Consider the following 57,671-nt stretch of genomic DNA (forward strand, 5'->3'; position numbering starts at 1 on the left):
AATTATCGGAGTAGTGATGGGAGTTATCTTTATTCGAAAATCAAGAGAAACTGTGTAATTAATTTTGTGTGTAAAAACTCCTGATTCTTTTCTAATAAATATTAATGCAGCGGACAGCCCTGAAAAACGGCTGTCCGGCTGTAAACAAAAACGTTCAAAGGCTTTTTCTCAGAGCCTTTGAACGTTTTTGTTTATAGAGCCAGTTGAGCGCTTATTTTTCAAAAATTGTATTGAACAACCAATGAAGGAAAATAATGCATGCAGCAAACTCTGCTTCCAACCTTTTTTATTGTCAAAAGAGATAGGCGGATATGTCTTTCAGCAATGTTCAACTCATTAAAGGCTTATTCTGGCTTTTTCCAATTATTTTTCCCAATTAAATCAGTATCCGCTGTCTCAAAGAATTTCGATTGGCGAAATAGAAAGATTTACATTTTTTATGAATGGGTTTAATATGAATGACTGCTATCCAGACTTCTTTGTCCAGAGCATCCCAGCCTCAAACACTTTCAAAAAGTTCTTCTTTGTTCCAAACATGTCTCGGAAGCTCCATTAAAAACAATAGGAGATGGAACTTCTTTCACCTCTCAACAGCACTTATGAGTATCTGTTTTATTCATGAATTTCCAATGGCAATCCGTCTGGATCAAAGAAAAAGGTCATTCTTTCACCGGTAAAATCATCTGTACGTATCGGTTCGCAGACGACTCCTTTTGATTCAAGATATGCGCAGACTTTCGGTACATCCACTACTTTGAAAGCCAGATGACGCAAGCCCAGTGCTTCTGGATAGGAGGGACGCTCAGGAAAGACATCGCTGACAAATACTTCAAGCTCCTGATTACCTAGTTGAAGATCCAGCTTAATATCATTTTTTTCCGGACGTTTGTTTTCCCGAATAATGGAAAAACCAAGTATATTTACATAAAATTGGACTGTTTTTTCATAATTGGATGCATTAACTGCAGTATGGTGAATGTGTTCAAAAAACATGGAATACCCTCCTGAAATCTAAAAGAATACTGTGATTATAACAAAAAGCGGCACAATTGATAAATTAATTTGACTGACTGGGAAAAAATAAGGGACTCTTTTTTTCTACTAATGGAAAATCATTGGTAGAATAAGAAATAAAGGTTACAAGGAGGAGCGCTTATATGGAAGTTCATGATCAGATTAATCACTTACTAAATTCAAGCACAGTTTTTTTGCTCGCTACACTTGATTATCGCGGATTTCCAACTGTGATTACAGTTTCTCGGCCATTATGGCGTATAGGATTATTAAAAATGTACTTTTATCTTAATGAGAACGGTGAGACAGTAAGGAATATTATGCGAGATGCCACAGGTTCAGTTTGCTGCTATGATGAATCAGATCATGAAAGTATTTCTTTAAAAGGGAAATTTTCTATAGAGCCTGTAGATTCCGAAAATGACCTGGACTCGAACCTTACAGCTTACCAGAAAGAACTGAATCATGAGTATCCGGTTATTGTTGTTTTTGAGACAGGGACAGCTAAAATTCATATGAATAAGCAAACACAGGATGTCATTGTATAAGCTGGGACCTGGAAAAAAACAGACTGAAAAATATTGTGAAAGCAATGTTTTTCAGTCTGTTTTGATCTGTAAATGGAGTGTAATTAAATATAAAGTTGAAAGACCGCGATTTCCGGTGGGACTCTGAAACGGGCAGAAATTAATGTAGTGCCCAGCCCGGTGTTTACATACAATGTGGTCTGTGCGTTAAGTGCGTAGAATCCTTTTGTATACTTTTCAGCAAGGACATTGGTGACTGGTATAAAAGGAATATTTACCTGTCCGCCATGGCTGTGACCGCTCAGTATCAAAGAAATGTCATAGTTTACAGCAGTGTCCACAACATCTGGTTCATGACTGAGAAGAATTGTATAATCAGCATTGCGGCGGTTTTGTATTGCTTCTTCAATTGAAGGCGTGCCGAACATAGCATCATCAATACCGGTCAGATAGATCATTTTGTTATCGGCTGTCTGTATAGTTGTTCCAGTATTTTTCAGCAGATGAAACCCGCTGCTGCTCCAAATATTCGGATAGACAGAATGGGCTCCCCCACCGTAATCATGATTTCCCCAAATTGCAAATTTCCCGAGAGGAGCCTTTAACTCATTCATCAGAGCAATGGTTTCGTTAATGGGTCCATATTTAGCGAAATTATCAAATAGATCACCAGTAAATACAATGATATCTGGTTCTTCGTTATTTGCAGCAGTCACGATTTTTTTCAATTGTTCGGTAGAATAATCTTTTTTCAAATGAATATCGGAGAGCTGCAGTACTTTTACCGGTGTCTGTCCGGTGTTGGTACCTAGGGAATGATGATTAATCGTAATTCTTTTGGGTTCTATAAAAAAGGCGTAGCCTGCCAGAGCGATGCCTAGAACGACAATACTAAGAAATGTCAGTAATAGTCTTTTCATCAATGGCTCTCCTTTCATTTTTTTGGTGATTAAAAATATATTCCCTGAAACCTTAAAATCCTTGATATGAAAGGATTTATACCCTGTTTTTGTCTCTCTTTGCAATAACATAATCATGTTATTTTTGGTGAGGAAGCGAACGCATTACAATGAGCAGCATTGAGCTGGAATAGTTGCTCTGATACGTTTCTTTGCTGTACTCTTTATCGCCAGAGCATTCAAAGCTGGCGGTTTTTTGTCAAAGCTCTCAGTTAATTAATCGGTCAGTTTTTGATAGATTCTTTTGAGTTGATCATTTTTATCCCTATCCAGTATATAAAAGAATTACAGGTACGTTCTATTTTACAGAAAATCTTTAGAGTAACTTAGTAAATCATACTAAAAAATAAAGAAGTGGAGAAGCATTTTTTTCAGATTTTTTTATTGTTAGTAAACTTCTGGTATTTTCAGATAAAGGAAATGTTTTTTTAGTCTTCTCTCTGCTGTCAAGCTGCTCAAAGTTGTTTCATATTTGATCTTTGATATAATAAATAGAAGCAACTATTACAGGAAAGAAGGAACAGGCTATGATTGCAAGAGTCAACAAGTTGAGACAGGAAATGAAGAAAAACAATATCGCTGCATTTCTGGTTACAAGTAAGTACAATTTACGTTATTTAACTAATTTTACAGGAACGACCGGACTTGCTGTTGTTACTTTAGACAAAGCATTTTTTATTACTGATTTTCGTTATACGGAACAGGCAGCAGAACAGGCGCAGGGGTTTGAAATCGTTAAAAATACCGGATCTATTTTCGATGAAGTAATGGAGCTGGCAGAAAAAGAAGAGCTTTCCAATCTGGCTTTTGAAGAGACCCATGTGAGCTTTGCTGAATATAGTGTGTTGGAGGAAATTTTATCCTGTGAGCTAATTCCAGTGGCAGGGATGATTGAGGCTCTGAGAGAAGTGAAAGATGAAGATGAAATCGCAATGATTCAACAGGCCTGCAACATAGCTGATTCTGCCTATGAACATATTCTGAAAGTGATTAAACCGGGAATGACCGAGATTGAAGTGGCGAATCAAATGGATTTTTATATGCGTTCTTTAGGAGCTTCCGGTGTTTCGTTTGATACGATTGTAGCCAGCGGTGTCCGTTCAGCTATGCCTCATGGTGTAGCCAGCGATAAGCTGATTGAAAAAGGAGATTTAATTACTCTTGATTTTGGCTGTTACTATCAAGGCTATGTATCTGATATGACACGAACCTTCGCTATTGGAGAGCCTGATCCGAAACTGAAAGAGATTTATGAAATTGTACTGGAAGCTCAGTTAAAAGTTTTGGAAGAAGCGAAGCCAGGCTTAACCGGTTTTCAGCTGGATGCAGTAGCACGTAATCACATTGCTTCCTATGGTTATGAAGAAGCCTTTGGACACAGCACCGGACACGGAATCGGACTGGAAATTCATGAAGGTCCAAATGTCTCATTTAAAGCAGATGTGCAGTTTACTGTAGGAAATGTGATAACTGATGAGCCTGGAATTTACATCCCGGGACTGGGCGGCGTTCGTATTGAGGATGACCTGTTGATTACTCCAGAAGGAAATCGTGTTCTGACTCATTCACCGAAAGAACTGATTATTTTATAGCAAATGCTGAATCCGACTGATTTAAGGAAGAAATGAATGGGCTGTTCTATAAAAAAATGTCTAGTGTCTTTTACATTCAGAGAAGGAGCTTCAGCGTTTTTTCTGGTGGCGTAGTCGCTTGTTTAATGTTAAACTAGGAACGAGTAAAAAGACAGATGTTTAGCTGTTCAGTCAGCAGTATTGACTGAGTAGATGAAGGAGGAACCAAATGATTTCTGTTAATGATTTCAAAACTGGGCTGACCATTGAAGTAGATGGAGCAATCTGGCGTGTAGTAGATTTTCAGCATGTGAAGCCTGGTAAAGGAGCTGCTTTTGTCCGTTCGAAGTTAAAAAATCTTCGTACAGGCGGCGTTCAGGAAAAAACGTTTCGTGCAGGCGAAAAAGTGGCAAAAGCTCAAATTGATAACCGTAAAATGCACTATTTGTATGAAAACGGCGAAAGCCATGTGTTTATGGATCTGGAAACGTATGAACAGATTGAAATTCCTGAAGAACAAATTCAGGATGAACTAAAATACATGCTGGAAAATATGGAATTGAGTATCATTATGTTTGGTTCTGAAATTCTTGGTGTTGATTTACCGAATACAGTGACATTGGAAGTAACATCTACTGACCCGAACATTAAAGGAGATACTTCTTCTGGAGGATCAAAACCTGCAACTATGGAAACGGGTGTTGTTGTGAATGTGCCGTTCTTTGTTAATCAGGGAGATCGGCTGATTGTTAATACAGCAGACGGAAGTTATGTGTCACGGGCATAAAGGACAGGAGGATTTATAATGGCAGAAGAAAGAAATCTTATTATTGATACAAAAGACGCTTTGGGCGAAATAGTTATTGCTCCGGAGGTCATTGAAGTAATTATTGGTATTGCCGCATCAAAAATTGATGGTGTCTATGGCATGCGAGGTACTTTTGCTAATAACGTAACAGAATTTCTGGGACGTGCAGCACATGGGAAAGGTGTCTATCTGAATCAGGAAGAAGATGGACTGAAAGTGGATATCTACTGTTACTTGGAATATGGTGTGTCTGTACCTAAAGCAGCGCTGGAAATGCAGGAGCGTGTAAAACAGCAGGTACTGTTTATGACAGATATTGATCTAATTGAAGTGAATATTCATGTTGTGGCGGTTATTCCGGAAAAGCTGCCTGAACCTGATTTTTCAGAACTTTTCCCGGAGGATGGGGAAGAGAATGAGTAAAGAAGCATTTACTCGACATGAGATTAGAGAAAAAGCCCTTCAGGCTCTTTTTCCTTTAGACTTTAACAGCGACCTGACAAAGCAGGATGCAATTACAAATGCTCTTGAACTGGATCATGGCGAAATGATCAGCGAAGATGGAGAAGAATTTGTCCCTGTCTATCTTGATGTACTGGTTGGCGGCGTCTGTGAAAAGAAAGAGGAGCTGGATCAGCTGATTCAAGGTCATTTAGGTAAAAACTGGACGATTCAGCGCATTGCAAAACTGGATCTGATTATCCTGCGAATTGCCATCTTTGAAATGAAGTACGCAGCAGACGTTCCGAATACTGTTGCGCTGAATGAAGCACTTGAGTTGGCTAAAAAATACAGTGATGACAGTTCAAGAAAATTTATTAACGGCGTGCTGTCTAATGTTATGAAGGGTCTGCAGGAATAACTTGATAAAAAAATGAATGACTTCCCTTATGCTCAGTCAGTACTTGGTTACGCTTGCTGCTATTGAGAGGGAAGTTTTTCAATTTCTTGAACCGATTCTGCTGAACATTAGTCATGTCTTTTTCTAACGAAAGACTGTTACTTATAGTGTCAAGCAACCTGAAATTATGCTAGAATAAAAGCATTGAAAAATTTGGGAAGAAAGTAGATCGTATCTTTTTTTAGAATAGCCGGCTGATGAAGGCAGAAAAACAGGTTGTTTAAGAATCGAAAAAATCAGATGACCGATCTTATTTCATTGTTTACTTATAGAAATAGGGGAAAAAGAACAATATATTATTCATTACCGGTACAGTCAAGTGCTGATCGGTTGTTAAAAAACAGGAGGAGTATGAACATGGGGCAATTAATCAACGGCCGGGAACTGGCAGATAAAATGCAGGAAGAAATGAAAAATGAAGTAAGTAAGCTGCAAGAAAGCGGGATTACTCCGGGTATTGTTGTTTTGCTGGTTGGCGAAAATCACGCCAGTCAGACTTATGTGAAAAACAAGGATCTGGCAGCAGCCCGTATCGGCATTCATTCAAAGGTGGAGCAATTGCCGGAGACGATCACAGAAGAGGAACTGCTTGGCAAAATTGAGCAATATAATCAGGATAAAAATTTTCACGGGATACTGGTTCAGCTGCCTCTCCCAAAGCATATTGATGAAGACAAAGTATTGCTGGCGATTGATCCGGCAAAGGATGTAGACGGTTTTCATCCGGTGAATCTTGGTCATCTGTTTATTGGAAAACCAACAATGATTCCTTGTACACCTTATGGCATTATGAAAATGTTTGAAGCCTATGATATTGATCTTGAAGGGAAACGAGCTGTGGTCATTGGTCGCAGTAATATTGTCGGTAAACCAATGGCACAGTTGCTGTTGATGAAAAGTGCTACTGTCACTATTGCACATTCCAAGACAAAAAATCTGGCGGAGCTTACCCGTGAAGCAGATATACTAGTAGTAGCCATTGGGAGAGGGCATTTTGTAACAAAAGAGTTCGTGAAGCCTGGTGCGGTGGTCATTGATGTTGGCATGAACAGAGATGAAAACGGCAAACTTATTGGCGATGTGAAATTTGATGAGGTTTCTGAAACAGCAGGCTTCATTACACCGGTACCTAAAGGAGTCGGACCAATGACCATTACCATGCTGATGTATCAGACCATCGAAGCAGCAAAGCGAATAAATTAAGTAAGAATATCTTTCTTAGTGTATGGAAATCCTTATATTCAAAGTAAAAATAATTTAACAGTCAATCATTCTATATAGAATAATAAAAACTGTATTGCTTCATTCGACAGAGGAACAGGATAATTGAATGACTGGCCTCGTATCAATCCAGTACCTGCTCATTTGGTTTGCAGATAGGGCAGACTGGTAAAATAATACAGGCAGTATCAAAAAAGAGAAGAGGAACGTAATGACGCAGCAATATTTAACAGTGACTGCATTAACTAAATATTTGAAGCGTAAATTTGATGCAGATCCTTATCTGGGGCGTGTCTATCTGACTGGAGAAATCTCCAATTTTCGATTGAGGGCAAACGCTCATCAGTATTTCAGCTTGAAAGATGACCGTGCTAAAATATCTGCAATTATGTTTAAATCTGCCTTTCAAAAATTGAAATTTCAGCCGAAGGAAGGTATGAAAGTGCTCGTTGTCGGCAGAATTTCATTATATGAAAATGGCGGGTCCTATCAAATTTATGTAGAACATATGGAACCTGACGGGGTTGGTGCGCTTTATCAGGCTTTGGCTGAACTAAAGGAAAAGCTATCAAAAGAGGGTCTGTTTGATGGCGTGAAAAAGCCGCTGCCCAAATATCCCAAACGGATTGCCATTATAACAAGTCCGAGCGGAGCTGTAATCAGAGATATTATTACCACGGTAAAAAGACGATATCCAATTGCTCAGCTGGTTCTGTTTCCCACCTTGGTTCAAGGGGATCAGGCAGCGGCTGATATTGTCAAGAATATTCATCGAGTGGAAGAAGAAGGTACCTTTGATACCATGATTATTGGTCGTGGAGGAGGTTCCATCGAGGATCTCTGGTCATTTAATGAAGAAGTGGTCGCTAGAGCAATTTTTGATACGGCGATTCCAGTTATTTCTTCTGTGGGTCACGAAACAGATGTTACCGTTGCTGATCTGGTTGCTGATGTGCGTGCGGCTACACCGACTGCGGCAGCGGAGCTTGCGGTTCCGGTACTTTCAGAGGAATTGATGCGTATTCGTGATAAGCAAAGCAGATTGGAGCAAAGCTTTCTCTATTTGCTGCAGCAAAAGAACGAGCGCTATACTCGTTTAAAAAATTCGTATGTTTTTCTTCAACCGGATCGTTTATATGAAGGTCAGGCCGTTAAACTGGATAAAATGATGCAGCGGCTGAATCAGGGGATGCAGGCCATTTATCATGAAAGATATCAGGTCTCACAGCAGATTATCAGTCGTCTGGTACAGCAAAATCCTACAGGAAGAATCAGGGAAGCGCGTCAGCAGGTAAATTTCATGAGTCAGCGTTTAACTGATCGTAAGGATAATTATATGAGCAATCAGCAAAAACGGCTGATTTCAGCTATTCAGCAGCTGGATTTGCTGAGTCCTTTAAAAATTATGGGGCGCGGCTACAGTTATACAACGAAGAATGAGATAGTTGTTAAATCAGCAGAAGAGCTCAGTGTGAACGATAAATTGACCATTCACTATGTTGATGGAGAAGTGACGGCTGTCATTGATTCGGTTGAGTTGAACAAAAAAGAGAAATAAATGAGTGACAGCATTCATGCAGGAGTCTGAAGAATCTGAAAAGTATCATCGTTGATGAAGAAGGAAAAGGAGCAGCAAGATGCCAAAAAAAACAGAGAAAACATTTGAAGAATCATTAAATGAACTGGAAGAAATTGTGCAGCGTCTGGAAAGAGGAGATGTTCCCTTGGAGGAAGCGTTGGATGCCTTTCAAAAAGGAGTGCTGCTAAGCAAACATTGTCAGGATACCTTGGAAAAAGCAGAAAAAACACTGACAAAAATGATGACTGACACAAATGAGGAAGTTGCCTTTGAAGAGAGTGAAGCAGAATGACAGAAGCCTTTCAGAAATTCCGAGCAGTCTATGTTCCGCTGGTCGAAAAAGAGATGATAGGCTTTTTGGAAAAGCACACTGCCAATGACTATTTAAAAGAGAGTATGTTGTATTCTATACAGGCTGGGGGGAAAAGGCTCCGTCCGCTTCTGGTAATCGCTGCGGTTCTTTCCTTTGGCAAAGAGCTTGAAAAAGAGGTCTGTCAGGTTGCTGCAGCTCTGGAAATGATCCATACGTATTCTTTGATTCATGATGATTTGCCGGCAATGGATGATGATGATCTTCGCAGAGGAAAACCGACCAATCATAAAGTTTATGGAGAAGCGCATGCGATTTTGGCAGGTGATGGTCTGCTGACAGCAGCTATTCAGCTGATTGCTGTCAGCCAGCTGGACATGTCGAAGAAAGTACTCTTAATTCAGCAACTGACAAGAGCGGCGGGAACACAGGGAATGGTTGCCGGACAAGCTGGCGACTTGCAGGGAGAAACACGTTCTCTGTCTTTGGAAGAACTGGTGGAAGTACATGAAGCTAAAACAGGTGCGCTCATTGAATTTGCTCTGATAGCAGGCGGAATTTTGGCAGATCAGACTGAGGTTATTATTGAACTTCTGAGCAGTTTTGCCCGCTATTTAGGACTGGCTTTTCAGATCAGAGATGATTTACTGGACGTAACAAGCTCGGAAGAAGAGCTTGGCAAGCAAGTGGGCAGAGATGAAACTTTAAATAAAAGTACGTATCCCGGATTGCTTGGAATAAAAGGAGCAGCAAAGGAATTTGAACAGCAGATGAAGCTTGCAAGCGAAAAATTAGCTGAAATTCAAGCCTGTAACAATGAATTTCAGCCGGTGCTTCTGGAAAATATACTGAAACAGCTGGCGCTTCAGTAAGGAGAAGAAGAGCATGAAGAAAGAACGAGTGGATGTCCTGGCATTTAATCAGGAATTATTTGAGACAAGAGAAAAAGCAAAACGCGGTGTTATGGCTGGACTGGTCTATAATGATAAAAATGAGCGATTGGATAAACCAGGAGAAAAAATTCCTGTAGACAGTATTTTGCAGGTGAAAGGTCAGACATTGCCTTACGTCTCTCGAGGCGGTTTGAAGCTGGAAAAAGCGTTGAAGGTATTTGACATAGCAGTTCAAGATAAAATTATGCTCGATATTGGCGCGTCAACCGGAGGCTTTACGGATGCGGCACTGCAGAATGGTGCGAAAATGAGTTATGCGCTGGATGTAGGGTACAATCAGCTTGCCTGGAAAATCAGACAGGATGAACGAGTTGTAGTTATGGAACGAACAAACTTCAGGTACAGCGAACCGGAAGACTTTTCAAAAGGACAGCCAGAGGTTGCCACGATTGATGTTTCATTCATTTCTTTGCGTCTTATTTTACCTCCGCTCCATAAAATATTAAAATCGGGCGGCGATGTTGTTGCACTTATAAAGCCTCAGTTTGAAGCTGGAAAAGAACAAGTTGGTAAAAAGGGAATTGTAAGAGATCCACATACACACACGGCTGTCTTAGAGGATATTCTTAGTTTTTCAGCAAGATCAGGCTACAAAGTTGCCGAACTGGATTATTCACCTATTACTGGAGGAGAAGGAAATATTGAATTTTTGGTTCATTTGATTTCAGTTGAAAATGAAGGAAGTATTGCACCTGAGGTTGATATTGAAGGCACTGTTCAGCAAGCTCATCAAAAATTAAAAAAGGCTTGATATAGAAAAATTGAGACGTTAATGCTCAGTTTTTTTATTTTAAACGGTTTTTGAAAGTGCTGTACACTATGATAAAATCGGCTTGTCAACTTGCATAAAATCAACAGTACTTTTTTAATTCTTTAAAAACAATGAAAAATGCGCTATGATAAAATGGAAATGAACCTGAAAAGGAGTAAAGTATTATGAGGAAGAAAGATCGTCATCGGTTAATCACTCGTCTGCTGACAGACAATAACATACAAAAACAGGAAGACTTTGTTTCCTTATTACAATCTGCAGGTGTGGAAGTGACGCAGGCAACTATTTCAAGAGATATTAAAGAAATGAAACTAATCAAAATACCATCAATAGAGGGCGGCTATCGGTACAGTATCCCTTTGGAGACGCAGGAAGACACAAAGAAAAAACTGGAAAAATTGATGAAAGAAGCATTTGTTTCTGTTGATCAAATGGAAAAATATGTGGTACTGCACACAATTCCGGGGAATGCCAAAGCATCGGCAGATTTGATTGAAAAGCAGTACAAAGAACAGCTGTTTGCAACGATCTGTGATGATGACAGCGTTCTGATGATCACACGGACAGAACAGGATGCTGGATTTTTAAGAGAAGAATTCTTCAATTATTTATAATGTAACGGGGTGAAAAATTATGCTGCAGGAGCTTTCAGTAAAAAACTTTGCAATTATCTCCTCACTGGAATTGGAATTTCGGAAGGGAATGACTGTTCTTACCGGAGAAACCGGGGCAGGGAAATCGATTATTATTGATGCAGTGGGCTTGTTAACTGGAGGAAGAGGCTCCAGTGATTTTATTCGTCAAGGTGCATCTAAATGTACGTTGGAGGGGTTGTTTACTCTGCCTGCTAATCCGGAGTTAATTGCATTACTGGATGAACAAGGGATTGAGCAGGAAGAAGAAATGCTGATTCTGCAAAGAGATATTTTTTCCTCAGGTAAAAATATTTGCCGTGTGAATGGACGAATTGTTACCATTGCCACGCTTAGAAGAGTTGGTGAATTTCTTGTTGATATCCATGGACAAAATGAGCATCAGGAATTAATGCACAACGAGAAGCATTTAGGTATGCTTGATGATTTTGGCGGCAGTGATCTTCGTGTGATTAAACAGGAGTATACTGAAGGCTATCAGGAATACTGTCAGCTGGAGCAAAAGGTTAGGAGTCTTCAAAAAAATGAAAAAGCATTCGCTCAGCGTTTGGACATGCTCCAGTTTCAACGTAATGAGATTGAAGAGGCTAAACTGACAGCTGGTGAAGAAGAACAGCTGACAGAAGAACGAAATAAACTGGCAAATTTTCAAAAAATTGTAGATGTACTGGCTGGCAGCTATGAGGCAATCAACGGGGAAGAAAACAGCAGTTTGGATAAAATAGCCTATGCGATGAATGAACTGACTACCATTGAAACGCTGGATACTGAATATCAGGCTATATCAGAAACGGTTCAAAATGGATACTATCAGCTTCAGGAAGCAAGTGCAGATTTGTCTCGTCATTTAGGTCAGCTTGAGCTTGATGAAGGTCGTCTGGATGAAGTTGAAAATCGGTTGGAATTGATCAGACAGTTGAAAAGAAAATATGGGGAATCCATCGCTTCCATATTAGATTATTATCAGGAAATCAGCGAAGAGCTGGCTGAAAATGGGCTGCTTGATGGAAAAGCAGATGAGTTGGAGCAGATACTTGCTGAGAAAAAAGAACAGGTGCTGAAGCTTGGACGCAAACTCAGTCAAATACGTAAGGAAGCAGCAGCTGGTCTGGAAAAAAGTATTTTAAAAGAGCTGAAAGAGCTCTATATGGAACGAACGGAATTTCAAGTGAATTTCCAGAACAACTCGGAAGAGGTGCTGACAGAAGATGGATTGGATCAAGTGGAATTTTACATCACCACGAATCCGGGAGAACCTTTAAAGCCGTTAGTAAAAGTAGCTTCAGGAGGAGAGCTTTCTCGGGTCATGCTGGCACTGAAAACTATTTTTTCAAAGACCCAGGGTATTACAAGTATTGTATTTGATGAGGTGGATACTGGAGTCAGCGGGCGAGTGGCTCAGGCAATTGCTGATAAAATCTACCAAATTTCCAAAAAATCTCAGGTTTTATGCATTACTCATCTGCCGCAGGTTGCAGCGATGGCTGATTATCAGTATTTTATTTCCAAAGAAATCAGTAATAATCGGACAGAAACGAAAGTTCGCAGACTTACCGGAGAGGAACGTACGTCAGAGGTTGCAAGAATGCTTTCTGGAAGCGAGATTACTCCGCTGACAATGGAGCATGCCAAAGAACTGCTTCAACTGGCTGATAAGGAGAAAGCAATCTAACTAAACAGCGTAATAAGTTTAATACTTGTCTTTAAAGACAGGCTCAGTCCTGATCTGAATAGTATGATATAAGAAGAAGCGCTTTTCAATAAAAAAAGGGACTACTTTTGTACAGTCCCTTTTATTGTACTCAAAAATCCCAATGAAATGAACCCTTTCCGGTTCTTTCATTGGGATTTTATTATGGACTAATGTCACAGTCCCTAAAGCCGAATAAACTGTGTTCCAGTCTTTGTATAATTCGAGCCTTCGTAAGAAGCTTTGTCACAACCTCTGCTTGTATGCCCGATTTATCTCAGATATAAAATCGCAGTGATGATAGTTGAACCTAAAATTGCAATCAACATCAGCCAAACAACGAATTTTGTAATTTTCGAAAAGGTACTGGTTTTCTTTTTATTCATCATTCTCACATCCTTTGCCTCTTACAGTTTACAACCTTTTATGAAAATCATCAACAGCAATTTACAGGAGATTTCTCTTTTTTAGGAATCGAATCACACCAATACATACTATGGAAGTAATGATAAAAATCCATAAAAAGGCGTCTTCTCTGCTTGCAAACGGCAGTTTAACATTCATTCCGTAAATCCCTCCGATAATTGTCGGAATGGTCAAAACAATCGTCAGAGAAGTTAGAATCTTCATAACTATATTTAGATTATTGGACACTATAGATGAGAATGTACTGCTGATCTGGTTTACCAGTTTTAATTGAATCTTGGTTGTCGTCAGAGCCTGCTTCATTTCTACAAGTATGTCGTGAAGATGAGGCAGATGATCAAATTTTTGTGCTTCTTTTCGAGTATCATAGAGTTGTCTGATCACACTGATATTCTCAGAAATAGCAGATTCAAAATAGACAAGGCTTTTCTGGATATCCATCATTTGGTAAAGCTGACTGTTTTCTGTTGCAATTTTCAATTCGCCCTCAAGATCACCAATCTCAGTAATAATCTTTGCAAGAAAGCTATTATAATGTTTGGAAATACGCCAGAGCAGCTGAAATAAAATGGCATTTTTTGTTGATAGTTGGGACTGAGAAAGATTTTCTGTCCGAACCTCATTGATAAAGTCAGTTGTTCTGTTGGTAACTGTGATAAGCTTTTCGTTTTTTGCCTGTATGACTGCGCAAGGAAAAGTATCCAACTGCATATATCCGCTTGGACTCAATGAGGCTATTGGATATTGAACCAATATTAATGCTGGGTGTTCACTGGCATTTTGCCAGTTTCCTTCAGAACGTGCCATTTCTCTTTCATCAAGGACACTGGTAATATAGTCTTTCGGTAGTTCGTAGGTTGAGATCAAATGATCTGCTTCTTCTTTGGTAGGAGCCTCCGCTATAATCCACTGAACTTCAGGGCTGTCTTGAGCTGTGCCGCTGAAACCGGCTGTGTCCTTTTTTAAATATGTAATCAATTCTGCCACCTCTTTCAAAAAAATCAATAGATAATTTCATTATAAGCGATTGAGCCCTTGAATAGTAACTGAATGACTTGTAAAATGGTATTATTTAGGCATCAACTTTTAAAGGAAATGAAACATGAGTGTAAAGTAAATGCAGTATAGTTAAACTAGGAGCTGTTTGAAAACTGTGGAGGAATTCGAATTTTTCAGGAATTTTAGTTGAGGTCTAAATTTACCAAACAAAAAAGCCGACTCATTTTAACGTGTTCATTTTTCTGTAAATAATGGTTGGAAAAATAGGATATATTCTCGTACGCATACCGTCCTACTAACTTGTAACAGGGGAAGCAGGATGGTATGTGTACGAGAATGAGATTGATTTTATGGTCATAAAATCAATTCATTAATACAGAGTAGTTGTCAATGCTTTTTCGAATAGACGTGTTTGTATTGAGAATCGAACAATATGAGACTCATGGATGCAAGTCTTTTCTTTGGTGCAGTTTAGTAGAATTGTCAGTCCCGCGTCTGTAGGAATATTTAGTGGTATAGTATGTGTCCGACAATAAAAAGAATGTTGCCACATTCTTTCTTTAAATGGAGTTAGCTCATATCTATTTCTTTGAAAATATTCGCTGCTAGAGTTTTCAAACAGGTCCTAAGTGTTATGAAAGGAATTGTTCTGGATGGTCTCTTTTTCAATTATTATGCTTCTTTGGTATGTTTTTCCGGTGGCAGCTTTATTCGCATCAAGTATTCTTATTACAAGGCTTTCTCTTGCAGAACGCTACAAGGTGAAAGCTCCTGATATTGCGACGCCGTTTCTGTTGATTGGAATGCATGTTTTATCAAAGGATACATATAATCAATCGATCATTCCCTATATGTTTATTTCTATTTTATTATTAGGGATATGTGTGGCTCTTTTTCAGGCATACTATTATGGAGAATTGATTTATGGACGCTATTTTAAGATGTTCTGGCGTCTTAATTTTTTATTGGTTCTAGTGGTATATGTTTTATTAGTGTTGTCCAACATTAGTCATTATTTGTTTTGAAAAGAAAAAATCGCCCGGAAATCGCGGAACAGAAGCGTTGATTCCGTTTTCTGCAAAATATGGTTAAATGATGAAATGTTACAAAGTCTTTAAATAACAGTGATTTGGTATAAGTTTTTTGGTTTTAAGTGGTAGAAAGTGGTGGAATATGGTAGACTGTTTCTATCAAGTGGAAAAGCGGGGAATCCGACTATGTTGATGGGCGAATTTCAACATAATATTGATGCCAAGGGCAGATTAATTGTGCCAGCCAAACTTCGTGATGAACTTGGAGACAAATTCATTGTTACTCGAGGAATGGACGGCTGCTTATTTGGTTATCCATTATCGGAATGGACAATATTGGAAGAAAAGTTGAAAACAATGCCCCTTGCAAAGAAAGATACCCGTACATTCGTCCGCTATTTTTATTCGGCTGCTGCTGAATGTGAAGTGGATAAACAGGGAAGAATCAATATTCCTGCAACATTAAGAGCTCACGGCAATCTGGAAAAGGGCTGTGTGATTATCGGTGTTTCAAACCGGATTGAAATTTGGGATGAAGCCAGATGGGCAGAATTTTCAGCAGAAGCTGAAGAGAATTTTGATGAAATCGCTGAAACAATGACTGATTTTGGTTTTTAAGGATGAGGAGCATGCATGGTGGAGTTTCAGCATTATACTGTTTTACTAAAAGAGACAGTAGACGGATTGGCAGTTAAAAAAAATGGTATCTATGTAGACTGTACCTTGGGTGGTGCAGGACACAGTGAGTATCTCTTGTCCCAATTAGATGAAACCGGTCATTTATATGCTTTCGATCAGGATCAAAAAGCACTGGACTTTGCAGCAGAGCGACTGAAGAAATACGTGGATAAAGGAATGGTCACATTTGTTAAATCAAACTTCCGCTATTTGAAGGAACGTTTGAATGAGCTCAATGTCCAGCATATTGATGGAGCCATTTATGATCTTGGAGTCTCTTCCCCTCAACTGGATGAAGCAGGTCGAGGATTTAGTTATCATAAGGATGCACCGTTGGATATGAGAATGGATCAGAGTGCAGAATTAACTGCTTATGATATTGTAAATACATACTCCTATCAGGAATTAATTAAAATATTTTTTCGTTATGGAGAAGAAAAATTTTCAAAACAGATTGCTAGAGAAATCGAGCGGGTGAGAAGTAAACAGCCAATCGAAACAACTGGCGAGTTAGTTGACATTATTAAGACAGCTATCCCTGCTGCTGCACGCCGCACTGGAGGACACCCTGCGAAAAGAATTTTTCAGGCGATCCGAATAGCCGTCAATGATGAGCTTCGTGTGATTGAAGAATCACTGGAGCAGGCAATTTCTTTGATTAGTTTATCGGGGAGAATCAGTGTCATTACCTTCCATTCATTGGAAGATCGAATTGTAAAAAATATGTTTAAAGAATACAGCTCAATAAAAGATCTGCCGCCCGGGCTGCCGGTTGTACCTGAAGAATTTCAACCGGAATTAAAGGTGATTACAAGAAAACCTGTATTACCGGGAGCGCAGGAATTAGAAGAAAATAATCGCTCGCGAAGCGCGAAGCTGAGAATAGCTGAGAGAATAAAAGTAAATTAGGGGAAGGAGAGCAGAGGATGGCAGAATTGAAGAAATATGAAGAAACAAATTATATAGGAATCATGGACGAAGCAGTGATTGAAACAGAAAGTCCTGAAATAAAAATTCAATCGCCGGAAAATCTGCCATATTCTCCTAAGAAACGCCTAAGAAATGTTTCACTTTTTGAAAAATTTCTTAGTATTGTTATATTGGCTGCAGCAATCAGTGTTGCGGTGTTGACAATCCAAGTCAGAACAGCCATTGTTCAGACAACAAATGACATCACCAATGCACAGGCAGAAATAAAGCTCAAAGAAAATACTGCTTTGCAATTGGAACAGGAAAAAAATGAACTTTCAAAAGCAGACCGTATTAAGCAAACTGCTGAAGAACAAGGCCTTTCAGAAATTGATGGAAACTTAAGGAAAGTGAATTAAGTATGAGTAAAGATAGCAGAATAAAACGATTTATCAGGAAAAAAAACTTAAATCCAACGAACAATCGAAAAAAGGTGGGCATAATTCTATTTGCTGCAAGTATTGGATTGTTCTTTTTGTTTGCCTTTAGATTATCCTATATCATCAGTTCCGGCGAAGTTGCAGGTGTTTCTTTAAAGGAAAAAACACAGGACTTATACACAGGCAGTACGGTGATAAAAGCTAAAAGAGGGGCAATACTAGATAGAAACGGTCAGATTATTGCGGAAGATGCAACTTCTTATTCACTTTATGCAGTGCTGTCGGAAACATTTTTAGGACAGGAAAACAAAAAGCTGTACGCTCAGAAAAAGGATTATGAGGCTATTGCTGAGACATTGGATAAATATACGAATTTATCAAAAGAAGACGCATTGAAATACTTAAATGGCGGTACAAAAGAAGACGGTACAGTTCAATTTCAGGTGGAATTTGGTAACAATGGAAAGAACCTAACTTTGGAACAACGGCAAAATATTGAGAATGAACTTGAAACTCTTGGGATTGAAGGAATTTATTTTAATGATCATCCTGACAGGATTTATCCAAATGGTGTATTTTCCTCTCATTTTATTGGTTATACAGACCTGGCAGATCCGGATGATGAATCAACAGGACTAGTTGGAAAAATGGGATTGGAAGCAGCTTATGACAACATTCTGAGCGGGAAAGACGGAAAAATTGAATATCAAAGAGATGTCTATGGCAATCCGTTGCCGGGAACAATTGTTGAAGATTCAGAATCTTATGACGGTAAAGACATTTATACAACTCTTGACATTCGTCTTCAGACACGCTTGGAAGCTTTGTTAGACCCGTTCGTGGAAAAATATGAGCCTGAGAGTGTTACAACTATGCTGATGGAAGCTAAAACAGGAAATATTCTTGCTATGGCACAACGGCCTTCATTTGAACCTGAAACAAAAGAAGGAGTAGATGAAAATTTTGTCTGGCGTAATGCTTTAATTGAGGATTCTTTTGAGCCGGGCTCGACTATGAAAATAATAACCGCTGCAGCAGCTATTCAGGAAGGTGTATTTAATCCAAATGAGCAATTCGCCTATCCTTATGGCGGTGTGGTGCTTGATGAAGAGCGCGATGTAAAAGTAAATGACTGGGATAAAGGAGAAAAAGGAGTACTGACATTTCGTCAGGCCATTTCCTGGTCCAGTAATGTAGGGATGCTTGAACTGGAAAGACGTATGGGGAATGACAAATGGAAGAGCTATCTTGAAAGTTTTAATTTCGGGAAGTCAACGAATTCAGGCTTGCCAAGTGAATCTGCAGGAAGTCTTCCAACAGATAATATTGTAGATATTGCGATGTCTTCATTTGGCCAGGCGGTTTCAGTAACAAACTTTCAGATGATGCAGGCCTTTAGTGCATTTGCCAATGATGGGACGATGCTGAAGCCTCAGTACATCAGCAAAATCAAAGATCCTCAAACCGGGGAAGAAACAGTAACCAAAAAAGAAGCAGTTGGGACTCCTGTCAGTGCTCAGGCTGTTAGTGATGTTCGAACATACATGATCGATACAGTTGAAGATCCGGATTATGGTATTGCTTATGGGGTATATACAGTACCAAATTATCGGGTTGCTGCGAAAACAGGAACAGCTCAGATTACTGAAAATGGGCTCTATTTAGACGGAGAGACTGACTATCTTTACTCAGTTGTTGAAATGGTACCGGCAGAAAATCCAGAATACATCTTATATGTAACGGTTAAACGACCTGCATACTATGATAAAACGATGATGTCTGAAATTGCAAATCCATTAATGAAATTAGCAATGGAGCTTAAAGATACAGATGGAGCCGCTGATACGGCAACAGCTGTAGTAACGGAAACATCCGAGTCATCTGAGGTTGTTGAAGGAAATGAATAATGTTGAAGTGAATTAGGAGAGATAATATGGAGTGGACACAGATTTTTATTCCCATAGCGTTAAGTTTTGCGCTGACTGTTTCGGTTATGCCAATATTCATCGGCTATTTTCAAATGAAAAAACAGGGACAGGTGACAAGGGAAGAAGGACCAACCTGGCATAATGTTAAGTCTGGTACCCCGACTATGGGAGGAGCGGTTTTTTTAAGTGCAGCTTTTATTACTGCGCTGGCGATCGCATTCTGGCTTAGACAATTGACGCCGTCTGTGTTCATCATGCTCTTCATTTTGGTTTTATACGGACTACTTGGTTTTTTGGATGATTTTATCAAAATATTCAAAAAAAGAAACATGGGATTGAATTCTAAACAGAAACTGATTGGTCAGATTCTTGGAGGTATTGTTTTTTATCTGGTCTATCGAACGGAAGGACCGTCGGGGACTCTGAGCTTGTTTGGTTTGACAGAGCTTCCTCTGGGAATTTTTTATGGAGTATTCATCATTTTCTGGCTAGTTGGTTTTTCAAATGCAGTTAATTTGACGGACGGGATTGACGGACTGGTTTCCGGTTTGGGAACAATTTCTTTTGGTACATATGCAATTATTGCCTGGAAACAACAGCAATTTGATGTTGTGATTGTCTGCCTGAGTGTTGTTGGCGGATTAATTGGCTTCTTTCCATATAATAAGAAGTCTGCAAAAATATTTATGGGGGATGTCGGATCTCTGGCGCTGGGCGGATTACTGGCGGCGATTTCAATTATTCTCAGACAGGAATGGACTTTATTGCTGGTTGGCTTTATCTATGTTTGTGAAACAGCGAGTGTTATGCTGCAGGTTTTTTCATTTAAAGTATTTGGAAAACGAATCTTTAAGATGTCTCCTATCCATCATCATTTTGAAATGTCAGGATGGTCTGAATGGAAAGTGGATATCGTTTTTTGGACAGTTAGTTTAATTGGCTCCGCAGTTACACTGTGGATTCTTTTCTAATGAAGGGGAAAAAATAATGAAGAAAATTACAACCTATGAAAATAAAAAAATTCTGGTACTTGGTTTGGCCAAAAGTGGAGTAAGTGCAGCAAAGTTGCTGCAGGAGTTAGGTGCATTGGTCACTGTTAATGATTTTAAACAATTTGATCAAAACCCTGATGCCCAAGATTTATTAAGCTTGGGTATTCGTGTTGTTACGGGAGGTCATCCGATTGAATTGTTAGATGAGGATTTCTATATGGTTGTTAAAAACCCGGGGATTCCATATTCCAATACACTGGTTCAGCGTGCACTTGAAAAAGGACTGCCGATTCTGACAGAGGTTGAACTGGCTTATCAAATAGCTGATTGTCCAATAATAGGGATTACAGGAACAAATGGGAAAACAACGACAACGACTATGATTGGTCTATTGTTGAATGCTGACCGTGCAGCAGGAAGTGCGCGGCTTGCCGGCAATATTGGTTTTCCTGCAAGTCAGGTAGCGCAGGAAGCTGTCTCAGAGGACGAACTGGTCATGGAGCTGTCAAGTTTTCAATTAATGGGCGTTGATACGTTTAAACCTGAAATAGCAGTGATTACAAATTTGTATGAGGCACATTTAGACTACCATGAATCTCGTGAAGAATATGTTCGGGCGAAATGGGCTCTTCAAAAAAATATGACAGCATCAGACTATCTGATCCTCAATTGGGATCAGGAAGAGCTGCGTCAGCTGAGTAAGATGACACAGGCAACCGTGATTCCTTTTTCAACACTTGAAAAAGTTCCGGGGGCATTCTGCGACAGTGGAAAACTTTACTATAAAAAAGAATATATTATGGAAGCTTCAGAGCTTGGGGTTCCCGGAAGTCATAACATTGAGAACGCATTGGCTGCAATTGCTGCAGTGAAATTAAAAGGTGTTTCAAATGAAGCAATCAGAGAAACTTTGAAAAATTTCAATGGCGTTCCTCATCGAACACAGTACGTAGGGGAGCTTCATGGTCGGAAATTTTTCAACGACTCTAAAGCCACCAATATTTTGGCAACAGAAAAAGCATTGAGCGGGTTTAAAAAGAACCAGCTGATTCTATTAGCGGGCGGTTTGGATCGAGGGAATGAGTTTGATGAACTGATTCCGTCTTTAAAAGGACTAAAAGGAATTGTCATTTTTGGCGAAACAAAAGACAAGTTGTATCAGGCAGCAGCTGCTGCTGGAATTAAAGAAATAAAACTGACTGAGAATGTTGAAACAGCAGTAAAAGAAGCCTATGATTTTTCAGAAAAAGATGATACTATTTTATTGTCGCCGGCTTGTGCAAGCTGGGATCAGTATCCTAATTTTGAAATACGAGGAGACAAATTTATGCAGGCATTTCAGCAGCTAAAACAAATAGAAAAGTGAGAAATCGAATGAAGATACTAGTGACAGGCGGTGGAACCGGTGGACATATCTATCCGGCACTGGCTTTTATCAATTATGTAAAAAAAATAGATTCCGAGGCTGAGTTTATGTATGTCGGCACAGAAAACGGACTGGAAAGCAAAATTGTTCCATTATATGGCATTCCTTTTGAAACAATTGAAATCCAAGGGTTTCGCCGTTCGTTAAGTCCTCAAAACTTAAAGACGGTTTATCTTTTTTTATCCAGTATTGGTAAAGCGAAGAAAATTATTCGTTCTTTTCAGCCTGATCTGGTTATTGGGACAGGGGGCTATGTCTCTGGTTCTGTAGTAGTAGCTGCCAAACAGTTGAAGATTCCTACAATTGTTCATGAACAAAACAGCGTTCCTGGAGTAACCAACAAATTTCTTAGTAGATTCGCTTCTCGTGTAGCAATTTGTTTTCCGGATGTGGCTGCTTATTTTCCAGATGAAAAAGTTGTGCTGACAGGGAATCCGCGTGGACAGGAAGTTGCGGATATAAAACAATCAGCCATTTTATCAGAATATGATTTGGAACCGGGACAGCCGACAGTTGTTATTTTTGGCGGAAGTCGCGGAGCTTTGAAAATTAATCAGGCATTTATGGAAGCTATACCTTTTTTTGAAGACAAGCCGTATCAAGTCTTATATGCATCGGGTGAGCGCTATTTTAAAGAGCTTCAGGAAAAGTTAAATCTTTCTAAAAGAAAGTTCAATAATGTAAGTATTCAGCCATATATTGATAAAATGGCAGATGTCATGGGGAATACGCAATTGGTGGTAGGTCGAGCAGGGGCAACTTCGATTGCTGAAATTACTGCTCTTGGTTTACCGGCTATTTTGATCCCCAGTCCGTTTGTTACAAATGATCATCAAACCAAAAATGCTGAAAGTCTTGTAAAAGCGGGAGCAGCTAAATTGATTCCGGATGGAGAACTGACAGGACAGCAGCTGGTTGCTGCAATTGATGAAATTTTATTAGATGATGAAGTGCACAGAAAAATGGCAGAAAGTTCCCGCAAAGAAGGGATTCCAGATGCCAGCAGACGACTTTATCAGCTGGTGAAAGAGCTTGTTCAATGACAGGGGGTGTAGAAGATTAGCAGGAAGGACCTTGAGGAAAGAGAAAATAATCCTAATACAGCTGAAAGCGAAATTGTAAAGCTCACTCCATGGCAACGAGAAAACCTTGAATATATGAAAAGCAAGGGCACTGCTCCCATTTGGCATGAGGAAGAAAAAGAGTCTGAGGAGGAGGAGCCGGCAACAGAAGAGGTTGAAGAGGAGTCTGAAGAAGCATCGTCAGAGGCAGAAATAAATCTGGAGATAGAAGTCCAGCATGATACGTATGAATCTTTTGCTGATCGACTGCCGAATGTCAAAAAAGTACGAAATAAACTCCTGATTCGACGCTTGACACTGATTATCTCAATTGCTGTTTTAATTATACTTGTACTGGTTTATTTTGTTTCACCGCTGAGCAAATTATCCAAGATCACTGTTTCAGGGAATGAAAATATAAATGCAGAAACAATTATTGCGGATTCCAAACTTAAAGTAGAAAGTCCATTATGGGATCAATACTGGAACCGTTCTGTTTATGAAAAAAACATTGTGAGAACCTTTCCTCGAGTGAGGAAAGCAGTTATTTCATTTAATGGATTGAATACCTTTAATGTTTCGATCCAGGAGTATGAAGTTGTAGCCATTGAAGCTTCTGAAGGTTCGTATTATCCAATTCTTGAAAACGGGAAAATTTTACCGGACAAACTGGAAAACCAGCCTGGTGGAATGCCGGTATTTGAAAATTTTGAAGATGAAGAAATCATCAAGAATCTTATGGTATCCTATACGCAGTTAAGTGACGAACTGAAGGAGAAAATTTCAGAAATAAAATATGCACCCTCCGAATCAAATAAAGATTTGGTTAATCTTTATATGAGAGATAACAACCGGGTACTTGTAAACATCTCCCAGCTGGCTGAAAAGATGAGGTACTATGAACAGGTTGCTGCACAGATGTCGGAACCAGGTGTGATTGATATGGAAGTAGGTATTTACTCCTATTCATTTGAAACTGAGAAGAAAAATAATGAAATAAACGAAAGTACAGATACCAGCTCTCAAATCGTGGAAGAAGGATAGTAAAAAAATAAAAGAGAAAAAAGTAGAATCTTCTTTCTAAAAGACCTATCTTTATGGTAGAATTGAAAGAAGTGAGTATTGATAAAAATAGATAAACGAGCTGTAGGTTCGCTTACATATTGGATTAACTAGGAGGAGGAACACCATTCATGGCAAAAACAGGAATGTATGTAGGCCTGGATATTGGTACAACATCAGTAAAGGTTGTAGTTGCCGAATTTATCGAAGGCCAAATGAATATAATTGGCGTCGGCAATGCGAAGTCTGACGGACTAAACAGAGGGATCATTGTTGATATTGACAAAACAGTAAACGCAATTCAGCGTGCAGTAAGACAGGCTGAAGAAAAAGCAGGAATTCAAATCAAGAGTGTAAATGTAGGGTTGCCGGCGAATATGCTGGAAGTAGAAAACTGCCAGGGAATGATCGCTGTCAGCAGCGACTCTAAAGAAATCAATGATGAAGATGTACTAAATGTTGCGTCTGCTGCCTTGGTTCGTTCAACTCCTCCAGAACGTCAAATTGTTGCGATCCTGCCACAGGAATTTACAGTCGACGGCTTTGAAGGAATTAAGGACCCTAGAGGAATGATCGGTGTTCGTCTGGAAATGATCGGTGTTGTATTCACTGGTCCTAAGACGATCATTCACAATACAAGAAAATGCGTTGAAAAAGCAGGACTTGCAGTGAATGAACTGGTTATTTTACCATTGGCTCTGACTGAAACTATTCTTTCTGACGGTGAAAAAGAATTTGGAACGATTGTTATTGATATGGGCGGCGGTCAGACAACGACTGCAGTTATGCATGACAAACAGTTGAAATTTAATCACGTGAATCAGGAAGGTGGAGAATTTGTCACTAAAGACATTTCTATCGTATTAAATACTTCCTTTAATAATGCGGAAGCACTAAAAATCAACTATGGAGATGCTTTCCCCGAAAGAACATCGGTTAGTGAAGAATTTCCTGTAGATGTTATCGGTAAATCAGAACCTGTAAAAGTTGATGAACGTTATTTATCTGAAGTGATTGAAGCCAGAGTAGAACAAATTTTCAGAAAATCAAAAGAAGTATTGGATGACATTGATGCACTTGATTTGCCAGGCGGAATCATACTGACTGGCGGCGGCGCGAGTCTTCCAGGTGTTGTTGATTTGGCACAGGACATTTTTGATGTAAATGTGAAGCTTTATGTACCAAACCATATGGGATTGCGTAATCCTGTATTCACAAATGTAATCAGCATTGTAGAATATTCTGCCCAGCTGGCTGATATTTATCATATTGCCAAGGGTGCAATTCCAGGGAAAAAATCAACGCCTGCGCCTCAAATAAGTGTTCAGCAGCAGGAAGTTAATTATGAGAGCTACAAGGAAGAACCAGTGGAAATCAACTATGAAGATTCTGAATCGTCAGAGTCAAATGAAAAAGTAACTGGAAAAATCAAAGATTTCTTCTCGAATATCTTTGATTAATCACTAAAACAGGAGGATATGAAAATATGGAATTTTCTTTAGATAATAACATCAATAATGGCGCTGTCATTAAAGTCATCGGTGTCGGCGGCGGCGGCGGCAATGCTGTCAACCGTATGATTGAAGAAAATGTCAAGGGCGTGGAGTTCATTGCTGCGAATACAGATGTTCAGGCATTGAGAAACTCACAGGCTGAAACAGTGATTCAGCTTGGACCTAAATATACAAGAGGCCTGGGAGCCGGTTCCCAACCGGAGGTGGGTCAAAAAGCAGCAGAAGAAAGTGAACAGACGATTTCTGATGCGCTTCAAGGAGCGGATATGATCTTTATCACTGCCGGAATGGGCGGCGGAACTGGAACTGGTGCTGCTCCTGTTGTTGCAAAAATCGCTAAGGAGCTAGGCGCTCTTACGGTTGGCGTGGTAACTCGCCCATTTAGTTTTGAAGGACCAAAAAGAGGACGTTTCGCAGCTGAAGGGATCGCTTTGCTGAAAGAAAATGTAGATACACTATTGATTATTTCGAACAACCGTTTATTAGAGGTTGTTGATAAGAAGACGCCGATGCTTGAAGCATTCCGTGAAGCAGACAATGTGTTGCGTCAAGGGGTTCAGGGAATCTCTGATTTAATCACTGCACCTGGTTACGTCAATTTGGACTTTGCTGATGTGAAGACAGTCATGGAAAATCAGGGAACGGCTTTAATGGGAATCGGTGTTGCCAGCGGTGAAGATCGCGTGATTGAAGCAACGAAGAAAGCAATTTCTTCTGCTTTGCTGGAAACATCTATTGACGGAGCTGAGCAGGTATTGCTTAACATTACAGGCGGGCTGGACATGACTCTGTTTGAAGCACAGGATGCTTCTGACATTATCACAGCAGCTGCTACAGGTGATGTGAATATCATTCTGGGTACATCGATTAATGAAGATCTTGGAGACGAAATTCGTGTAACAGTTATTGCTACAGGAATTGATCCTTCCAAAAAGGAAAAACGTCATCAAAGACATCCGAGAAATAACCAAATTCAGACTGCTCAACAAGCACCTGTTTTGGATATGGAACAAGCAAGAGGTTCTCAACCTCAGCAAACTGAAGAAACAAGTGCATTCGGTGACTGGGATATCCGTCGTGAACAGAATGTACGTCCTAAAGTAGAGGAAGCATCAACTGAAAATGTCGAGAAGAAAGAGTTCGAGACATTCAATCGTGAAGAATCCGGACAAAATGATGATGAATTAAATACACCGCCATTTTTCCGCAGAAAAAGATAAGGGGTAGTATTGTCGTATGCTGGCAGATAATTTAAAAGAAATAAATGAAAATATCGAGCTGGCTTGTGAAAATGCCCATCGTTCAACGTCTGAAGTAACTTTGGTTGCTGTGACAAAATCTGTCGACAGTGAAACGGCAGAAAAGCTCGCTGAACTGGGCGTGAATAATTTTGCTGAGAATCGCGTAGATAAATTATTGGAAAAAATGGCAGCTTTGAAAAATTTTTCGTCTTTAAAATGGCATTTGATTGGTAATTTACAGCGTAGGAAGGTAAAATTAGTAATTAATGATATTGATTATTTTCACGCTCTGGACAGTTTGAGTTTAGCTGAGGAAATTCAAAAACGTGCAGATAAGATTATTCCATGTTTTATCGAAGTAAATGTTTCAGAAGAAGAAAGCAAACATGGAATAAGAAAAGAAGAATTAAAAGATTTTATCAGTCAGTTAGATAACATGGATAAGATCTGCGTTATCGGTCTGATGACCATGGCGCCTTTAAATGCTGATAAGTGTCAACTTCATGAAATCTTTTCAGAACTCAGACAGCTTCAGGTGATGATAAAGGATTTGCAGTTGAAGCATGCACCTTGTACTGAACTGAGCATGGGAATGTCCAATGATTTTCCTATCGCTGTAGAAGAAGGTGCGACATTTGTACGTGTTGGCAGAGGATTATTTAGAGGTGCGTAAAGGAGGGGAATCTATGTCAATTTTTAATAAGAATGCATTATCAAACTTTTTTGGATTATCCAGTGAAGATGAATACGATAATTACGACAGCTATGTGGAAAAAAGCGCTGTGAACGAACAACCAAGACAGCCGAGACAGCAGCCACGGCAGCAACAGGCGGTTCCTCAGCAGCAGACTGCTCAGCGTCAGGATTATTACAGATCCAGCTCTGAACCTTTGAGCGGTAAACCATCCGCTCGTTATCGCTCGACTGAGGAAGCGTCAAATCCAAACAATGGTAATAGGCATCAGACAAGATCATATAATGAGAAAAAGGTTGTCTCCATGCGCAATTCCAGTAATTCAGCCAATTCTCAGGAGTTCAATCATTCGGGAAAACCTGTGAAAATATCAATCATTGAACCTAGAGTTTATTCAGAAGCAATGAATATTGCAAAACATATTATCGTGGATGAAGCTGTTTTAGTGAATTTTCATTTGGTTGAAGAAAGTCAGGCAAGAAGGATTGTTGATTTTCTTACCGGAGCAGTCTATGCATTAGATGGCGATATACAGCGCGTTGGAGATGAAATCTTCTTGTGTACACCATCAAATATGGAAATAGACAGTGCAACAGCGCAGTCATTAGCTAAAAAACAAATGTTTGATTTTTAGTCTTAGGAGGTAAATATGCTCTTATTTATTCAGATTATCTATTTAATTAATAAAGCCGTTCAAATTTATTCATGGATACTAGTCATTTATGCATTGCTTTCATGGCTTCCAGGAGCTTATAATTCATTATTGGGTCGAATCGTCGCAAGACTATGTGAACCGTATTTGAATTTGTTTGACCGACTAAATCTGAATTTTGGCATGGTCAGTCTCAATGTGGTAGTCGGCATTCTTGCATTAAATCTGGTAAGCTGGGGTTTAAATTTTATTGTGAGACTACTATTAGGATATTAATCGAAGAAGGGTGGTTTATCTATGAATGAAAATGTGTATCAGCATTTCCGTAAAGATGAGCATCCTTTTATTGATTCAGTCGGAGACTGGCTGGAAAGAGTAGAAGATCAATATGCACCTTATTTAACTGAGTTTTTAGATCCCAGACAGGCTTATATTGTAGAGACTATTATTCGTCAAGACAGTGAGTTATCTTTTCGCTTTTATGGAGGATATGAACAAGCTGAAAGAAAGAGATGTTTGATTTTTCCAGATTACTATGAGCCAACCATTGAAGATTTTAAAATCGAATTGTTTGAAATCGTTTATCCAATAAAATTTGCTTCCCTGTCTCATGGGAAAATATTAGGTACTTTGGTAAGTACAGGTATTAAGCGTGAGTATTTTGGAGATATCATTTCCGATGGGGAGAAATGGCAGGTATTTATTTCTGAAGAAACGATGAATTTTATTACTGCTCAAGTAGAGAAAATTGGAAAAGTAGCTGTGCGGCTGGAGCCAAGAAACTATACGAAAATCATTGTGCCAAAAGATGAATGGACAGCGGAAAGAACGACGGTTAGTTCCTTGCGATTGGATAATTTGATTTCAACAGTATACAACATCTCTAGACAGCGATCCAAGCAGCTGATAGAATCTGGAAAGGTCAAAATCAACTGGGCTGAAAATACTCGACCCGATTTTCCTTTGGAGTTGTTGGATATTATTTCTGTAAGAGGCTTTGGCCGAATACAGATACAGGAGTTAGAAGGTAAGACAAAAAAAGATAAATATCGTTTGTTATTGGGAGTACTGCGAAAATAAATGGATGAGGTGAAAAATTATGGCATTAACCCCACTGGATATTCAAAATAAAGCTTTCTCAACAAAGATGAGAGGGTATAATCAAGATGAAGTCGATGATTTTCTGGATCAGGTAACAAAGGATTATGAAGATTCCATACAGAAAGTCCGTGAACTGGAAAAATCTTTAAAACATGCTGAAGAAAAACTGCAGTACTTTAATGAATTGAAGGATGCTTTGAATCAGTCAATTATTGTTGCACAGGACACTGCTGACAAAGTGAAAAACAGTGCGACAAAAGAATCAGAAGTCATTGTTACATCTGCTGAAAATACAGCAAATGAAATGCTTTCCAATGCAGAAAGACGTTCTAATGCATTGGTTACGGCTGCCGAAGATAAAGCAACAGAGATTTTAACAGAAGCAACGAACCGTGCAAGACAGCTGGCTGTGGAAACAGATGATCTCAAGAAGAAAACAAGAGTATTCCACCAACGCCTGACTCTAATGCTGGAAACTCAGTTAGAACAAGTGAAAAGCGAAGAATGGAACGATTTGTTAAAACCATTCTCAAGCTATGTAAGCGACTCGCATACAGTGATTCAGGAGGTTCTTTCAAAAGAACTTGATGAGTTGGAGGCAGATCCTGAGAAAGCACCGGAATCAATTGTTTCTCTTGAAGATGCGAAGAAGCTGAATGATGAATTATCAGAATCAATGAATTTTTTAGATGATGACTCTTCAGAAGAAGATTCAGTAAAAGACGAATAGAACAGAAAGATTAACAGTATTCTTTTAAGCGAGTCAATGATGGTGTGAGATTGACAGACCCTGCTGTTAAAAAGATCCTCTATTCATAATCAGATTTGAACGGGTAGTAGAATCTGGCGGGTGATTTCGTTAGCGATCATCAGAGGGAATCATTTGTTTTCAATGATTCTAAATTTGGGTGGTATCACGAGCACTTTCGTCCCTTGGGATGAAGGTGCTTTTCTGCTTTATTTTATTAGGTAAAGCATGATCTGATAAATTTTTATGTTTCTCAGAGCGAAGTAAAATTTTTAATAAACAATGAATACGCAGCAGAGACTGAAAGCGAGGATGTTAGAATGAAAATGAAAGATACCTTACAACTTGGGAAAACAGCTTTTCCAATGCGTGGGAACCTGCCAAACAGAGAAGTAGAATGGCAAAAAGACTGGGAAGAAAAAGAGATTTATGAAAAAAGACAAAAACTAAACGAAGGAAAACCGACCTTTATTCTGCATGACGGACCTCCTTATGCGAATGGAAATATTCACTTGGGTCACGCTCTAAACAAAATCAGCAAGGATATCATTGTACGTTTTAAATCAATGTCAGGATATCGTTCGCCATACGTACCCGGCTGGGACACACATGGTCTGCCAATTGAACAGGTTTTAACAAATAAAGGTGTAAAGCGGAAAGATATGACACTTGCAGAATATCGTAAAAAATGTGAAGAGTATGCACGTTCACAGGTAGATACGCAGAAAAATGACTTTAAACGATTGGGAATTGGCGGTGACTGGGAGCATCCATACATTACTTTGGACCCTTCTTATGAAGCGGCAGAAATCCGTGTATTTGGAAAAATGGCTGAAAAGGGCTATATTTACAAAGGTTTGAAGCCGATCTACTGGTCACCCTCAAGTGAATCTTCATTGGCAGAAGCAGAAATTGAATATAAAGATGTTAAATCGCCTTCAATCTTTGTAGCGTTTAAAATTGTGGATGGCAAAGGGATTTTGGATACAGATACTTCTTTAGTAATCTGGACAACGACTCCGTGGACGCTTCCGGCAAATTTGGGGATTTCTGTAAATCCTGATTATCAGTATGTTGTTGTGAAAGCTTACGGCAAAAAATATGTAGTGGCTAAAGACCTTTTGGATCAGGTAAAAGAAGCGATTGACTGGGAGGATGTTGAAATCCTTGAGACGATCTCCGGAAAAGCTATGGAGTATATGACTGCTCAACATCCGTTTTATGATCGGACTTCATTGGTTATGCTTGGTGATCATGTGACATTGGAAGCTGGTACCGGGCTGGTTCATACAGCTCCCGGCCATGGGGAAGATGACTATATTGTCGGAAAAAAATATAATTTGGACGTATTATCGCCAGTGGATAGTCGAGGTATCTTTACTGAAGAAGCACCAGGCTTTGAAGGAGTCTTCTATGATAAAGCGAACCCGATGATTACTGCATTACTGGATGAGAAAGATGCACTGTTGAAACTGGATTTCTTTACTCACAGCTATCCGCATGACTGGCGGACAAAGAAACCAGTAATTTACCGGGCGACATCTCAATGGTTTGCATCCATTGATAAATTCCGTCAGAATATTCTTGATGAAGTTGAAAGAGTAGACTGGATTATACCTTGGGGTAAAACGCGTCTTTACAATATGATTCGTGACCGCGGCGATTGGGTTATCTCCCGTCAGCGTGCCTGGGGTGTTCCGCTGCCGATTTTCTATGCAGAAAATGGTGAAGCGATTATCACGCCGGAAACAATTGAACATGTAGCTGATTTATTTGCGGAATATGGATCAAATATCTGGTATGAAAGAGAAGCAAAGGCGCTTCTCCCGGAAGGCTATACTCATGCAGGTTCGCCAAATGGCACGTTCACAAAAGAAACAGATATCATGGATGTTTGGTTTGACTCTGGTTCTTCACATGAAGCAGTTCTGCGTCAGCGTCCTGAGCTGAGCTTCCCTGCAGATATGTATCTTGAAGGATCAGACCAATACCGCGGCTGGTTTAATTCAAGTATTACAACAAGTGTGGCAATTAATGGTGTTGCCCCGTATAAAGCTGTTCTTTCACAAGGGTTCACTTTGGATGGAGAAGGGCGCAAAATGAGTAAATCCCTAGGGAACACGATTCTTCCAGATAAAGTGATCAAACAAATGGGGGCAGATATTCTGCGGCTGTGGGTGAGTAGTGTTGATTCTGAGTCGGATGTCCGTGTGTCCATGGATATTTTAAATCAGGTATCTGAAGTCTATCGTAAGATTCGCAACACGATGCGCTTCCTGCTTGCCAATACAAGTGATTTTGAGCCTTCAGAACACTCAGTATCTTTTGAAGAGCTGCGTTCAGTTGATAAATATATGATGGTTCGTTTGAATCAGGTTATTAAAGAAATCCGTAAAAAAGGCTATGAAAAATACAATTTCATGCAAATCTATCGTACAGTGGTGAATTTCCTGACAGTGGATCTTTCCTCTTTCTACCTGGATTTTGCCAAAGATGTTGTCTATATTGAAGCAGAAAATGACTATCAGCGTCGTTGCATGCAGACTGTATTTTATCAAACAGCTGTTTCTTTAACAAAATTATTAACACCAATTATTCCTCATACTTCTGAAGAAATCTGGAGCTTCTTAAAAGAAGAAGAAAGCTATGTTCAGCTTTCTGAATTTCCAGGCTATGAACAATTTGCCAATCAGGATGAGCTGATGGACACCTGGGCTGCATTTATGGAGTTTAGAGATAACGTCCTAAAAGCGCTGGAAGAAGCACGTAATGCCAAAATGATTGGAAAATCTCTGGAAGCAAAAGTTACTGTTTATCCGAGTGAAGTAGTTCGTCAGCTGCTGACAGCTGTTGATGCGGATATTGCACAGCTGCTGATTGTGTCCGACTTTGAAATTGCCGGAGAAGGTGTTGAAGTGCCAGAAAATGCACATAGCTTTGCAGATATGGCTGTTTTAGTTGAAGCAGCAGCAGGTGAAACCTGTGAACGCTGCCGTTCTGTAAAAACAGATATAGGGACAGATGAAAAAATGCCCCATTTGTGCGGTCGCTGTGCGGCAATCGTTGAAGAGCATTATCCAGAAGCAGTAGCAGAAGGATTTGAAGATTAATAAATTTACTATTTTAAAAACCTCTCGAGAATTTTTTCCCGAGAGGCTTTTCTTAATAGCAGTGATAGATGCGTTTATTGCTAGTGATAAACGTTGATTATTCTTCCAGCTGTCCACGTTCACGATACCAGATATCCGGCTGCCAGATCCAATGGAAACCATCTTCTTCCAATAATTTAAAGGCTGCTTCAGGTCCCATGGTTCCAGCTGTATAATTAGGGAAATCAACAGTTGTTTTGTCCCATGCATGACGGATAATGTCAATAATGTGCCAAGACTGAGCAACTTCATCCCAGTGAGAGAAGTTTGTTCCATCTCCATTTAAACAATCCAGCATTAACTTTTCATAAGCTTCAGGACTGTTTGCTGTTGTTTTGGCTGTATTCCGATAATCCAGTTTCACAGGTGCTGTTGTGAAACCCTGTCCGATTTCCTTACCGTTCAATGTCATGGAGAAGCCTTCAGTCGGCTGAATATAAATAGTCAGGATATTAGGCGGCAGGTTTGTTTTTTCTATACACTCTTCCACATCATCCTTAAATACATTTACAGGAACCTGTTTAAAGACGATATTGATTCTTGTTCCTTTTTCAGTCAGTCGTTTTCCAGTACGAATGTAGAATGGAACGCCAGACCAGCGGAAGTTGTCAATATAGAACTTTCCTGCAGCAAATGTCTCTGTTTGAGAATCTTTTTCAACATTTGCTTCCTCACGATATCCGATAAATGCTTCATTATTCAGAGAACCGGAGCTGTATTGCCCACGTACAAAATTCTTTAGGGCTTCTTCTTCTGTATAAAGGCGAATAGCCTTTAGTGCTTTAATTTTTTCCACACGTATTTCTTCTTCAGAAAATGTTACTGGAGGTTCCATGGCAAGTAAAGAAAGAACCTGCAGAATATGGTTTTGAACCATATCTTTCAAGGCACCGCTGCTTTCGTAATATCCACCGCGATCTTCCACACCTAAACTTTCAGCAAAGGTAATCTGGATATTGTCAATGTAACGATTATTCCATTGAGATTCAAAGATATTATTGGCAAAGCGGATAGCAGAAATATTTTGAATCATTTCTTTCCCTAAATAGTGATCAATTCTGAAAATATCTTCTTCAGGAAAGACCGCTCGAATGGATTTGTTTAATTGAAGAGCTGTCTTATAATCCGTTCCGAAAGGTTTTTCAATAATTAAGCGATCAAACCCATTTTCTGTTAAGATCTTTTGAGACTTCAAATGTTTGACAATGGTATCGAAGAATTGAGGAGCCATTGCCAAATAAAAAATTCGATTTCCCTGCAGCTGATACTTTTCATCCAATTTATCTGCTAGGTTTTTGAGCGTATCGTAATGCTCTGTATCATTTACATTATGAGACTGATAATAAAAATGATCTGAAAAAGAATCGGCTTCTTCCTGCGAAGGATTTAGATCCTGTATTGTTTCCCGGACGATTTCCCGATAATGTTCGTCCGACCACTCTCTGCGGGCAGTTCCGATTACGGCAAAATGTTCACCGAGATTTCCTTTTCGGTAGAGTCTGAAAAGAGAAGGATAGAGCTTTCTTTTAGCTAAATCTCCTGTCCCTCCAAATATGGTAAAAAGTGCAACTTTCTCGTTCATTCTATTCCTCCTGCAGTCTGCCTGAGATCAATATAAATCTCAGGGATAATTTTTCTATTGCTGTTAAAATCTTTAAAGAACTTTTTTAGAATAACGGCTGGTCAGTATTGGTTTTGATTTCCTGTGTAACAGCCTTGAAAAAGTATATTTTATAATGGATCAACAAAAATTGTGCTTGCTGCCTTATAACTGACGACCAGTGTCTTGTCAGCATTTTTAATAGTGATCGGACCTTCATAGGCTGCGATCTCTTCAATCATGAACGTTTCATGAATATTCAAATTGATTGAGACTAGATAATCCAGCAGCTCTTTTTCATCCAATACTCTGGCAATACGGATTTTTGTACCTGCAGGATAATCCGCCAGTGTTTGATGTTTCTCTTCATGAACTGGCTGATTTGCTTCAGGAATGACTCCCCCATGAGGGCAAAATTGGGGGTTACCCAGATAGTGAGACAGACGATCTGCCAGTGTTTCCGAGGTAACATGTTCAAGGACCTCCGCATCATTGTGGACTTCATTCCAGGAATAATTTAAATGCTCCACCAAAAATACTTCCCATAGTCGATGCTTGCGAATTAATGTACTTGCTTTTGTTAACCCCAGTTCTGTCAGCTGCACCCCCTGATAAGGAGAATGCTGGACCAGTCCTTCCTTCACAAGCTTGGAAATCATTTCACTGACAGAAGCCGCAGAAACATTTAGACCAGATACAATGTGTTTATTATTAATTTTATTTTCATCTCCACCCAGTTCAAAAATGAGTTTGAGATAATCTTCTCGATTTGGCGTCATATTATTCATCCTTTCTCAGGAGCCATCAAAAATAGTTTATCAGAAAAATTTCTATTTGACCATTCAATAAGATAGTAAACGAAAAACTTTTATTCAAATTCTTTTCTTTTCATAAATTCACCGTCTAATCAGATTACATTCGTTATTTTTCAGATGTTTTCAAATTTTTCTTGTATTCTTTTTCATAAACATGTAAACTGTTAAAAAAAATTGAGAATTTTCAAACTATTTAAAGGGACTGATTATGAATGGGAAAAGAAACCAAAGCTGCAAAACCAATGATGTATGATTCTTCTTTTGAAAAAGATGCCTGTGGAATGGGCTTTATTGCTCAAATTGACGGCATTGCTTCTCATCAGCTGATTAATCATGCCCTGACCATGCTGGAAAGAATGAACCATCGCGGAGGTACTGGTGCAGAACCTGATACTGGAGATGGGGCAGGTATTCTGATGGCTATGCCGGATACTTTTTTTCAGAAGAAGGCAGCCGCTGAACAAATAATGCTGCCGGATAAAAATGACTATGGTGTGGCTATGCTTTTTTTACCTCAGGAAGAAACAGAAAAGAAAGCGTTGCTTCATTCGGTAGTGACCGAAGTGAAAAATGCCGGATATCGTGTTATTTGGGAAAGAGAAGTTCCTTTTTCCTTTGAGTACTGCGGACCAGGTGCTCAAAAAGTAATGCCGGGTTTTGTTCAGCTTTTTGTTGAAAAACCGGTTGACGTGGAAAGCGGCAGAGAATTTGAAGACCAGCTGTTCCAGCTTCGTCGAAAGATCGAAAAGAATTATTCACCCACCGAACTGTCAATTTGCAGTTTATCCTCAAAAACAATTGTCTATAAAGGAATGCTTCATGCATATCAAGTGCGTTTGTTTTATCCTGACTTACAGGACAAAACACTGGAAAGCAGTATCGCACTGATTCACTCACGTTTTTCAACCAATACATTTCCCAGCTGGGATCGGGCACAGCCCTTCAGGTTTTTAGCACATAATGGCGAGATCAATACCCTGAGAGGGGCCGAAAATTGGATGCACAGCCATCATATTGAAGTATACAATGAAGAGAATTCAGACTCAGCCAAGCTGGAGAACTGTATGGAGCTTCTTTATCGAAATGGTCGGGATATTCCACAGGCACTGATGATGATGGTTCCAGAAGCGTGGTCTGAGGAAGCCGATTTAAAAGATGATATTGCTGCATTTTATGAGTACAATTCAAGCTTTATGGCTCCGTGGGACGGACCGGCAGCGCTATGTTTTACTGATGGGGAAATCGTCGGAGCTGCTTTGGATCGTAATGGTCTGCGGCCTTCCAGGTATTCCATTACAAAAGATAATTATATTATTGCTGCATCAGAGTCAGGGGTTGTAGAGCTAGAACCTTCAAGAGTGATTGAAAAAGGCGTTTTGGGACCTGCCAACATGATTTTGGTGGATACTGTAAAAGGAAAATTTTACCGCAATGAGGAGCTAAAGGAATATTATGCAAGTCAGCATCCCTACAGAAAATGGCTGAACGAGCAGCAGCTGACAATTGAACAGCTGCCTCAAGTTCAGGAAGAAGCCCAATCGGTATTAAGCCAAGAGGAATTGAATCATTTATGGAAGCTTAACGGCTATACAGATGAAATTATTCGAATGAACCTTCTGCCAATGGCTGAAAAAGGGGAAGAGCCGGTTATTTCAATGGGCTATGATTCTCCGCTGGCAGTACTAAGTGATAAGCCGCAGTCTCTATTTACTTATTTTAAGCAGCAGTTTGCCCAGGTGACCAATCCGCCAATTGATGCCATTCGGGAAAAACTAGTGATTGGAACCGAGATGTTTTTGGGACGGGACAGGAATCTGCTGACAGATCAGGCAGAAAACTGTAATAAACTAAAAATCAACAGTCCTGTTTTATCAACAGAGGATTTTGAAAAAATCCGTCGGCTGGATAGTCATGGACAAAAGAGCAGGGTCCAGACCATTCAGTATTCATTGAAACCGGAAGTTCCTGATCGTCTGTTCAGAGCATTGGAAACAATGTTTAAGCAGGTGGAAGAAAAAATTGATGAAGGAGCAACGATTATCATTCTCTCTGACAGCGATAGGAAAGAAGGGCAGATGGCCATCCCGATTCTGCTCGCTGTATCAGGTCTGCATAATTATCTGGTGCGGCAGGGCAAACGGGGACTGGCTTCGATCATTGCTGATTCAGCAGAAGTTTGTGAGGTTCACCACTATGCAACTTTGATTGGATATGGCGCAAGTGCTGTTCATCCATACGGTGCATACGAAACGTTAAAAGACTATCATTTGTCTGAAAAAAGTGAAACGTATCGTACGGCTGCCGAAAAAGGGATTGTCAAAATTATGTCGAGAATGGGTATTTCCACTATTGCCGGCTATCACGGTGCACAATTATTTGAAGCAGTCGGACTCTCAGAAAAAGTTGTCAACCAGTTTTTCACGGGAACAGCCAGCCGAATCGGCGGATTGACTTTGGAACAGGTGGAAAATGAATATTTGTGTCGCTATACAGCTGCATACGGGGAAAAGGAAAATGATTTTCTGCCTTCCGGCGGGAGTTTTCAATATAAGGCAGACGGCGAACATCACTTGTTCAATCCTCTGACAATCTATAATTTTCAGCAGGCAGTACGAACTGGTGATTATGACCAATATAAAAAATATGCACTGCAGCTGAATCAGGAGGAAACTGAGACACCAACTACCTTGCGGGCTATGTGGGAATTCCACAGCGATCGGCCGTCTGTCAAGCTTTCTGAGGTCGAACCTGCAGAAACGATTGTCAAACGATTTAAAGTCGGTGCAATGAGTTATGGATCATTAAGTCAGGAAGCACACGAATGTATAGCTGAAGCGATGAATCAAATCAATGCCAAGTCAAACAGCGGTGAAGGCGGCGAAAACCGCAGCCGTTTTAAAAAGAAGAAAAACGGGGTTAACTTGAACAGCAAAATCAAACAGGTTGCATCCGGGCGATTCGGTGTCAATGCAGAATATCTGATGAGTGCAGAAGAGCTGCAGATTAAGATTGCACAAGGCGCAAAACCAGGAGAGGGCGGACAGCTGCCGGGGAATAAAGTTTTTCCGTGGATCGCAGAAATCCGCGGTTCAACTCCTGGTGTTCGTCTGATATCTCCGCCGCCTCATCATGATATTTATTCAATTGAGGATTTGGCCCAGCTGATTTATGATCTAAAGATGGTTAATCCTTATGCCAAAATCAATGTAAAGCTGGTTTCCAGCACGGGTGTTGGAACAATTGCAACTGGTGTCGTGAAGGCTGGAGCAGATGTGGTTGTTATTTCCGGCTATGATGGCGGTACAGGGGCTTCTCCGCGGAATTCAGTGAGAGATGCGGGACTGCCTTGGGAGATGGGCTTGGCAGAGGCTCATCAGACGCTTTCATTAAATAATCTTCGCCAGCGAATGACATTGGAGACGGATGGCAAACTGATGACTGGCAGGGATGTTGCAATTGCCGCATTGCTTGGAGCTGAAGAATACAGCTTTGCTTCACTTGCTTTAGTTGCTGTCGGCTGTGTAATGATGCGAGTCTGCAGTTTGAATACCTGTCCTGTTGGCGTCGCAACTCAAAATCCGGAACTGAGGAAGTTTTTTGCAGGTAAACCGGAACATGTAATCAATGCGATGATGTTTATTGCAGAAGATCTAAGAGAGTTGATGGCAAATCTTGGATTTAGGACGATTGATGAAATGATTGGTCATGCTGAAATTTTGAAACCTAAATTTGTGGCTAAAGGAAAAGCAAAATCTCTGGATTTTTCCAGAATGCTGGGACATTCAATGGGAATTGAAAGAAAATGCGAAGATCCTTTCAGAGAAAAACGCCAGTGGAAAGAACTGGATGCTTTTGCTGAAACAGCGATTAGGAATAATCAAAAAATATATGCTGAAGAAACGATTAATAATGTAAATCGAACAGTTGGAGCCAGAATGGGCGGATGGATTGCAGAACGTTTTGGCAATTATGCATTGGAGCCGGGGCTTCTTAATTATCATTACAAAGGAATTGCCGGTCAGAGCTTCGGCGCTTTTATCACTCAGGGAATGGAATTAAAATTAACTGGTGAAGCAAATGATTATGTAGGAAAAGGATTGAGCGGGGGGCGTCTGATTATTGTTCCTCCTGAAGATGCAGGATATAAAGCAGAGGAGTCGCCAATTGTTGGAAATGTTGCCTGTTTCGGTGCAAATCGCGGCGAAGCTTACTTTAGAGGAAAGGGCGGCGAACGCTTCTGTGTCAGAAACAGCGGAGCCAATGTAGTTGTTGAAGGGATCGGCGATCATGGCTGTGAATACATGACGGGCGGTGTGGCTGTGATACTGGGAACTACTGGTCGGAATTTTGGTGCAGGGATGTCTGGAGGAGTCGCGTATGTTTATGATCCTGAACAACAGTTTTCAGGAAAATGCAACATGGAGATGGTTGAATTATTTCAATTAGGCGAATCAGGTTCTGACAGTGAGCTGAAGGAACTTTTGAAAAACCATTATCGGTATACAGCATCAGAAAAAGCAGCAGAGATTTTAGCTGATTGGAAAAATACACAGCATCATTTCATTAAAGTTTATCCAAAAGAATATCATGAGATGATTAAGGTAACTGAGCAGCTTCAAGGTGAGGGACTTTCCGGAACTGAATTGCTGGAGACTGCATTTGAAGCGGTAATCGGAGCTCAAACTGTACCAGTGAAAACAATCATAAAGGAGCGTGGCTAGTATGGCAGATCCATTTGGATTTTTAAACTATTCTCGAAAGGAAAATCCTTATCGACCAGTTCATGAACGAATAGCGGACTGGAATGAACTGCAGATTCCTTTAAAGGAGGATGAGCGTCAGGAACAGGCTGCAAGATGTATGAACTGCGGTATACCATTTTGTCATACAGGTATTTTTTATGGAGGAAAAAGAGCTGTTTCAGGATGTCCGAATGACAATCTTATCCCAGAGTGGAATGATCTGGTTTATCGTGGTGAATACAAAAAAGCCTGGGAACGTTTAAGCAGAACAAACCCATTACCGGAAATGACTGGAAGGGTTTGTCCTGCTCCCTGCGAAAAGTCCTGTACGGAAGCGTTAAATGGATCAGGAGTCGCCATTCATGATAATGAACGTTTCATTATTGATACAGCATTTGAAAATGACTGGGTGAAGCCTACAGGTATACCCAAAGAAAAAACGGGGTTCAAAGTTGCTGTTATCGGCAGCGGACCGGCTGGTTTATCTGCTGCCTGGCGATTGAATCAGCTGGGACATGAAGTGACTGTTTATGAACGCTCAGATCGTTTCGGCGGATTGCTAATGTATGGTATTCCCAATATGAAGCTGGATAAAACAGTGGTCCAACGTCGAATTGATGTTATGGAGGAAATCGGCATCAATTTTGTTGGAAATACTGAAATAGGGGTAGATATTACAGCAGCAGAGCTGTCTCAAGAATTTGATCGAATTATTGTGGCAACGGGTGCGAGTGTGCCAAGAGATTTGAAAGTTAAGGGCAGGGAATTACAAGGAGTTCAATTTGCGGTGGACTATTTGACTGAAACAACAAAGGAAGTACTGAAGGATGGAACAGCTGCTGCAAATAAAAAGCTGGAGGGCAAGCATGTAGTTGTGATAGGCGGAGGAGACACCGGCAGCGACTGTATTGGATCGGCAATTCGACAGGGGTGCGCTTCTGTGAAACAGCTGGAAATTACGCCTAAAATGCCTGGAAGCAGAACGGAGAATAATCCATGGCCGGAATATCCGCTTACTGATAAATTAGGATATGGACAGGAAGAAGCACTGGCTGTTCAAAAGGAGGAGCTGACAAGTTATCAAACGTCAACCACCTCTTTTATCGGTGCAGAACGGGGTCAGCTGATTGGAGTGGAAACAGTTCAGGTTGATCAGAATTTTCAGCCGATTGAAGGAACAGAAAAAACAATGAGAGCTGATTTGGTTTTGTTGGCAATGGGGTTTATCGGACCTGAAAAAAGTTTGCTGGAGCAGCTGGATGTTGCAGAAGTGTATGATAACTATACAACAAATAATGAACGTGTCTATGTTGCCGGTGATGCGAAACGCGGCCCAAGTCTGGTGATCTGGGCGATCAGAGAAGGTCGGCTGGCAGCTGAGCATGTGGATAAAACATTGAGGGCACTTGTTGCTCAGTAGATTCTGTTCATTTTATGAATAACCTGATTATTCGTAGAGAACTTCCGTGTTACTTACAGCTGATTTTTTTGTAAGCTCTTGACTAACAAGAAAATACGTGGTAAAGTTTTTAGAAATAAATGAGAATACAATGAAAAAATAATGATCAGAATAGTAGACAGCTGCAGCAGTTTCAGAGAATTTCCGGTTGGTGCAAGGAAATAACTGCGGGATGTTGAACACACCTGTAAATTGTTTTTCTGAATAATCGTAGGAAAAATCGGGAATTGCCCGTTATCGCTTTTAGTCGTAGACTAGCAGAGGTTTTTGCTGTGAGGTGAAAACAAATCTGAGGTGGGACCACGTGAAAAAACTTTCTCGTCCTCTTGGCTTATTTGCCAAGAGGACTTTTTGGTATTCTGTGAAAATGGACGATTACCATTTGGATGGATACTCTTATTTATGGATGAGACCGAATGCGGGAGTTAAAAAGAGGGCAATAAACAAAAAAGACAGAGATTACATAGTAAATTAATGAATATATATTGAAGATGAGCAGTTAGAGAAGGGGTTTGATGGATATGAAATGGAATCGCAGCTTGCCGTCGGGAACAAAGGATAAATTATTTCGTGAAGCAAACGGTGCATATCAGTTGGAGCAGCAGGTGAATCAGGTTGTGAAAAAACGCGGGTATCAACGTGTGGATACACCATTGATTGAATTTGAAGATGTTTTTCAAGCAGATGATGGGGAAGGTCTGCTGTATCGATTCTTTGACAAGCAGGGACGATTACTTGTTCTGCGGCCGGATATGACTATGCCTATAGGAAGAGTAGCGGCAACGACAGGTATCCAACTGCCATTAAAGCTGGCATACAGCGGAAAGGTTTTTCGCTTTAACAACGAGATGGCGGGGGAACAGAATGAATTGACACAGGCAGGAATTGAGCTGATTGGCTTTACTTCAGCAAAGGCTGAATTGGAATGTGTCAGCTGTGCTGTAGAGATATTAAATACATTGAATATTCCAAATTTTCATTTTGAACTTGGTCATGCAGGAATATTTAAAGAAATTGCTGCCTATCTGAAATTGAATGCTGAAGAAATCAGAACGTTGAAAGAGCTGTTAAGCAATAAAAATTTGAGTGCATTAAAGGTTTTTATCCAAAATCATCCGAGTGAGCTGGATCATTTTATTGAAGAGATGCCCAAGCTTTTTGGAGAGGTAGAAGAAGTGATGGCATCTGCTCAGCAGCTGTTACCTGAAAATACAAAGCTGGCAACTGTTATTGATGAATTTAAAGCAATGGCTCGGATGCTTCAATCAAATATAAAGAGTATTTCGTTAACTGTTGATTTAGGTTCTGTTGCGCTGATGGATTATTATACCGGTATTTTATTCAATGGCTATGCTGATTTAATCCCGGACGTATTTTTGCGGGGCGGCCGATATGATCATCTGGTGGAACAGTTTGGACATACAGGAATTCCCGCTGTAGGCTTTGGCATCAATTTGGATACACTGGTAGCTTTGCAGTACCGGTTGGAATTGCTGGCAGACCTTGAACGACCAAAAGTACTGGTTCATGCGGGGATTACAGATTATTCAGCAGCAGAAGAGCTGGTGAAAAAGCATGAAAGCTATGAGCTTTCTCTGTTTGACACATGGGAAGAAGCGCTGGAATACGGGAAAAAATGGCAGTATGAAGAGCTGGTTTTGATAGAAGGACAAAAGACAACCCGAATAAAAGTAGGTGAACAGGTAAATGAGTAATTTGACAATTGCCCTGACGAAGGGAAGATTGGAACGGCAGACTCTGGAGCTTTTTGAGAAGGCGGGTATAGATGTTTCATTTATGAATGACAAACAGCGGAAACTGGTTTTTCATAATGTAGATCAGTCGCTGACTTTTTTATTGGTGAAAGCGGCAGATGTGGCGACTTATGTTAGACATGGTGTGGCAGACCTTGGTGTTGTTGGAAAAGATGTTCTGTTTGAACATCCTCACGGATACTATGAAATGCTGGATCTGGAGATCGGTAAATGTAAATTTTCAGTTGCTTCTGTAGGCACTTATCAGCCTCATGATCATAAGAGAAAAAGGATTGCAACGAAATATCCAACTATAGCCTCGGACTATTTCAGAGAAAAAGGCGAAGATGTTGAAATCATTAAAATTGAAGGCTCAGTAGAAATAGCACCAGTCTTGGGTCTGGCGGATGCAATTGTTGATATTGTTGAAACAGGGACAACATTGAAAGAAAACGGACTTGAAATTTATGAAGATATCTGTGATATTTCTGCACGGATAATTGTTAATAAAGCAACATTAAAGAGGAAGCGACAGGCAATATTTGAATTGTTTCAACAGTTGGAGACAGTAATCGGAAAAGAGGGATAGGATGAAGTGGCTTTCAGGAACAGCAACAGAGATTTTATCTGAACTGGATAAGGAAAAATATGTAAGAAAATCAGAAGATCAAAAGGTTGAAGAATCAACTAAAGAAATTATTGATACCGTGATTCAGCTGGGAGATCAGGCATTGCTGGATTACTCCAAACGCTTTGATCAGGCAGAAATTACTGAGCTGGAAATTTCGGCAGCAGAGGTTGATCAGGCTTATCAGAAAGTGGACAGTAAAATCCGACAGGCATTGGAGCGGGCAAAAGAAAATATTATCAGCTATCATCAAAAGCAGAAGCAATACGATTTTATGGATACTGAAAAGGATGGCGTTTTTAGAGGACAGCTGGTTCGACCTTTGGCACGTGCAGGAGTCTATGTTCCAGGAGGTACAGCAGCGTATCCATCTTCCGTTCTAATGAATGTTTTGCCGGCAAAAATTGCAGGAGTCAAAGAAATTATTATGGTTACCCCGCCTTCAAAATCTGGTATTCCGCCCATTATCTTGGCAGCTGCAAAAATCGCAGGGGTTGATCGGATTTTTCAGGTTGGAGGTGCACAGGCTGTTGCCGCACTGGCATATGGAACGAAAAGTATTCCTAAAGTCGATAAGATTGTGGGTCCAGGAAATATCTACGTTGCAACAGCCAAAAAGCAAGTCTTTGGAGCAGTTGGTATCGACATGATTGCCGGACCATCTGAAATTGGAATTTTGGCTGATAAACAGGCCAATCCAGCGTTTATTGCAGCAGACTTGCTGTCACAGGCAGAGCATGATAAATTGGCGCGAACATTTTTAGTTACTGATTCCAGAGTGCTCGCCAAAGAGGTAGAAAAGGAAATAAAGACTCAGCTGGCTGACCTGCCTAGAAAAGAAATAGCAGAGTTCTCAGTAGAAAATAATGGCTGGCTGATTGTAACTGATTCTAAAAAGGAAATGTTTGAAGTGATGAATGAAATTGCTCCAGAACATTTGGAAGTACAGATGGAGGACCCAATAAGTTGGCTTCATCAGATTCAAAATGCCGGGTCCATTTTCTTGGGAGCTTATACATCAGAACCGGTCGGCGATTACTTATCCGGAACTAATCATGTGCTGCCAACCAGCGGGACAGCTAAGTTTTATTCTCCTCTGGGTGTTTATGATTTTGTAAAATACAGTCAGGTTAGTTACTATACAAGAGATGCGTTGGCAGAGGTTCAGGAAGACATCGCACTTCTGGCCAGAGAAGAGGGACTGGAAGCTCATGCACGGGCAGTAGAATGTCGATTTAAGGAGGAAGAACAATGAGAACAGCAGCTTTAACCAGAAGCACAGCAGAAACAACGATTGAACTGGCACTAAACCTTGATGCACAGGAGCCGGTCAGTATTGATACAGGTGTCGGTTTTTTCGATCATATGCTGACCTTGTTTGCCCGTCACAGCCGAATGTCTCTGGAAGTAAAGGCTAACGGAGATCTCGACGTAGACAGCCATCATACTGTCGAAGATGTTGGTATTGTATTAGGTCAATGTATAAAAGAAGCACTGGGAAATAAGGCAGGAATCAACCGTTATGGCACCAGCTTTGTTCCTATGGATGAAACATTGGGGATGGCTTCACTTGATTTGAGCGGAAGATCGTATCTTGTATTTGATGCAGTGTTTGATAATCCGAAACTGGGTACTTTTGACACGGAATTAACGGAAGAGTTTTTTCAGGCACTGGCATTTAATACACAAATGAATCTTCATTTAAAGATTTTACATGGTAAAAATAATCATCATAAAATAGAATCTTTGTTTAAAGCTGCCGGAAGAGCACTAAGAGAGGCGATCACTTTGAATCCTGAAATTAACGGCATCAATTCAACGAAGGGAACATTGTAGATGATTGTAATTATTGATTATGACACAGGAAATACACTAAATGTGCAGAAAGCACTAAATTATGTGGGACTCGAAAATAAGTTATCCTCAGATGTGAAGGAGATCGAAGCAGCAGATGGTCTGATTTTACCAGGAGTGGGCGCATTTTCTTTGGCAATGGCTGAGCTGGAGAAAAGAAACTTGATCCAGCCAATCAAACATGCTGCGAAAAAAGGTATTCCGATTTTGGGTGTCTGTCTTGGAATGCAGCTGCTCCTTGAAGGAAGTACTGAAAACGGCTTTACCAGAGGGCTGGGACTGATCGAAGGGATCTGTGAAGAAATTCCTCAGGAAAAGAACTTTCCTGTTCCTCATATGGGTTGGAATGATTTGATTGTTACAAAGGAGACGCCGCTGACTGCGGGTGCAGCCGGTAAATTTGTTTATTTTGTCCATTCCTATTATGCAGACTGCGACCCGGATAATATTGATGCACTGGCACAGTATTCCATCAAAGTTCCGGCAATGATTTCAAAGGGAAATATTTTTGGGACACAGTTTCATCCGGAGAAAAGCGGTGAACCTGGGTTGAATATATTGAAGGGCTTTAAGGAGGTCGTTGATCATGTACGTATTACCGGCAATTGATATACGCGAAGGAGAAGCAGTTCGCTTGGTCAAAGGTGATTTTGCCAGGAAAACAGTTGTGAATGAAGATCCTCTTGCTCAAGCTCGTGAATTTAATCAGTCAGGACTTCAAAATCTTCATATTGTTGATTTGGATGGAGCATTGGCTGGGGAAACAACAAATGCACCGCTGATCAGGCAGATTAAAAGCGAAACGGGACTAACTATCGAAGTAGGCGGCGGAATTCGTTCAATGGAGCAGATAAAAGAATATATTGATTCCGGTGTAGACAGAGTCATTATAGGATCAGCTGCTCTAAAAAATCCTAAGCTTGTAAAAGAAGCGGTAAAAAAATATCAGGAAAAAATTGCTGTGGGGATTGATGCAAAGAATGGGAAAGTTGCTGTCAGCGGCTGGTTGGAAGTCAGTGAAACAGACTATTTGACCATGGCAAAAGAAATGGCTGAAATCGGTGTTCAGACAATTATTTATACAGATATTTCAAAAGACGGGACATTAACCGGACCGAGTTTTGAACAGTACCAGCAGCTGCAGGAAGCTGTTCCAACGGTAAATATTGTTGCTTCCGGCGGTGTGAGCAGTAAAGAGGATTTAGTCAAATTGTCGGAAATCGGTGTATATGGAGCGATAGTTGGCAAGGCCTTTTATGAAGGGAAAGTAACGCTTGAAGAAATGCAGGAGGTAGAAGCTTTATGCTGACCAAACGAATCATTCCCTGTCTGGATGTCACAGATGGACAAGTAGTCAAAGGTGTAAACTTTATAAACTTAAAAAGTATCGGTGATCCAGTAGAAATTGCTCGAGCATACAACGAGCAGGGGGCGGATGAAATTGTTTTTCTTGACATCACGGCGACCAGTGACCAACGGGAAACAATGATAGCGGTTGTAGAGAGGACCGCTGCTGAAGTATTTATTCCGCTGACTGTAGGTGGAGGAATACGTTCAGTTGAGGATATGAAAAAAATGCTTCAGGCCGGAGCAGATAAAATTTCCCTGAACTCGGCTGCGATTCAGAAGCCGGAGCTTATTCAGGCCGGAGCAGAAAAATTCGGTGCGCAATGTATCGTTGTTGCGATTGATGCAAAGAAAACCGCTGCTGGAAACTGGCACGTATTTGTTAAGGGGGGAAGAGAAGATACAGGTTTGGATGCTGTTGAGTGGGCCCAAAAGGCTGTTGCTTTGGGTGCCGGAGAAATTCTTCTGACCAGTATGGATGCAGATGGGACAAAAGCAGGGTATGATCTGGAATTGAATCAGGCAATCTGTGAAGCAGTAACAGTTCCGGTAATTGCCTCCGGCGGTTGTGGAAACAGAGAAGATATTTTAGAAGTTTTTGAGAAGACAAATGTTACAGCCGCATTGGCAGCCAGTATTTTCCATTACGGTGAGGTGAAGATTCCCGAGCTGAAGGAATACTTAGCAGAGGAAGGAGTGAGTGTTCGCTTATGAAACCCGATTTTTCTAAAGGACTGATTCCTGCAATAATTATTGAGGATCAGACAGATGATGTTTTAATGCTGGCTTATATGAATGAGGAAAGCTTCAATAAGACACTTGAAACCAGAACAACATGGTTTTATTCCCGTTCCCGTCAATCGTTGTGGAATAAGGGAGAGACCAGCGGGCACATTCAAAAGGTGAAAAAAATTGCGACGGATTGTGATCAGGATACCTTGCTGATTCGAGTAGACCAAACGGGACCAGCCTGTCACACAGGCGCTCACAGTTGTTTTTTCAATGTGATAGTTGAGGAGGAACAAGCATGATTGAGATCTTGTATAATGAAATTTTAGAGCGAAAAGAACAGCCCAAAGAAGGCTCCTACACAAACTACCTGTTTGATAAAGGGCTTGATAAGATCTTAAAAAAAGTTGGTGAAGAATCAACTGAAGTAATTATTGCTGCAAAAAACAATGATCAGGAAGAACTCATTTATGAAACAGCAGATTTAGTTTATCATATGTTGGTGCTTCTGGCTGAAAAAGGCGTGTCATTGGATGAGATAAAAGCGGAACTGGAAGAGCGGCAGGGAAAACTGAGTGTGACGAAAGATCGCGGAGAAATAGAAAATTTATAATAAAAAAGACGGAAAATGATGTAAGAGTGTCCTACAAAGTTAGACTAAAAATCTAATGGTTGGCATTGACTCATGCAGCACCTTCTGTCTTTTTCATATTCAGCTTTTCAGAGAATCTCAATCAGAGCGGATGATTTCGTTTATAGGCAAGACTTTCTCTAAAAGATAGGTCTTGTCATCTGCTTCATCATATAATGTGTAAGGGATATCATTTTTTGTTTCAATAATCAGATGAAACCCGAAAGAATCTTGGACAACCAGACGTTTTATGTTCCATTCGATTAAACTGAATGTCAGCTTTTTTCCGTCAATTTGGATCTGCAGCTGATCGTCTATAGACAACTGATGCTGGGTAGCCTTCATTTTATCTACAAACCACCATTGACCTTGGAAAATTTTTATTAAATCAGAAGCAGTCAGATTGGATTCCTGGCTACTCTTATTTTTCTTAAACAGCAGAGAACTTGCAATCCCTGTCAGAACAGAAGCACCAATTAAAAACGACCAACGCTTTTTCATCACTCAACCTCCAGTTTTCTTTTAATCATAGCACGAATCAGAAAATTTGAAGAGCTGGAAACATGATTATTAACAAAATTTAACGAAGCTTAAAAATTAGTAATGGGACTGTGACATAAGTATGTCTGAGATCCCTAAAACTGAATAAACGGTGTTCCAGAAGCTGTCTCTTCGGAAATAAGTCAAACGATACTGAAAATATGAGTAGCTCCAGGGAGGTATCCATTCACAGCTAGTCATTTTATGACTAGTGTTCTTTGACAATTTTCGTATATTCCGACTTATTGACATAAATCACTACGATTGACTTGTCAGAGTAGATGATGCATGATACCTACCTGATTCTTGAGGCAGAACACTTCTGCTCCTGTGATTACTCGTCGCATGAAGTGCTTTGCTCCTGCGGTTACTCGTCGCAGTTAAGGATGTGCAAGTGCTCCTGCGGTTACTCGTCGCAGTTAAGGATGTGCAAGTGCTCCTGCGGTTACTCATCGTATGGAGAAGCTTTGTCACAACCTCAGTAGAAGTTGATTGGTATAATAAGGCTTATTATCAATGAGTGTTGTTGCGCACGCAATTGCAGGTGTTGCGTTATTTTTAATAGGAATACGTAGTAAGATTATTTTTGAGGAGGGAATGAGAATTGGAATTGAATGAAAAACTCAAATCTCAAAGAATAGCAATGGGATTTACTCAACAAGAAGTAGCCGACAAAGTTTTTGTCACCCGGCAGACAATCTCAAAATGGGAACTGGGGAAGAGCAGGCCGGATCTGGTTTCCCTAAAATTATTAAATGAGCTGCTGCAGACAGATTATTTGAAAACAGAGGAGGGAAAGGAAAATTATGAAATGAATATAACAATAAAGGATATCTTCTTAACTTTTTTATTTGGTGTTTTGTTTTTACCAATACGATGGGTCGTTTCATTTCTTCATCCCAAGAGGAACTGGGTGTCAGTAAAATTGGGGTTAATTCCTATAGTTCTGATTTTTTTGTTCTGTATATGCGATCTCTAAAAGAGTCTGCTTTCGTAGCTGTTGGTGTATTGCTGATTTTAGGTTACTATTCAATGGTCTGCTATTATTCTTCAGATAGCGGAAAGGAAGAGAACGAGCGAAGTTCGAACTGAGCAGTTTTTTATATGTTCTGAAAGAGGTCGTTCAATAATAATCAGGCTGCTTATAGAAGATGTAAAAACAGCATTTTACTGAGGGTATTTTTCTCTTATTAAATATTGTGCGGTGATTCATTTTCTTCATACTTCTTATCACTCCAACTTATTTGTCTAAACTTTGGAAAATGTGGTATTGTTTTGATGAGAGGTGTTTAAATGATCGTATATCCGGATGTATATCGGGCAAGATTTGTTTGTAGACCAAATCGGTTTATTGCTGAATGTATAGTAGAAGAAACAGGAGAAAAAGTAACTGTTCATGTAAAAAATACAGGGAGAGGGAGAGAAGTTTTTCTGTCGAATGCAGAAGTTGCATTAAGTTATCGACCTTCGCCGAAAAGGAAAACAGATTATGATTTAATCGCAGTAAAAAAAGGCAGACAATGGTTCAATATTGACAGTCAGATACCTAATGCACTGGCTGCTGAAGGTTTGTTAGACGGAACAATCGAGTTGCCTGGACTAAATGGCGAGATTGCTTCAATTAAACGTGAGAAGAAATATGGGAACTCTCAATTTGATCTGTTTATTGAAACAAATAAAGGGCAGCAGGCTTTTGTGGAAGTGAAAGGAATGACCCTCGAAAATGAGCGGATTGGTGCCTTTCCAGATGCTCCGACACTGAGAGGTTTAAAGCATGTGAAAGAATTGACTGCGGCGATTCATGCAGGCTATCAGTGTTACGTGCTGTTTATTGCTCAGTTTGAACAAATTGATGTAGCAACTATTAATGATGAGATGCAGCTGGAACTGGCGCAGGCAGTTTTACTGGGACAAGAGTCCGGACTGCAGGTTCTGACTTATAATTGTCAGGTTACTCCTGAAACAATACGTGTATTAAAAGCAGTTCCTTTTGATTTAAATCAAAAGTTTAAACAACCAGAATAAAGAAAGGTGAGGATAAAATGATTCATCTGGGTATTATTGGAACAAACTGGATTAGCGATCAGTTTGTAGAGGCGGCATTAAAGACTGGGAAATATGATTTAGCAGCAGTATACTCCAGAAAGCTGGAGAGCGCTCAGGCATTTGGCGAAAAATATGGTGATGTTGAATATGCAACCGATCTAAAAGTATTTTTTGGAATTGAACATATAACTACAGTTTATATTGCTTCGCCTAATTCTCTGCATTTTGAACAGGCAAAGCAGGCAATACTGGCTGGAAAAAATGTTATTGTTGAAAAGCCGGCATTTTCAACACCGGATGAGATGGATGAAATTATTTCACTTGCCAATGAGAAAAGGGTGTATTTTTTTGAAGCAGCTCGGAATATCCATGAAAAAAGTTTCAAAAAAATTGGTTCGCTGCTGCCGTTGAAGAATGAGATCATCGGAGCGAATTTTACCTATATGAAATACTCTTCCCGTTATGATCAGGTTTTAGATGGACAGGAACCGAATGTGTTTTCTCCATATTTTTCAGGTGGAGCACTAATGGATTTAGGTATTTATCTGGTGTATGCTGCGGTTGCATGGTTTGGTGTTCCGGTTGAAAGTCATTATTTTGCACGAAAGATTTCGACTGGGGTGGATGGCTTGGGAACGGCAATTTTACGCTATGATCACTTTGATGTGACGATTCAGGCAGGAAAAATCGGTGATTCATTTTTGTCTTCTGAAATTTATTTTGACAGTGGTACACTGCTTTTAGATGGGATTAATTCTATTTCGAAAGCTGAGTTTCACGATCGAAGCCATCAACAGATAGAGCGCATTTCTTTGACAGCGGAAGAAAATCCAATGGTGGAAGAAGCTGCTGACTTTGCTAATGTTATTGAAAACCCAAATGATAGGAACTGGGGCCTTCAATATGAGGAATGGGTGGAGCTGGCTCGTAATGTCAATCGAGTGTTGACTTATTTGAGAAAAGATGCAGGTATTGTATTTGAGGCGGATAAAAAGTAAAATAGAGACAGGCTTATTTCCTCTGAAATAAAGAAATAAGAATAAATAGCAATTGAGAAAAATGAGATCATTCAATCAATTGTTTTTTGTTTGCTCATTGGATTGCGTCGGCAAAATCAGCAGATGCTGAATTCTAGGCATGTCGGGATAAATCAACGGACAGACAGTTTTGGTGATAGAAAAAAAGGGAAACTTTTGATTAAATCTTTATCCATGAAAGGAACTATATGAATTTTGTAAATCAACTACCAGAAGTTTGGCAGGAGAAATGGCAGACTTCTGGTTTTAACGAACCTTCAGCTATTCAGAAAAAAAGTTTTCAGCCTTTATCTGAAGGAAAAAATGTAAGAGGAATTTCGCCTACCGGTACAGGTAAAACACTGGCTTATTTATTGCCGCTGCTGTTGAGAACAACTGCCCATTCAGGAAGCCAGCTGCTGATATTAGCACCTTCTCAGGAATTAGCCGTGCAGATTGGGCAGGTCGCACAAGAGTGGGGTAATCTGCTTCAGTTGAAAACACAGACGTTGATCGGTGGAGCAAATGTTAAACGGCAGATAGAAAAGCTCAAAAAGAAGCCGGAAGTACTGATTGGTACTCCTGGTAGAATAATTGAACTGATCCGGGCGAAGAAAATTAAAAGTCATCAGCTTAAAACAATTGTGATGGACGAAGCTGATCAGCTTCTGCAGAAAACGGATCTGGATCTGACCCGACAAATTCTGCAGAGTGCTCCTGTTGACTTCCAGCTGGCTTTTTACTCTGCAACTGCAGATCGAATTGAATCAGAAGTGTCTGAGCTTGCGGAAGAAGTTCAGACAATTGATGTATCTGAAGAGGATCAGTCAGCGGGCACAATTCACCATTATTACATAGAAGTACCGTTTAGAAAGAGAAAAGACTTTCTGCAAAAGATGCTTCATGTCCCTGAATTCTATGGAATGGTCTTTTTTAATCAGCTGTCAGATTTAGGTGCAGTTGAAGAGAAAATGATTTATGATGGGTTACCGATTCTGGGGCTGGCTTCTGATCAGAATAAGCAGCTGAGAAAACTGGCAGTCAGTCAGTTCTCTAATAAAAGAGTAAAAATGTTGCTGACAACAGATGTCGGTGCAAGAGGACTTGATTTTACGGAAGTCGCATATATTATTAATGCAGATGTTCCGTTAGATGCCGTCAGCTATGCTCATCGAGCCGGCAGGACAGGACGAATGGGTGCAGAAGGAGCGGTTATTACTTTTATTAATGATCGGACAAAAAGAGACTTTCAGCGTTTGATGAAAGCAGCAGCTGTTTCAGCAAAAGAAATTTTTCTTTATGGTGCGGAATTTCATGAAACCAGAAAAGAAATAGAGGCTGGGCATTTAAAAAAGGAAAAGTAACAACTATTTGTCGTGTTTGCATTCATCAGGCGTAAAGGGAGGCTAAGCATGAAATCCAGAAAAGAAGAAATTTTAGCTTTGTTAGAGAATACAAAGGTTGGTATGACAGCTGCTGATATCGGGGAGAAACTATCTATTGACCGAAGCAATGCAAGCCGATATTTAAGTGAGCTGTCGAAGGAACATAAAATTCGAAAAAAAGAAGGACGTCCGGTTGTTTATACGTCTGTTTTTGAAGAAGATATGATTCATGTTGACAGTTCAAGTGAAGTTTCATTTGAAAATCTGGTTGGTGCCAATGATTCACTGAAAATAAGTATTCAGCAGGCGAAAGCGGCTATTCTCTATCCGCCGCGGGGACTCCATACCATTATTTTTGGTGAAACAGGTACAGGGAAGTCGCTATTTGCGGAATGTATGTACCACTTTGCTGTGAGCTCCAATACATTGCCGGAGAATGCACCGTTTGTTTCATTTAACTGTGCAGACTATGCTCAAAATCCTCAGCTGCTTTTTGGCCATATTTTTGGTGTGAAAAAAGGAGCCTATACCGGAGCTGAAAACGATAGCCCGGGACTGATTTCAGAAGCAGACGGAGGTATCCTTTTTCTGGATGAAATTCATCGTTTGACTCCAGAAGGACAGGAAATGCTCTTTACGTTTATTGACAAGGGCATTTATCGTCCGCTGGGCGAAAGCGGCAAGACCTATAATGCTTCTGTACAGATTATCGGTGCTACAACAGAATCCTCCGAAAGTTTTCTGACGACATTTAATAGAAGAATTCCGATGGCAATTACACTACCCAATTTAGATGCCAGATCGTTGGATGAGCGTTATGATATTATCTCTTTGTTTATCAAACAGGAAGCTAATCGGCTGAATCAGCGAATCAACATTGAAAGAGAAGCGATTTTAGCATTTATGCTTTATGATGCTGAAGGAAATATCGGTCAGATTAAGCGGGATTTGAAGCTTGTTTGTGCCAAGTCTTTTCTTCATTACCGAACGCACAATGAGGTCTTTTTAATGATTAGGAAGAAGGATCTGCCGCTGCAGGTTCAAAAGGGCTTATTGAAAATTAAGGAAGTTTCCGATCGGCTGGATCGTTTTGTGGATGGAAAAAACAATTATCTAAGCTTTGAACCAGGGACAAATGAAGTGGTCTGGTCCAGGGACCCGGCAAGAGATATGCAGGTTTATAATGAAATTGAAAAAAAAGTTGCTTCTTTGGCTGGAAATGAGCTTGAAAATATTGATCTGGAAGAATTAATTTCTACAGATATGGATGCATATTTCCAAACCTATGTGAAGGAGCTGACTCAAAATTCCATTCACAAGGAGCTGCTTCCGGAAAGCATCTGGAAGCTGACAAACCGCTTGTACGACCTGGCGGAAAAACGTTTATCACGCCAATATAATGAAAATGCCCGCTTTGCTTTTGCACTCCATCTCCAAAGTACGATTGAGCGTGTTCGTGAAGGTCATGTGATTGTTCACCCCAACCTGAACAATATTCGAAAACAAATGAAGAAAGAATTTCAGGTGGCCATTGATCTGTCTGCAATTATTGAAGAAGAGAATGATATAGAGATTCCTTTTGATGAAATCGGCTTTATCAGCATGTTTCTTTCTATTGATGTGGGAGACAAAGAAAAAGTTGAAGTAAATAATGTCGGTGTAGTTGTTTTAATGCATGGTGATTCCACAGCCTCCAGTATGTTGAAAACAGCACAGGAGCTTTTGGGGACCTCCACAGGAGTGGCGATGAATATGCCATTGACAATGGAAGTTCAGACGATGTATGAATATTTGAGAAAATATGTTGTGGATCATCAGGATTCATTAAGTAACGGGATGCTGTTGCTAACAGATATGGGATCGCTGAATTCATTTGGAAATATGATTTATGAAGAAACTGGGATTCGAACAAAAGCTATTTCGATGACGAGTACGATGATCGTGCTGGAAGCGATTCGTATGTCCAGTGTCGGAAGAAGCTTGGAAGATATCTATCAGAACATCCAGATGTCTCTTGAGGGGATTATTCGCGAACAATTCCGAAGCAGCTTGAAAAATCCTAATCAGGTAAAAAAGGCAGTCGTTGTTACCTGCTTTACCGGAGAAGGAGTAGCAGCAAGATTGTATCAGCGAATTTTGCCTGTCATTGATGAAGAAAAGGTTGAAATTATCCAAATGCAGTTTTTGGAAAGAGAAGCCTTTAAAAAGCATATAGACAGTTTGATGGAAGAATATGAAATTAAAGCAATTGCTGGAACTGTAGATGTTGAGTATCAAAATATTCCTTTCTTTTCAGCGTACGACATCTTCGATGATGAGAAGCTTAATGTACTGAAGCGAATTGCAGGAGATGAAGTGCCGACAGAAAAGATTGTCCGTTCATTAAGTGATACAATTACTACGGTGGATTCATTACAGAAACTAATTGCCATGCTCCAAAAAACAGTTCATCAAATTCAGAGTGATATGCATATTATTGTTGAGCCGGGAGTGGATGCCGGCATTGTGTTCCATTTGGCTTTTCTGGTTGATTCTATTATTAAAGGAGAAGAAGGCAGAGGCTTTGAAGGTCTTTCCGAATTTATGAAGAAGTATCGACTGGAAACTGATGTGGCCAGAACGAATATGATGATAATCGAAAAAGCCTATAGAATCAAGGTTCCTGAGGCTGATATTGCACATTTAACCAAAATGTTTTTAGATAATAAAATCAGAAAATAGAATTTACACACTAAATTTTTGTGTGTAAGAGAATAATAAAGTGTGCAAGACTAAGTGGTATAGATCAAAACCCTGATATGATGGGATTTGGTCTATACTGTTTTTTGGCACGTTTATTGCTTATATAATTGTGTAATCAAATAATTTAGGGAGATGAAAACAATGGCTAAAAAAACAATTATGCTAGTTTGTTCTGCTGGAATGAGCACCAGTCTGTTAGTAACTAAAATGCAAAAAGCTGCAGAAGCACGTGGAATGGAAGCTGATATCTTTGCTGTATCTGCATCAGACGCTGACAACAATTTAGAGTCAAAAGATGTAAATGTATTATTATTAGGCCCGCAAGTACGTTTCATGAAAGCTCAATTTGAACAAAAACTTGCACCAAAAGGTATTCCGTTAGATGTTATCAACATGGCTGACTATGGAATGATGAATGGTGAAAAAGTTTTAGATCAGGCAATTGCTTTAATGGATTAATTTAAACAATCAGTACTATTTAAGGAGGAATGAAAATGGAAGAACAACCAAATTTAGAAGCTATCATGGGTTTGATTATGTATGGTGGTAATGCCAAGAGTGATGCAATGGAGGCCATTGCATCAGCGAAAGAAGGAAACTTCGAATTGGCGGATCAGAAAATTGCTGATGCAGAGGCATCATTAGTTGAGGCACATCATTCTCAAACAGGGTTGTTGACTCAGGAAGCTCAGGGAAATAACATTACTGTAACGTTATTAACTGTTCACAGTCAGGACCACTTAATGACTTCAATTGCTTTTACAGATTTAGCAAAAGAAATCATTGATGTATACCGTCGTATCGACGCAAACTAATAATCATTCTTTTTTGAACGGAAGATTGAGAGAGTAACTAAAACTTTTTGAACGGAGTTTTAATTCTTTTAATTTAGAGAGCATGGCTCTTTAGATAAATACTATTTATAGGGGGATATAAAAATGAACGCTTTAACAGCTTGGATGGAGAAGCACATTCTTCCAATTGCCGGAAAAATCGGTGCGCAAAAGCATTTAGTGGCTTTACGTGACGCATTTATCGGCACAATGCCAGCAACAATGGCTGGTGCGATTGCCGTAATGATCAACGCAATCATTCGTGATTTACCGCCGGCATTTTGGCCTAATTATGATGGTTCGACAATTCCGGTTATCAGGGAAATCATTTCAGTTAATGGGTATGTATGGAACGGTACATTGGCAATTGCTGGTTTGATTTTTGCTTTTTCTTGGGGATTTAACTTAGCACGTGCTTACAACGTAAACGACCTGGCAGGTGGTATTGTAGCTCTTGCAGCATTTATTCAAGGTATTTCATTTGGACCATCATCATCTGCTGATTTAGGTATTAAAGTTCCGGATGCAGTTGCTGAAGCAA

The 57,671-nt window shown here is 40.0% G+C and carries 56 protein-coding genes and 1 other annotated feature (2 of these 57 running past the window's edge); of the genes, 49 read left to right on the forward strand and 7 right to left on the reverse strand.

The window, feature by feature from the left end:
- Positions 1 to 58: the final stretch of a glycosyl hydrolase family 18 protein gene (locus tag IW492_RS01165; protein ID WP_202064325.1), read on the forward strand. Its footprint begins 2,426 nt before the window's first position; 58 of the gene's 2,484 nt are visible here — the last part of the coding sequence; the start codon falls outside the window, past its left edge; it ends in the stop codon at positions 56 to 58.
- A 554-nt stretch (positions 59 to 612) separates the two neighbouring features.
- Here the strand turns inward: IW492_RS01165 and gloA2 are convergent.
- Positions 613 to 993: an SMU1112c/YaeR family gloxylase I-like metalloprotein gene (gene gloA2 / locus IW492_RS01170; protein WP_202064326.1), complete on the reverse strand. Its 381-nt coding sequence runs from the start codon at positions 991 to 993 to the stop codon at positions 613 to 615.
- Positions 994 to 1,157: 164 nt separating this feature from the next.
- On the opposite strand from gloA2, the gene IW492_RS01175 reads away from it, so the two are divergent.
- Entirely contained in the window at positions 1,158 to 1,562 is a 405-nt protein-coding gene (locus IW492_RS01175) for a pyridoxamine 5'-phosphate oxidase family protein (RefSeq protein WP_202064327.1), read from the forward strand.
- A gap of 83 nt (positions 1,563 to 1,645) precedes the next feature.
- Here IW492_RS01175 and IW492_RS01180 read toward each other — a convergent pair whose 3' ends face one another.
- Entirely contained in the window at positions 1,646 to 2,461 is an 816-nt protein-coding gene (locus IW492_RS01180; RefSeq protein ID WP_202064328.1) for a metallophosphoesterase, read from the reverse strand.
- A gap of 566 nt (positions 2,462 to 3,027) precedes the next feature.
- Here IW492_RS01180 and IW492_RS01185 point away from each other — a divergent pair.
- The 11 genes from IW492_RS01185 (at position 3,028) to recN (ending at position 12,940) form a co-directional block, all read left to right on the forward strand.
- Entirely contained in the window at positions 3,028 to 4,092 is a 1,065-nt protein-coding gene (locus IW492_RS01185) for a M24 family metallopeptidase (protein ID WP_202064329.1), read from the forward strand.
- Positions 4,093 to 4,300: 208 nt separating this feature from the next.
- A complete protein-coding gene (gene efp / locus IW492_RS01190) occupies positions 4,301 to 4,858 on the forward strand; it encodes an elongation factor P (RefSeq protein WP_202064335.1) in 558 nt (185 codons plus the stop codon).
- An 18-nt stretch (positions 4,859 to 4,876) separates the two neighbouring features.
- The gene (locus IW492_RS01195) at positions 4,877 to 5,302 is read left to right on the forward strand and encodes an Asp23/Gls24 family envelope stress response protein (RefSeq protein ID WP_202064337.1); all 426 of its coding nucleotides are present in this window, start codon (positions 4,877 to 4,879) and stop codon (positions 5,300 to 5,302) included.
- Positions 5,295 to 5,741, forward strand: a complete 447-nt coding sequence (nusB, locus tag IW492_RS01200) for a transcription antitermination factor NusB (protein WP_202064339.1) — start codon at positions 5,295 to 5,297, stop codon at positions 5,739 to 5,741. Before IW492_RS01195 ends, nusB begins: the two co-directional genes overlap by 8 nt.
- A 396-nt stretch (positions 5,742 to 6,137) precedes the next feature.
- On the forward strand, positions 6,138 to 6,983 hold the full coding sequence (locus IW492_RS01205; protein ID WP_202064340.1) for a bifunctional methylenetetrahydrofolate dehydrogenase/methenyltetrahydrofolate cyclohydrolase: 846 nt from the start codon (positions 6,138 to 6,140) through the stop codon (positions 6,981 to 6,983).
- Between the two features lie 229 nt (positions 6,984 to 7,212).
- Positions 7,213 to 8,559, forward strand: coding sequence for an exodeoxyribonuclease VII large subunit (gene xseA / locus IW492_RS01210; RefSeq protein ID WP_202064341.1), 1,347 nt, complete (start codon positions 7,213 to 7,215; stop codon positions 8,557 to 8,559).
- Between the two features lie 79 nt (positions 8,560 to 8,638).
- A complete protein-coding gene (locus tag IW492_RS01215) occupies positions 8,639 to 8,872 on the forward strand; it encodes an exodeoxyribonuclease VII small subunit (RefSeq protein ID WP_202064342.1) in 234 nt (77 codons plus the stop codon).
- Positions 8,869 to 9,762, forward strand: a complete 894-nt coding sequence (locus tag IW492_RS01220) for a polyprenyl synthetase family protein (protein ID WP_202064343.1) — start codon at positions 8,869 to 8,871, stop codon at positions 9,760 to 9,762. The genes IW492_RS01215 and IW492_RS01220 overlap by 4 nt, the downstream gene beginning before the upstream one ends.
- A 13-nt stretch (positions 9,763 to 9,775) precedes the next feature.
- The gene (locus tag IW492_RS01225) at positions 9,776 to 10,594 is read left to right on the forward strand and encodes a TlyA family RNA methyltransferase (RefSeq protein WP_202064344.1); all 819 of its coding nucleotides are present in this window, start codon (positions 9,776 to 9,778) and stop codon (positions 10,592 to 10,594) included.
- 185 nt (positions 10,595 to 10,779) lie between these two features.
- Positions 10,780 to 11,229: an arginine repressor gene (gene argR, locus IW492_RS01230; RefSeq protein WP_202064345.1), complete on the forward strand. Its 450-nt coding sequence runs from the start codon at positions 10,780 to 10,782 to the stop codon at positions 11,227 to 11,229.
- A gap of 19 nt (positions 11,230 to 11,248) precedes the next feature.
- Positions 11,249 to 12,940, forward strand: a complete 1,692-nt coding sequence (gene recN, locus IW492_RS01235; protein WP_202064347.1) for a DNA repair protein RecN — start codon at positions 11,249 to 11,251, stop codon at positions 12,938 to 12,940.
- A gap of 290 nt (positions 12,941 to 13,230) precedes the next feature.
- On the opposite strand, the gene IW492_RS01240 is transcribed toward recN, so the two are convergent.
- The gene (locus IW492_RS01240) at positions 13,231 to 13,347 is read right to left on the reverse strand and encodes a DUF4044 domain-containing protein (protein WP_202064445.1); all 117 of its coding nucleotides are present in this window, start codon (positions 13,345 to 13,347) and stop codon (positions 13,231 to 13,233) included.
- A 58-nt stretch (positions 13,348 to 13,405) separates the two neighbouring features.
- Positions 13,406 to 14,362 carry a magnesium transporter CorA family protein gene (locus tag IW492_RS01245; RefSeq protein ID WP_202064348.1) on the reverse strand — a complete coding sequence of 319 codons (957 nt, stop codon included), beginning with the start codon at positions 14,360 to 14,362 and terminating at the stop codon, positions 13,406 to 13,408.
- A 674-nt stretch (positions 14,363 to 15,036) separates the two neighbouring features.
- Here IW492_RS01245 and IW492_RS01250 point away from each other — a divergent pair.
- The 17 genes from IW492_RS01250 (at position 15,037) to ileS (ending at position 32,970) form a co-directional block, all read left to right on the forward strand.
- Positions 15,037 to 15,408: a DUF3397 domain-containing protein gene (locus IW492_RS01250; RefSeq protein WP_202064349.1), complete on the forward strand. Its 372-nt coding sequence runs from the start codon at positions 15,037 to 15,039 to the stop codon at positions 15,406 to 15,408.
- A gap of 138 nt (positions 15,409 to 15,546) precedes the next feature.
- The gene (gene mraZ, locus IW492_RS01255) at positions 15,547 to 16,032 is read left to right on the forward strand and encodes a division/cell wall cluster transcriptional repressor MraZ (RefSeq protein WP_202064350.1); all 486 of its coding nucleotides are present in this window, start codon (positions 15,547 to 15,549) and stop codon (positions 16,030 to 16,032) included.
- A 15-nt stretch (positions 16,033 to 16,047) separates the two neighbouring features.
- A complete protein-coding gene (gene rsmH, locus IW492_RS01260) occupies positions 16,048 to 17,001 on the forward strand; it encodes a 16S rRNA (cytosine(1402)-N(4))-methyltransferase RsmH (protein ID WP_202064351.1) in 954 nt (317 codons plus the stop codon).
- A gap of 17 nt (positions 17,002 to 17,018) precedes the next feature.
- Positions 17,019 to 17,420 (forward strand): cell division protein FtsL, encoded by a 402-nt coding sequence (gene ftsL, locus IW492_RS01265; RefSeq protein ID WP_202064359.1) that lies wholly within the window; start codon positions 17,019 to 17,021, stop codon positions 17,418 to 17,420.
- A 2-nt stretch (positions 17,421 to 17,422) separates the two neighbouring features.
- Positions 17,423 to 19,348, forward strand: a complete 1,926-nt coding sequence (locus IW492_RS01270) for a peptidoglycan D,D-transpeptidase FtsI family protein (protein WP_202064361.1) — start codon at positions 17,423 to 17,425, stop codon at positions 19,346 to 19,348.
- A gap of 26 nt (positions 19,349 to 19,374) precedes the next feature.
- Positions 19,375 to 20,340: a phospho-N-acetylmuramoyl-pentapeptide-transferase gene (gene mraY, locus IW492_RS01275; protein ID WP_202064362.1), complete on the forward strand. Its 966-nt coding sequence runs from the start codon at positions 19,375 to 19,377 to the stop codon at positions 20,338 to 20,340.
- A 16-nt stretch (positions 20,341 to 20,356) separates the two neighbouring features.
- Positions 20,357 to 21,727, forward strand: coding sequence for a UDP-N-acetylmuramoyl-L-alanine--D-glutamate ligase (gene murD / locus IW492_RS01280; protein ID WP_202064363.1), 1,371 nt, complete (start codon positions 20,357 to 20,359; stop codon positions 21,725 to 21,727).
- An 8-nt stretch (positions 21,728 to 21,735) separates the two neighbouring features.
- A complete protein-coding gene (murG, locus tag IW492_RS01285) occupies positions 21,736 to 22,830 on the forward strand; it encodes an undecaprenyldiphospho-muramoylpentapeptide beta-N-acetylglucosaminyltransferase (RefSeq protein WP_202064364.1) in 1,095 nt (364 codons plus the stop codon).
- 114 nt (positions 22,831 to 22,944) lie between these two features.
- Positions 22,945 to 23,892 carry a cell division protein FtsQ/DivIB gene (locus tag IW492_RS01290; protein ID WP_202064365.1) on the forward strand — a complete coding sequence of 316 codons (948 nt, stop codon included), beginning with the start codon at positions 22,945 to 22,947 and terminating at the stop codon, positions 23,890 to 23,892.
- Positions 23,893 to 24,041: 149 nt separating this feature from the next.
- The gene (ftsA, locus tag IW492_RS01295; protein ID WP_202064366.1) at positions 24,042 to 25,370 is read left to right on the forward strand and encodes a cell division protein FtsA; all 1,329 of its coding nucleotides are present in this window, start codon (positions 24,042 to 24,044) and stop codon (positions 25,368 to 25,370) included.
- A gap of 26 nt (positions 25,371 to 25,396) precedes the next feature.
- Positions 25,397 to 26,644 (forward strand): cell division protein FtsZ, encoded by a 1,248-nt coding sequence (gene ftsZ, locus IW492_RS01300; RefSeq protein WP_202064367.1) that lies wholly within the window; start codon positions 25,397 to 25,399, stop codon positions 26,642 to 26,644.
- A gap of 16 nt (positions 26,645 to 26,660) precedes the next feature.
- Positions 26,661 to 27,338: a YggS family pyridoxal phosphate-dependent enzyme gene (locus IW492_RS01305; protein ID WP_202064373.1), complete on the forward strand. Its 678-nt coding sequence runs from the start codon at positions 26,661 to 26,663 to the stop codon at positions 27,336 to 27,338.
- 13 nt (positions 27,339 to 27,351) lie between these two features.
- A complete protein-coding gene (locus IW492_RS01310) occupies positions 27,352 to 27,993 on the forward strand; it encodes a cell division protein SepF (RefSeq protein WP_202064375.1) in 642 nt (213 codons plus the stop codon).
- Between the two features lie 15 nt (positions 27,994 to 28,008).
- Positions 28,009 to 28,287: a YggT family protein gene (locus IW492_RS01315; protein ID WP_202064377.1), complete on the forward strand. Its 279-nt coding sequence runs from the start codon at positions 28,009 to 28,011 to the stop codon at positions 28,285 to 28,287.
- Positions 28,288 to 28,308: 21 nt separating this feature from the next.
- Entirely contained in the window at positions 28,309 to 29,091 is a 783-nt protein-coding gene (locus tag IW492_RS01320) for a YlmH family RNA-binding protein (RefSeq protein WP_202064379.1), read from the forward strand.
- A 19-nt stretch (positions 29,092 to 29,110) separates the two neighbouring features.
- Positions 29,111 to 29,842, forward strand: coding sequence for a DivIVA domain-containing protein (locus IW492_RS01325; protein WP_202064381.1), 732 nt, complete (start codon positions 29,111 to 29,113; stop codon positions 29,840 to 29,842).
- A 338-nt stretch (positions 29,843 to 30,180) separates the two neighbouring features.
- Positions 30,181 to 32,970, forward strand: coding sequence for an isoleucine--tRNA ligase (gene ileS / locus IW492_RS01330; RefSeq protein ID WP_202064383.1), 2,790 nt, complete (start codon positions 30,181 to 30,183; stop codon positions 32,968 to 32,970).
- Between the two features lie 97 nt (positions 32,971 to 33,067).
- Here the strand turns inward: ileS and zwf are convergent, their stop codons facing one another.
- Positions 33,068 to 34,591: a glucose-6-phosphate dehydrogenase gene (gene zwf / locus IW492_RS01335; RefSeq protein ID WP_202064384.1), complete on the reverse strand. Its 1,524-nt coding sequence runs from the start codon at positions 34,589 to 34,591 to the stop codon at positions 33,068 to 33,070.
- Between the two features lie 149 nt (positions 34,592 to 34,740).
- Positions 34,741 to 35,388 carry a metal-dependent transcriptional regulator gene (locus IW492_RS01340; protein ID WP_202064385.1) on the reverse strand — a complete coding sequence of 216 codons (648 nt, stop codon included), beginning with the start codon at positions 35,386 to 35,388 and terminating at the stop codon, positions 34,741 to 34,743.
- A gap of 248 nt (positions 35,389 to 35,636) precedes the next feature.
- Here IW492_RS01340 and gltB point away from each other — a divergent pair, with 248 nt between their 5' ends.
- The 11 genes from gltB to hisE all read left to right on the forward strand — a co-directional run bounded on the left by gltB (position 35,637) and on the right by hisE (position 48,550).
- A complete protein-coding gene (gene gltB / locus IW492_RS01345) occupies positions 35,637 to 40,145 on the forward strand; it encodes a glutamate synthase large subunit (RefSeq protein WP_202064386.1) in 4,509 nt (1,502 codons plus the stop codon).
- A 1-nt stretch (position 40,146) separates the two neighbouring features.
- The gene (locus tag IW492_RS01350) at positions 40,147 to 41,586 is read left to right on the forward strand and encodes a glutamate synthase subunit beta (protein ID WP_202064387.1); all 1,440 of its coding nucleotides are present in this window, start codon (positions 40,147 to 40,149) and stop codon (positions 41,584 to 41,586) included.
- A gap of 132 nt (positions 41,587 to 41,718) precedes the next feature.
- Positions 41,719 to 41,954 (forward strand) — a binding site (T-box leader).
- Positions 41,955 to 42,140: 186 nt separating this feature from the next.
- Positions 42,141 to 43,340, forward strand: a complete 1,200-nt coding sequence (hisZ, locus tag IW492_RS01355) for an ATP phosphoribosyltransferase regulatory subunit (protein ID WP_229442549.1) — start codon at positions 42,141 to 42,143, stop codon at positions 43,338 to 43,340.
- Positions 43,333 to 43,968 carry an ATP phosphoribosyltransferase gene (hisG, locus tag IW492_RS01360; RefSeq protein ID WP_202064388.1) on the forward strand — a complete coding sequence of 212 codons (636 nt, stop codon included), beginning with the start codon at positions 43,333 to 43,335 and terminating at the stop codon, positions 43,966 to 43,968. Before hisZ ends, hisG begins: the two co-directional genes overlap by 8 nt.
- 1 nt (position 43,969) lies before the next feature.
- Positions 43,970 to 45,262 carry a histidinol dehydrogenase gene (hisD, locus tag IW492_RS01365; protein ID WP_202064390.1) on the forward strand — a complete coding sequence of 431 codons (1,293 nt, stop codon included), beginning with the start codon at positions 43,970 to 43,972 and terminating at the stop codon, positions 45,260 to 45,262.
- Entirely contained in the window at positions 45,259 to 45,843 is a 585-nt protein-coding gene (gene hisB / locus IW492_RS01370; RefSeq protein WP_202064392.1) for an imidazoleglycerol-phosphate dehydratase HisB, read from the forward strand. The genes hisD and hisB overlap by 4 nt, the downstream gene beginning before the upstream one ends.
- Positions 45,844 to 46,470 (forward strand): imidazole glycerol phosphate synthase subunit HisH, encoded by a 627-nt coding sequence (gene hisH, locus IW492_RS01375; protein WP_202064393.1) that lies wholly within the window; start codon positions 45,844 to 45,846, stop codon positions 46,468 to 46,470.
- Positions 46,448 to 47,170, forward strand: coding sequence for a 1-(5-phosphoribosyl)-5-[(5-phosphoribosylamino)methylideneamino]imidazole-4-carboxamide isomerase (gene hisA, locus IW492_RS01380; RefSeq protein ID WP_202064394.1), 723 nt, complete (start codon positions 46,448 to 46,450; stop codon positions 47,168 to 47,170). The genes hisH and hisA overlap by 23 nt, the downstream gene beginning before the upstream one ends.
- A complete protein-coding gene (gene hisF, locus IW492_RS01385; RefSeq protein ID WP_202064395.1) occupies positions 47,164 to 47,922 on the forward strand; it encodes an imidazole glycerol phosphate synthase subunit HisF in 759 nt (252 codons plus the stop codon). The genes hisA and hisF overlap by 7 nt, the downstream gene beginning before the upstream one ends.
- Complete coding sequence (gene hisI / locus IW492_RS01390; RefSeq protein WP_202064397.1) at positions 47,919 to 48,239, forward strand: phosphoribosyl-AMP cyclohydrolase; 321 nt, start codon at positions 47,919 to 47,921, stop codon at positions 48,237 to 48,239. Before hisF ends, hisI begins: the two co-directional genes overlap by 4 nt.
- On the forward strand, positions 48,236 to 48,550 hold the full coding sequence (gene hisE, locus IW492_RS01395; protein WP_202064398.1) for a phosphoribosyl-ATP diphosphatase: 315 nt from the start codon (positions 48,236 to 48,238) through the stop codon (positions 48,548 to 48,550). Before hisI ends, hisE begins: the two co-directional genes overlap by 4 nt.
- Before the next feature lie 117 nt (positions 48,551 to 48,667).
- On the opposite strand, the gene IW492_RS01400 is transcribed toward hisE, so the two are convergent.
- The gene (locus tag IW492_RS01400; RefSeq protein WP_202064399.1) at positions 48,668 to 49,069 is read right to left on the reverse strand and encodes a DUF4828 domain-containing protein; all 402 of its coding nucleotides are present in this window, start codon (positions 49,067 to 49,069) and stop codon (positions 48,668 to 48,670) included.
- 643 nt (positions 49,070 to 49,712) lie between these two features.
- Between IW492_RS01400 and IW492_RS01405 the strand changes: the two genes are divergently transcribed.
- The 8 genes from IW492_RS01405 to IW492_RS01440 form a co-directional block, all read left to right on the forward strand.
- The gene (locus IW492_RS01405) at positions 49,713 to 50,087 is read left to right on the forward strand and encodes a helix-turn-helix domain-containing protein (RefSeq protein WP_202064400.1); all 375 of its coding nucleotides are present in this window, start codon (positions 49,713 to 49,715) and stop codon (positions 50,085 to 50,087) included.
- A 317-nt stretch (positions 50,088 to 50,404) separates the two neighbouring features.
- Positions 50,405 to 51,133 carry a DNA/RNA nuclease SfsA gene (gene sfsA, locus IW492_RS01410; protein ID WP_442896283.1) on the forward strand — a complete coding sequence of 243 codons (729 nt, stop codon included), beginning with the start codon at positions 50,405 to 50,407 and terminating at the stop codon, positions 51,131 to 51,133.
- Positions 51,134 to 51,150: 17 nt separating this feature from the next.
- Positions 51,151 to 52,152 carry a Gfo/Idh/MocA family protein gene (locus tag IW492_RS01415; RefSeq protein WP_202064404.1) on the forward strand — a complete coding sequence of 334 codons (1,002 nt, stop codon included), beginning with the start codon at positions 51,151 to 51,153 and terminating at the stop codon, positions 52,150 to 52,152.
- A 227-nt stretch (positions 52,153 to 52,379) separates the two neighbouring features.
- Positions 52,380 to 53,534 (forward strand): DEAD/DEAH box helicase, encoded by a 1,155-nt coding sequence (locus IW492_RS01420; protein ID WP_202064405.1) that lies wholly within the window; start codon positions 52,380 to 52,382, stop codon positions 53,532 to 53,534.
- 48 nt (positions 53,535 to 53,582) lie between these two features.
- Positions 53,583 to 56,276: a sigma 54-interacting transcriptional regulator gene (locus IW492_RS01425; protein ID WP_202064407.1), complete on the forward strand. Its 2,694-nt coding sequence runs from the start codon at positions 53,583 to 53,585 to the stop codon at positions 56,274 to 56,276.
- A gap of 162 nt (positions 56,277 to 56,438) precedes the next feature.
- Positions 56,439 to 56,756, forward strand: a complete 318-nt coding sequence (locus IW492_RS01430) for a PTS sugar transporter subunit IIB (RefSeq protein WP_202064408.1) — start codon at positions 56,439 to 56,441, stop codon at positions 56,754 to 56,756.
- 35 nt (positions 56,757 to 56,791) lie between these two features.
- Complete coding sequence (locus IW492_RS01435) at positions 56,792 to 57,112, forward strand: PTS lactose/cellobiose transporter subunit IIA (RefSeq protein WP_202064409.1); 321 nt, start codon at positions 56,792 to 56,794, stop codon at positions 57,110 to 57,112.
- Between the two features lie 144 nt (positions 57,113 to 57,256).
- Positions 57,257 to 57,671 carry the 5' end (the start) of a PTS sugar transporter subunit IIC gene (locus tag IW492_RS01440; RefSeq protein ID WP_442896284.1) on the forward strand. Its footprint extends 1,013 nt past the window's final position, so the window shows 415 of its 1,428 coding nt (coding positions 1-415); its start codon is at positions 57,257 to 57,259; its stop codon lies beyond the right edge, outside the window.

This window comes from Enterococcus sp. BWB1-3 (genome assembly GCF_016745275.1).
Taxonomy (GTDB): domain Bacteria; phylum Bacillota; class Bacilli; order Lactobacillales; family Enterococcaceae; genus Enterococcus_L.

Bases quoted from the DNA above. Each gene is read 5' to 3' on its own strand.
- gloA2 (WP_202064326.1), bottom strand. From the start codon at position 993: ATGTTTTTTGAACACATTCACCATACTGCAGTTAATGCATCCAATTAT.
- IW492_RS01175 (WP_202064327.1), top strand. From the start codon at position 1,158: ATGGAAGTTCATGATCAGATTAATCACTTACTAAATTCAAGCACAGTT.
- IW492_RS01180 (WP_202064328.1), bottom strand. From the start codon at position 2,461: ATGAAAAGACTATTACTGACATTTCTTAGTATTGTCGTTCTAGGCATC.
- IW492_RS01185 (WP_202064329.1), top strand. From the start codon at position 3,028: ATGATTGCAAGAGTCAACAAGTTGAGACAGGAAATGAAGAAAAACAAT.
- efp (WP_202064335.1), top strand. From the start codon at position 4,301: ATGATTTCTGTTAATGATTTCAAAACTGGGCTGACCATTGAAGTAGAT.
- IW492_RS01195 (WP_202064337.1), top strand. From the start codon at position 4,877: ATGGCAGAAGAAAGAAATCTTATTATTGATACAAAAGACGCTTTGGGC.
- nusB (WP_202064339.1), top strand. From the start codon at position 5,295: ATGAGTAAAGAAGCATTTACTCGACATGAGATTAGAGAAAAAGCCCTT.
- IW492_RS01205 (WP_202064340.1), top strand. From the start codon at position 6,138: ATGGGGCAATTAATCAACGGCCGGGAACTGGCAGATAAAATGCAGGAA.
- xseA (WP_202064341.1), top strand. From the start codon at position 7,213: ATGACGCAGCAATATTTAACAGTGACTGCATTAACTAAATATTTGAAG.
- IW492_RS01215 (WP_202064342.1), top strand. From the start codon at position 8,639: ATGCCAAAAAAAACAGAGAAAACATTTGAAGAATCATTAAATGAACTG.
- IW492_RS01220 (WP_202064343.1), top strand. From the start codon at position 8,869: ATGACAGAAGCCTTTCAGAAATTCCGAGCAGTCTATGTTCCGCTGGTC.
- IW492_RS01225 (WP_202064344.1), top strand. From the start codon at position 9,776: ATGAAGAAAGAACGAGTGGATGTCCTGGCATTTAATCAGGAATTATTT.
- argR (WP_202064345.1), top strand. From the start codon at position 10,780: ATGAGGAAGAAAGATCGTCATCGGTTAATCACTCGTCTGCTGACAGAC.
- recN (WP_202064347.1), top strand. From the start codon at position 11,249: ATGCTGCAGGAGCTTTCAGTAAAAAACTTTGCAATTATCTCCTCACTG.
- IW492_RS01240 (WP_202064445.1), bottom strand. From the start codon at position 13,347: ATGATGAATAAAAAGAAAACCAGTACCTTTTCGAAAATTACAAAATTC.
- IW492_RS01250 (WP_202064349.1), top strand. From the start codon at position 15,037: ATGGTCTCTTTTTCAATTATTATGCTTCTTTGGTATGTTTTTCCGGTG.
- rsmH (WP_202064351.1), top strand. From the start codon at position 16,048: ATGGTGGAGTTTCAGCATTATACTGTTTTACTAAAAGAGACAGTAGAC.
- ftsL (WP_202064359.1), top strand. From the start codon at position 17,019: ATGGCAGAATTGAAGAAATATGAAGAAACAAATTATATAGGAATCATG.
- IW492_RS01270 (WP_202064361.1), top strand. From the start codon at position 17,423: ATGAGTAAAGATAGCAGAATAAAACGATTTATCAGGAAAAAAAACTTA.
- mraY (WP_202064362.1), top strand. From the start codon at position 19,375: ATGGAGTGGACACAGATTTTTATTCCCATAGCGTTAAGTTTTGCGCTG.
- murD (WP_202064363.1), top strand. From the start codon at position 20,357: ATGAAGAAAATTACAACCTATGAAAATAAAAAAATTCTGGTACTTGGT.
- murG (WP_202064364.1), top strand. From the start codon at position 21,736: ATGAAGATACTAGTGACAGGCGGTGGAACCGGTGGACATATCTATCCG.
- IW492_RS01290 (WP_202064365.1), top strand. From the start codon at position 22,945: ATGAAAAGCAAGGGCACTGCTCCCATTTGGCATGAGGAAGAAAAAGAG.
- ftsA (WP_202064366.1), top strand. From the start codon at position 24,042: ATGGCAAAAACAGGAATGTATGTAGGCCTGGATATTGGTACAACATCA.
- ftsZ (WP_202064367.1), top strand. From the start codon at position 25,397: ATGGAATTTTCTTTAGATAATAACATCAATAATGGCGCTGTCATTAAA.
- IW492_RS01305 (WP_202064373.1), top strand. From the start codon at position 26,661: ATGCTGGCAGATAATTTAAAAGAAATAAATGAAAATATCGAGCTGGCT.
- IW492_RS01310 (WP_202064375.1), top strand. From the start codon at position 27,352: ATGTCAATTTTTAATAAGAATGCATTATCAAACTTTTTTGGATTATCC.
- IW492_RS01315 (WP_202064377.1), top strand. From the start codon at position 28,009: ATGCTCTTATTTATTCAGATTATCTATTTAATTAATAAAGCCGTTCAA.
- IW492_RS01320 (WP_202064379.1), top strand. From the start codon at position 28,309: ATGAATGAAAATGTGTATCAGCATTTCCGTAAAGATGAGCATCCTTTT.
- IW492_RS01325 (WP_202064381.1), top strand. From the start codon at position 29,111: ATGGCATTAACCCCACTGGATATTCAAAATAAAGCTTTCTCAACAAAG.
- ileS (WP_202064383.1), top strand. From the start codon at position 30,181: ATGAAAATGAAAGATACCTTACAACTTGGGAAAACAGCTTTTCCAATG.
- zwf (WP_202064384.1), bottom strand. From the start codon at position 34,591: ATGAACGAGAAAGTTGCACTTTTTACCATATTTGGAGGGACAGGAGAT.
- IW492_RS01340 (WP_202064385.1), bottom strand. From the start codon at position 35,388: ATGACGCCAAATCGAGAAGATTATCTCAAACTCATTTTTGAACTGGGT.
- gltB (WP_202064386.1), top strand. From the start codon at position 35,637: ATGGGAAAAGAAACCAAAGCTGCAAAACCAATGATGTATGATTCTTCT.
- IW492_RS01350 (WP_202064387.1), top strand. From the start codon at position 40,147: ATGGCAGATCCATTTGGATTTTTAAACTATTCTCGAAAGGAAAATCCT.
- hisZ (WP_229442549.1), top strand. From the start codon at position 42,141: ATGGATATGAAATGGAATCGCAGCTTGCCGTCGGGAACAAAGGATAAA.
- hisG (WP_202064388.1), top strand. From the start codon at position 43,333: ATGAGTAATTTGACAATTGCCCTGACGAAGGGAAGATTGGAACGGCAG.
- hisD (WP_202064390.1), top strand. From the start codon at position 43,970: ATGAAGTGGCTTTCAGGAACAGCAACAGAGATTTTATCTGAACTGGAT.
- hisB (WP_202064392.1), top strand. From the start codon at position 45,259: ATGAGAACAGCAGCTTTAACCAGAAGCACAGCAGAAACAACGATTGAA.
- hisH (WP_202064393.1), top strand. From the start codon at position 45,844: ATGATTGTAATTATTGATTATGACACAGGAAATACACTAAATGTGCAG.
- hisA (WP_202064394.1), top strand. From the start codon at position 46,448: ATGTACGTATTACCGGCAATTGATATACGCGAAGGAGAAGCAGTTCGC.
- hisF (WP_202064395.1), top strand. From the start codon at position 47,164: ATGCTGACCAAACGAATCATTCCCTGTCTGGATGTCACAGATGGACAA.
- hisI (WP_202064397.1), top strand. From the start codon at position 47,919: ATGAAACCCGATTTTTCTAAAGGACTGATTCCTGCAATAATTATTGAG.
- hisE (WP_202064398.1), top strand. From the start codon at position 48,236: ATGATTGAGATCTTGTATAATGAAATTTTAGAGCGAAAAGAACAGCCC.
- IW492_RS01400 (WP_202064399.1), bottom strand. From the start codon at position 49,069: ATGAAAAAGCGTTGGTCGTTTTTAATTGGTGCTTCTGTTCTGACAGGG.
- IW492_RS01415 (WP_202064404.1), top strand. From the start codon at position 51,151: ATGATTCATCTGGGTATTATTGGAACAAACTGGATTAGCGATCAGTTT.
- IW492_RS01420 (WP_202064405.1), top strand. From the start codon at position 52,380: ATGAATTTTGTAAATCAACTACCAGAAGTTTGGCAGGAGAAATGGCAG.
- IW492_RS01425 (WP_202064407.1), top strand. From the start codon at position 53,583: ATGAAATCCAGAAAAGAAGAAATTTTAGCTTTGTTAGAGAATACAAAG.
- IW492_RS01430 (WP_202064408.1), top strand. From the start codon at position 56,439: ATGGCTAAAAAAACAATTATGCTAGTTTGTTCTGCTGGAATGAGCACC.
- IW492_RS01435 (WP_202064409.1), top strand. From the start codon at position 56,792: ATGGAAGAACAACCAAATTTAGAAGCTATCATGGGTTTGATTATGTAT.